The sequence below is a fragment of the Alcaligenes sp. GW821-FHT11D07 genome, from assembly GCF_058808495.1.
Genome location: NZ_JBXART010000001.1, coordinates 1779509 through 1837179 on the forward strand (window position 1 = coordinate 1779509; position 57671 = coordinate 1837179).

At 57.0% G+C, this 57671-nt stretch carries 54 protein-coding genes (2 of these 54 running past the window's edge); 21 read left to right on the forward strand and 33 right to left on the reverse strand.

What is annotated here, in order from left to right; all coding sequences use genetic code 11:
• The 13 genes from fliF to fliR form a co-directional block, all read left to right on the forward strand.
• Positions 1–799, forward strand: partial view of a flagellar basal-body MS-ring/collar protein FliF gene (gene fliF, locus AC1RSM_RS08195; RefSeq protein WP_492931250.1) — the 3' end only. 935 nt of this gene lie to the left of the window's left edge; 799 of the gene's 1734 nt are visible here — the last part of the coding sequence; its start codon lies beyond the left edge, outside the window; its stop codon occupies positions 797–799.
• Entirely contained in the window at positions 786–1796 is a 1011-nt protein-coding gene (gene fliG, locus AC1RSM_RS08200) for a flagellar motor switch protein FliG (protein ID WP_492931500.1), read from the forward strand. The genes fliF and fliG overlap by 14 nt, the downstream gene beginning before the upstream one ends.
• An 82-nt stretch (positions 1797–1878) precedes the next feature.
• Positions 1879–2619 (forward strand): flagellar assembly protein FliH, encoded by a 741-nt coding sequence (gene fliH, locus AC1RSM_RS08205; RefSeq protein ID WP_492931252.1) that lies wholly within the window; start codon positions 1879–1881, stop codon positions 2617–2619.
• The gene (gene fliI, locus AC1RSM_RS08210; RefSeq protein WP_492931254.1) at positions 2620–4059 is read left to right on the forward strand and encodes a flagellar protein export ATPase FliI; all 1440 of its coding nucleotides are present in this window, start codon (positions 2620–2622) and stop codon (positions 4057–4059) included.
• Positions 4060–4061: 2 nt separating this feature from the next.
• The gene (gene fliJ, locus AC1RSM_RS08215) at positions 4062–4511 is read left to right on the forward strand and encodes a flagellar export protein FliJ (RefSeq protein WP_492931256.1); all 450 of its coding nucleotides are present in this window, start codon (positions 4062–4064) and stop codon (positions 4509–4511) included.
• A 12-nt stretch (positions 4512–4523) separates the two neighbouring features.
• Entirely contained in the window at positions 4524–5879 is a 1356-nt protein-coding gene (locus AC1RSM_RS08220) for a flagellar hook-length control protein FliK (protein ID WP_492931258.1), read from the forward strand.
• Positions 5880–6056: 177 nt separating this feature from the next.
• Positions 6057–6578, forward strand: coding sequence for a flagellar basal body-associated FliL family protein (locus AC1RSM_RS08225; protein ID WP_492931260.1), 522 nt, complete (start codon positions 6057–6059; stop codon positions 6576–6578).
• Entirely contained in the window at positions 6579–7586 is a 1008-nt protein-coding gene (gene fliM / locus AC1RSM_RS08230; protein ID WP_492931261.1) for a flagellar motor switch protein FliM, read from the forward strand. It begins immediately after the preceding gene.
• Positions 7583–8083 carry a flagellar motor switch protein FliN gene (fliN, locus tag AC1RSM_RS08235; RefSeq protein WP_492931263.1) on the forward strand — a complete coding sequence of 167 codons (501 nt, stop codon included), beginning with the start codon at positions 7583–7585 and terminating at the stop codon, positions 8081–8083. The genes fliM and fliN overlap by 4 nt, the downstream gene beginning before the upstream one ends.
• Before the next feature lie 3 nt (positions 8084–8086).
• Positions 8087–8389, forward strand: a complete 303-nt coding sequence (gene fliO / locus AC1RSM_RS08240; protein WP_492931265.1) for a flagellar biosynthetic protein FliO — start codon at positions 8087–8089, stop codon at positions 8387–8389.
• A 6-nt stretch (positions 8390–8395) separates the two neighbouring features.
• Positions 8396–9163 carry a flagellar type III secretion system pore protein FliP gene (gene fliP / locus AC1RSM_RS08245; protein ID WP_492931267.1) on the forward strand — a complete coding sequence of 256 codons (768 nt, stop codon included), beginning with the start codon at positions 8396–8398 and terminating at the stop codon, positions 9161–9163.
• A 9-nt stretch (positions 9164–9172) separates the two neighbouring features.
• Positions 9173–9442 carry a flagellar biosynthesis protein FliQ gene (gene fliQ, locus AC1RSM_RS08250; protein WP_003804652.1) on the forward strand — a complete coding sequence of 90 codons (270 nt, stop codon included), beginning with the start codon at positions 9173–9175 and terminating at the stop codon, positions 9440–9442.
• A 25-nt stretch (positions 9443–9467) separates the two neighbouring features.
• Complete coding sequence (gene fliR / locus AC1RSM_RS08255; RefSeq protein WP_492931270.1) at positions 9468–10253, forward strand: flagellar biosynthetic protein FliR; 786 nt, start codon at positions 9468–9470, stop codon at positions 10251–10253.
• Here the strand turns inward: fliR and AC1RSM_RS08260 are convergent.
• The 16 genes from AC1RSM_RS08260 to flgB form a co-directional block, all read right to left on the reverse strand.
• The gene (locus AC1RSM_RS08260) at positions 10250–10939 is read right to left on the reverse strand and encodes a 3'-5' exonuclease (RefSeq protein WP_492931272.1); all 690 of its coding nucleotides are present in this window, start codon (positions 10937–10939) and stop codon (positions 10250–10252) included. The two genes, fliR and AC1RSM_RS08260, sit on opposite strands and share 4 nt — an antisense overlap.
• Positions 10936–12846: a DUF294 nucleotidyltransferase-like domain-containing protein gene (locus AC1RSM_RS08265; protein WP_492931274.1), complete on the reverse strand. Its 1911-nt coding sequence runs from the start codon at positions 12844–12846 to the stop codon at positions 10936–10938. The genes AC1RSM_RS08260 and AC1RSM_RS08265 overlap by 4 nt, the downstream gene beginning before the upstream one ends.
• A gap of 118 nt (positions 12847–12964) precedes the next feature.
• Positions 12965–14671 (reverse strand): methyl-accepting chemotaxis protein, encoded by a 1707-nt coding sequence (locus tag AC1RSM_RS08270; RefSeq protein WP_492931275.1) that lies wholly within the window; start codon positions 14669–14671, stop codon positions 12965–12967.
• Between the two features lie 21 nt (positions 14672–14692).
• Positions 14693–15139, reverse strand: a complete 447-nt coding sequence (locus AC1RSM_RS08275; protein ID WP_492931277.1) for a hypothetical protein — start codon at positions 15137–15139, stop codon at positions 14693–14695.
• Positions 15139–16569, reverse strand: a complete 1431-nt coding sequence (locus AC1RSM_RS08280) for a methyl-accepting chemotaxis protein (protein WP_492931279.1) — start codon at positions 16567–16569, stop codon at positions 15139–15141. The genes AC1RSM_RS08275 and AC1RSM_RS08280 overlap by 1 nt, the downstream gene beginning before the upstream one ends.
• A 67-nt stretch (positions 16570–16636) precedes the next feature.
• Positions 16637–17854 (reverse strand): flagellar hook-associated protein FlgL, encoded by a 1218-nt coding sequence (flgL, locus tag AC1RSM_RS08285; protein ID WP_492931281.1) that lies wholly within the window; start codon positions 17852–17854, stop codon positions 16637–16639.
• 35 nt (positions 17855–17889) lie between these two features.
• Complete coding sequence (gene flgK / locus AC1RSM_RS08290; RefSeq protein ID WP_492931283.1) at positions 17890–19605, reverse strand: flagellar hook-associated protein FlgK; 1716 nt, start codon at positions 19603–19605, stop codon at positions 17890–17892.
• A gap of 105 nt (positions 19606–19710) precedes the next feature.
• Positions 19711–20676, reverse strand: coding sequence for a flagellar assembly peptidoglycan hydrolase FlgJ (gene flgJ / locus AC1RSM_RS08295; RefSeq protein WP_492931285.1), 966 nt, complete (start codon positions 20674–20676; stop codon positions 19711–19713).
• Complete coding sequence (locus AC1RSM_RS08300; RefSeq protein ID WP_492931287.1) at positions 20676–21806, reverse strand: flagellar basal body P-ring protein FlgI; 1131 nt, start codon at positions 21804–21806, stop codon at positions 20676–20678. Before AC1RSM_RS08300 ends, flgJ begins: the two co-directional genes overlap by 1 nt.
• A 26-nt stretch (positions 21807–21832) precedes the next feature.
• On the reverse strand, positions 21833–22519 hold the full coding sequence (locus AC1RSM_RS08305) for a flagellar basal body L-ring protein FlgH (protein ID WP_492931289.1): 687 nt from the start codon (positions 22517–22519) through the stop codon (positions 21833–21835).
• Between the two features lie 22 nt (positions 22520–22541).
• Complete coding sequence (gene flgG, locus AC1RSM_RS08310) at positions 22542–23327, reverse strand: flagellar basal-body rod protein FlgG (RefSeq protein WP_492931291.1); 786 nt, start codon at positions 23325–23327, stop codon at positions 22542–22544.
• Between the two features lie 41 nt (positions 23328–23368).
• Complete coding sequence (gene flgF / locus AC1RSM_RS08315; RefSeq protein ID WP_492931293.1) at positions 23369–24118, reverse strand: flagellar basal-body rod protein FlgF; 750 nt, start codon at positions 24116–24118, stop codon at positions 23369–23371.
• Between the two features lie 8 nt (positions 24119–24126).
• Positions 24127–25515 (reverse strand): flagellar hook protein FlgE, encoded by a 1389-nt coding sequence (locus AC1RSM_RS08320; RefSeq protein ID WP_492931295.1) that lies wholly within the window; start codon positions 25513–25515, stop codon positions 24127–24129.
• A gap of 54 nt (positions 25516–25569) precedes the next feature.
• Entirely contained in the window at positions 25570–26262 is a 693-nt protein-coding gene (locus AC1RSM_RS08325; RefSeq protein WP_492931297.1) for a flagellar hook capping FlgD N-terminal domain-containing protein, read from the reverse strand.
• A gap of 21 nt (positions 26263–26283) precedes the next feature.
• Entirely contained in the window at positions 26284–26688 is a 405-nt protein-coding gene (flgC, locus tag AC1RSM_RS08330; protein ID WP_492931299.1) for a flagellar basal body rod protein FlgC, read from the reverse strand.
• Positions 26689–26700: 12 nt separating this feature from the next.
• Entirely contained in the window at positions 26701–27117 is a 417-nt protein-coding gene (gene flgB / locus AC1RSM_RS08335; RefSeq protein ID WP_492931301.1) for a flagellar basal body rod protein FlgB, read from the reverse strand.
• Positions 27118–27289: 172 nt separating this feature from the next.
• On the opposite strand from flgB, the gene flgA reads away from it, so the two are divergent.
• The 3 genes from flgA (at position 27290) to flgN (ending at position 28829) form a co-directional block, all read left to right on the forward strand.
• The gene (gene flgA, locus AC1RSM_RS08340; RefSeq protein WP_492931303.1) at positions 27290–27994 is read left to right on the forward strand and encodes a flagellar basal body P-ring formation chaperone FlgA; all 705 of its coding nucleotides are present in this window, start codon (positions 27290–27292) and stop codon (positions 27992–27994) included.
• A gap of 90 nt (positions 27995–28084) precedes the next feature.
• Positions 28085–28363: a flagellar biosynthesis anti-sigma factor FlgM gene (flgM, locus tag AC1RSM_RS08345; protein WP_492931502.1), complete on the forward strand. Its 279-nt coding sequence runs from the start codon at positions 28085–28087 to the stop codon at positions 28361–28363.
• Positions 28364–28379: 16 nt separating this feature from the next.
• Positions 28380–28829: a flagellar export chaperone FlgN gene (gene flgN / locus AC1RSM_RS08350; RefSeq protein WP_492931305.1), complete on the forward strand. Its 450-nt coding sequence runs from the start codon at positions 28380–28382 to the stop codon at positions 28827–28829.
• A gap of 156 nt (positions 28830–28985) precedes the next feature.
• Here flgN and flhF read toward each other — a convergent pair whose 3' ends face one another.
• From flhF to flhD, 14 genes are all read right to left on the reverse strand, one after another.
• Positions 28986–31334 (reverse strand): flagellar biosynthesis GTPase FlhF, encoded by a 2349-nt coding sequence (gene flhF, locus AC1RSM_RS08355; protein WP_492931307.1) that lies wholly within the window; start codon positions 31332–31334, stop codon positions 28986–28988.
• The gene (flhA, locus tag AC1RSM_RS08360; RefSeq protein WP_492931309.1) at positions 31331–33442 is read right to left on the reverse strand and encodes a flagellar biosynthesis protein FlhA; all 2112 of its coding nucleotides are present in this window, start codon (positions 33440–33442) and stop codon (positions 31331–31333) included. Before flhA ends, flhF begins: the two co-directional genes overlap by 4 nt.
• A 5-nt stretch (positions 33443–33447) precedes the next feature.
• Complete coding sequence (flhB, locus tag AC1RSM_RS08365; protein ID WP_492931311.1) at positions 33448–34599, reverse strand: flagellar biosynthesis protein FlhB; 1152 nt, start codon at positions 34597–34599, stop codon at positions 33448–33450.
• A 216-nt stretch (positions 34600–34815) separates the two neighbouring features.
• The gene (cheZ, locus tag AC1RSM_RS08370; protein WP_492931313.1) at positions 34816–35457 is read right to left on the reverse strand and encodes a protein phosphatase CheZ; all 642 of its coding nucleotides are present in this window, start codon (positions 35455–35457) and stop codon (positions 34816–34818) included.
• 13 nt (positions 35458–35470) lie between these two features.
• On the reverse strand, positions 35471–35860 hold the full coding sequence (gene cheY, locus AC1RSM_RS08375) for a chemotaxis response regulator CheY (RefSeq protein ID WP_003804700.1): 390 nt from the start codon (positions 35858–35860) through the stop codon (positions 35471–35473).
• A gap of 44 nt (positions 35861–35904) precedes the next feature.
• On the reverse strand, positions 35905–36963 hold the full coding sequence (locus tag AC1RSM_RS08380) for a protein-glutamate methylesterase/protein-glutamine glutaminase (RefSeq protein WP_021446831.1): 1059 nt from the start codon (positions 36961–36963) through the stop codon (positions 35905–35907).
• A gap of 35 nt (positions 36964–36998) precedes the next feature.
• A complete protein-coding gene (locus tag AC1RSM_RS08385) occupies positions 36999–37841 on the reverse strand; it encodes a CheR family methyltransferase (RefSeq protein WP_492931315.1) in 843 nt (280 codons plus the stop codon).
• A 4-nt stretch (positions 37842–37845) separates the two neighbouring features.
• Positions 37846–39585, reverse strand: coding sequence for a methyl-accepting chemotaxis protein (locus tag AC1RSM_RS08390; protein ID WP_492931317.1), 1740 nt, complete (start codon positions 39583–39585; stop codon positions 37846–37848).
• Positions 39586–39666: 81 nt separating this feature from the next.
• Positions 39667–40167: a chemotaxis protein CheW gene (locus AC1RSM_RS08395; protein WP_492931319.1), complete on the reverse strand. Its 501-nt coding sequence runs from the start codon at positions 40165–40167 to the stop codon at positions 39667–39669.
• 16 nt (positions 40168–40183) lie between these two features.
• Positions 40184–42277, reverse strand: a complete 2094-nt coding sequence (cheA, locus tag AC1RSM_RS08400) for a chemotaxis protein CheA (RefSeq protein ID WP_492931321.1) — start codon at positions 42275–42277, stop codon at positions 40184–40186.
• Between the two features lie 66 nt (positions 42278–42343).
• Positions 42344–43282: a flagellar motor protein MotB gene (motB, locus tag AC1RSM_RS08405; RefSeq protein WP_492931323.1), complete on the reverse strand. Its 939-nt coding sequence runs from the start codon at positions 43280–43282 to the stop codon at positions 42344–42346.
• 12 nt (positions 43283–43294) lie between these two features.
• Positions 43295–44170, reverse strand: a complete 876-nt coding sequence (gene motA / locus AC1RSM_RS08410) for a flagellar motor stator protein MotA (RefSeq protein ID WP_492931325.1) — start codon at positions 44168–44170, stop codon at positions 43295–43297.
• A 191-nt stretch (positions 44171–44361) separates the two neighbouring features.
• Positions 44362–45012 (reverse strand): flagellar transcriptional regulator FlhC, encoded by a 651-nt coding sequence (gene flhC, locus AC1RSM_RS08415; RefSeq protein WP_492931327.1) that lies wholly within the window; start codon positions 45010–45012, stop codon positions 44362–44364.
• A gap of 34 nt (positions 45013–45046) precedes the next feature.
• Entirely contained in the window at positions 45047–45373 is a 327-nt protein-coding gene (gene flhD, locus AC1RSM_RS08420) for a flagellar transcriptional regulator FlhD (RefSeq protein WP_003804716.1), read from the reverse strand.
• A gap of 439 nt (positions 45374–45812) precedes the next feature.
• Here flhD and AC1RSM_RS08425 point away from each other — a divergent pair, with 439 nt between their 5' ends.
• Positions 45813–46310: a C40 family peptidase gene (locus tag AC1RSM_RS08425; protein WP_492931330.1), complete on the forward strand. Its 498-nt coding sequence runs from the start codon at positions 45813–45815 to the stop codon at positions 46308–46310.
• Between the two features lie 71 nt (positions 46311–46381).
• On the opposite strand, the gene AC1RSM_RS08430 is transcribed toward AC1RSM_RS08425, so the two are convergent.
• Positions 46382–47980 (reverse strand): glycerol-3-phosphate dehydrogenase/oxidase, encoded by a 1599-nt coding sequence (locus AC1RSM_RS08430; protein ID WP_492931332.1) that lies wholly within the window; start codon positions 47978–47980, stop codon positions 46382–46384.
• Between the two features lie 197 nt (positions 47981–48177).
• Here AC1RSM_RS08430 and glpK point away from each other — a divergent pair, with 197 nt between their 5' ends.
• From glpK to AC1RSM_RS08450, 4 genes are all read left to right on the forward strand, one after another.
• Positions 48178–49671: a glycerol kinase GlpK gene (gene glpK, locus AC1RSM_RS08435; RefSeq protein ID WP_492931334.1), complete on the forward strand. Its 1494-nt coding sequence runs from the start codon at positions 48178–48180 to the stop codon at positions 49669–49671.
• 28 nt (positions 49672–49699) lie between these two features.
• Entirely contained in the window at positions 49700–50152 is a 453-nt protein-coding gene (locus AC1RSM_RS08440; RefSeq protein WP_492931336.1) for a TM2 domain-containing protein, read from the forward strand.
• A gap of 418 nt (positions 50153–50570) precedes the next feature.
• Complete coding sequence (locus tag AC1RSM_RS08445; protein ID WP_492931338.1) at positions 50571–52292, forward strand: arylsulfatase; 1722 nt, start codon at positions 50571–50573, stop codon at positions 52290–52292.
• A complete protein-coding gene (locus tag AC1RSM_RS08450; protein WP_492931340.1) occupies positions 52279–53415 on the forward strand; it encodes a formylglycine-generating enzyme family protein in 1137 nt (378 codons plus the stop codon). The genes AC1RSM_RS08445 and AC1RSM_RS08450 overlap by 14 nt, the downstream gene beginning before the upstream one ends.
• Positions 53416–53521: 106 nt before the next feature.
• On the opposite strand, the gene AC1RSM_RS08455 is transcribed toward AC1RSM_RS08450, so the two are convergent.
• Positions 53522–55213: a SulP family inorganic anion transporter gene (locus AC1RSM_RS08455; protein ID WP_492931342.1), complete on the reverse strand. Its 1692-nt coding sequence runs from the start codon at positions 55211–55213 to the stop codon at positions 53522–53524.
• Positions 55214–55448: 235 nt separating this feature from the next.
• On the reverse strand, positions 55449–57671 hold the 3' portion of the coding sequence (locus tag AC1RSM_RS08460; RefSeq protein WP_492931344.1) for a heavy metal translocating P-type ATPase. The gene runs 63 nt beyond the window's last position; the window shows 2223 of its 2286 coding nt (coding positions 64–2286); the start codon falls outside the window, past its right edge; it ends in the stop codon at positions 55449–55451.

The window sequence follows — 57671 nt, forward strand, 5'->3', positions numbered from 1 at the left end:
GAGCAACCAGGCTCCTGCCAATGCCACAGCCAATCTGGTCAACCCGCCCGCTGCGCCGAATCAGCCTCAGCAGCCGGATGCGCCTGCCGGCGCCCAGACCGCCACAGCACAGGCTGCCGACAACACAACAGCCAGCGCAGCCGCCAGCAATGATCCTTCCCTGGTATCACTGGCCGAACAGGCCCGCCTGCTGCAAAACACCGGCAATGCGCGTAATGACTCCACCGTTAACTACGAAGTGGACCGCACCATCAGCCACGTCAAAGGTCCCTTGGGGCAACTGAGCCGCCTGTCTGTGGCCGTGGTGGTGAACTACCGCAGTACCGATAAAGACAATGAGCCGCTGGCCCAGGAAGAACTGGACAAGATCAGCGACTTGGTCAAACAAGCCGTCGGCTACTCAGCTGACCGAGGCGATAGCCTGAGCGTGGTGAACGGTCAGTTCAACGAGCAAGGCGATATTGATACCCCCTTCTGGAAAAATCCGGAGTACCGCGAGCTCGCCATGGAACTGGTTAAGTATCTGGTCTTTGCATTCATTCTGTTTATGGCATGGCGCATCGTCATCAACCCCATCATTCAAGGCCTGATTCAGGCCAAGGCGGTGGCGGACGCCCGTGTTGAACGTCAAAAAGAAGAATCGGCACGTGAACAGGCCGCCGAACAGCGCGCTGCTGAAATGAGCCGCTACGAAGAGAACCTGAACACCGCCCGCACGATGGCTCACGATGACCCACGCGCAGTGGCTATGGTGCTGCGCTCCTGGTTGAACAAAGATGAAAAAAATGAAAACGGCTAAACCGGACGATTCCATCGAACGCAGTGCTATTTTGATGATGTCCTTGGGGGAAGATGCCGCCGCAGAGGTGTTTCGTCATCTCTCGCCACGTGAAGTGCAGCAACTCAGTACCGCGATGGCGTCCTTGAAACAGTTGACCCGTGCCGATATGGACGAGGCGCTGGAGAGCTTTCGCCAGGAGGCCGACCAGTTCATGGCAGTCGCCCTGGACTCCAACGCCTATATCCGCTCGGTACTGACCAAAGCCCTGGGTTCAGATCGCGCTGCCGGCCTGATCGAGGACTTGCTGGAAAACGGCGACGGCGCCAGCAGTGGCATCGATGCGCTGAACTGGCTAGATGCCTCCAGCGTGGCCGAGCTGATTGCCGACGAGCACCCACAGATTATTGCCACCATTCTGGTGCACCTGGAGCGCGACCGCGCAGCCGACATTCTGGGGCATATCCCCGAGCGTTTGCGCGACGATGTGGTCTTGCGTATTGCTACCTTTGGCGGCGTACAACCGACTGCGCTGAACGAGCTGACTGAAGTTCTGAACTCCATGCTGTCTGGCCAAGGCGCCAAACGCAGCAAGATGGGTGGTCCACGTACGGCTGCAGAAATGCTGAACTACATGAACGCCAGCCTGGAAGAATCGGTACTGACCAGCCTGCGCAGCATGGATGCCGACCTGACCCAGCGCATCGTGGACGAAATGTTCGTGTTCGAGAACCTGGCCGATGTGGAAGATATCGCCATCCAGCTGCTGCTCAAAGAAATCGAGACTTCTGCACTGACGATTGCACTGAAGGGTGCGCCCGAAGAGCTGCGCGACAAGTTCTTCCGCAATATGTCCAACCGTGCCGCCGAAATGCTGCGCGAGGACATCGATGCGCAAGGCCCGATCCGCATGTCCAAGGTGGAACAGGAACAAAAAGCCATTGTGCAAGTGGCCCGTCGTCTGGCCGAAGCTGGCCAGATTACGTTGGGCGGCTTGAGCGGGGACGAGTATGTCTAACGCAGCCTTGTCTGCCCACTCGTCCAACGCCCAGCGCCGGCTCACTAAGCCAGGCGGCTTTCACACGAGCCGGAGCTTGTAAATGTCCGGCCATCGTAAAGTCTCCGCCTACTCTGACCTTCAGGAAAGCTGGAGCCGCTGGCAAATGCAGGGGCTGGATGATCCCGTCCTGCCCAGCGAACCGGAAGAACCCGAGTTTGTTCCGCCCACGGACGAAGAACTGCAACGGCAGTTGGACGACCAGCGCGCACAGGCTCAAGAGGCCGGGCACACCGAAGGCTACCAAGCCGGTTTCAATCAAGGCCATGCGGCTGGTTTGAAAGCAGGCCAGGAAAGCGGACACACTCAAGGCTATGAAGCGGGTGTGGCAGCAGGCATGGCCAAGGCCCAAGAACAAATTGATCAGTACATCCAGGAATTCGTGGCACTGAACCGCAATTGCGCCCAGGCCATTGACACCATGGACCAAGAGTTGGGGCAATCGCTGATACAGCTGGCCACTCGCATTGCCGAACACGTGCTGCACAGCACCATCAAGGCCGAGCCCGCTCGTATTCGTGATCTGGTCGCGGAGGTGCTGCGCAGTGACCCAGGTGACACCAGCGCCTTGGAGATCACCCTGAACCCGGACGATATCAGTCTGGTGCGTGAATTTCTGATCGAACAAGGCGAGCCACGTGCCTGGCGCTTGCAAGAAGATTCCCAGCTGCAACGTGGTGAATGCCGTGTCCGTTCCAGCTACGGCGACATTGATGCCACCTTTGCCACCCGCTGGAAACGCGCCCTGGCCAGCCTGGGTTTGCCAAGTACGCAGGAGCCATAAATGGCAACGCCCCTGGCTTCCTCCCCCGAACGCTGGCGTGCCCAAATGCTGTCCGCACAGCAGCGGGTACAAGCTATTGAACCTACCTTACGCAGTGGCCGGGTGATCCGCGCTACTGGACTGGTTCTGGAAGCAACGGGCTTGAAATTAGCGGTGGGCGCTGCCTGCAAAGTGGAATTGTCTGCCGCGCAAAACATCTGGGCCGAAGCTGAGGTCGTTGGCTTTGAAGGTCGATCCCTGTACCTGATGCCCTTGAGCGAAATCTCTGGTCTGCCTCCCGGTGCACGAGTGGTACCGGTGGAAGCGCAATTGCAGCCGCCGGTTTCCTTGCCCGACACGGATCAACCTGACAGCGTGCCCGTGCAGGCACGCTCCCGACACGTCCCAGTTGGCCCTGGTTTGCTGGGCCGAGTCGTTGATGGCAGTGGCAATCCGCTGGACGGTCTGGGACCCATTGATGCTAATTCTTGCGTATCACTCAGCCACACCACCCCAAATCCGCTGAAACGCAGCCCCATCGACACCGTGCTGGACGTGGGCGTACGCGCCATCAACGGCCTGCTGACAGTCGGTCGCGGCCAACGCATGGGCCTGTTTGCTGGCTCGGGCGTAGGTAAGAGTGTGCTGCTGGGCATGATGGCCCGCTATACCCAGGCCGACATTATTGTGGTGGGCCTGATCGGCGAGCGGGGCCGGGAAGTCAAAGAATTCATCGAACACAACTTGGGTGAGGAAGGCCTGAAACGCTCGGTGGTGGTTGCCGCCCCGGCGGACGTTTCCCCCCTGCTCCGTTTGCAAGGCGCGGTCTACGCCACCCGCCTGGCCGAGTTTTTCCGTGATGAAGGCAAGAATGTGCTGCTCATCATGGATTCGCTGACCCGCTATGCCATGGCCCAGCGTGAAATCGCCCTGGCTATTGGCGAGCCACCGGCCACGAAGGGCTATCCCCCTTCCGTCTTTGCCAAGTTGCCGGCATTGGTCGAGCGCGCGGGGAACGGCGAACCCAATGCCCAGGGACGGTCCGGTTCGATTACCGCTTTTTACACCGTGCTGACCGAAGGCGATGACCAGCAAGACCCGATTGCCGATTCGGCCCGCGCCATTTTGGACGGCCACATCGTGCTCTCGCGCAGTCTGGCCGAAACCGGCCACTACCCTGCCATTGATATCGAAGCCTCGATCTCGCGGGTCATGCCCAGCATTGTGGATCCGGAACAAATCAAGCTGGTACACCGCTTCAAGGGCTTGCTCTCCAGCTATCAACGCAACCGGGATCTGATTGCCGTGGGTGCCTACACGCGGGGCAATGATCCGGCCATTGACTTGGCCATTGACCGTTACCCCTGGCTGGAAGCCTATCTGCGCCAGGGCATGCAGCAACGTGTGGACGTTCCACGCGCCTTTGACGAGTTGAATGCCGTTCTTAATAGCGAGCAATAGACATGAAAGCCAACGCTTCTTTACATACGCTGGTTGATCTGAGCCAGAACAAGGTGGACGAAGCCGCCCGCGAGCTGCAGGAACTACGTAACCAGCGCGATGCTGCCCAATCCCAGCTGGAAATGTTGCAAACCTATCGTCAAGACTATGCCCAGCGCCTGCTGGATGTGGGCCAAACGGGGGTAACGATGGCGAACTATCACAATTTCCGCCGCTTTATCGTGACATTGGATCAGGCCATTACCCAGCAAAATACGGTTATCCAATCGCTGGAAGACAAAATGGAGCAAGGACGCCAAGCTTGGTACGGCCATCAGCAACGCTTGAAGGCGTATGAAACCTTGATTGACCGCCGTCTCCAAACCCAGCAAGTGCAGCAACAAAGAATGGAACAACGCAGCAGCGATGAAATTGCTGCGCGTCTTTTTATCCGTAGCCAGACCGCCTATTAAGCAAGCGCCGCCATGACTTCGCCCACTCTTTCGGTTTTACCCGCGGCTCCCGCTGCGCCCCAAGCTCCCGTGAGCACGACAACGGGGCCTGCAGCTGCGCATGCGCCCAAAGAAGAAGGCTTTGCCCAGCATCTGCACAATCAGCAGCAGCATGTGCAAAGCAAAGCGGGGCAGAAAACACCAGCAGCCAAGCAAAACACCCAGGAAGCAGCAGCGCCCGTAGACGGCACCAAGCAGGCTGAATCCGTGGCTGAGCTGGCAGAGCAAGTTGATCTGGACGCTTTAAGCCAAGATCCGGCGGCCTTGCTGATCGCTGCCGACATAGACACCGAAGAAGCACTGGAAGCTCAGGCGGACAGCGGCCTGCCCGCGGTGGCCTTGTCGATTCTGTCGCAAGTGCAAGCCATTAAAAATGGCAAAGCAGACCCCAAGACAGCTCCGAATGATGCCAAGCTGAACCTGGCTCACGTGTCCACTCGTCAGAACCTGGCCTCGGAATTGAACAGCTCCCAGCGCCAAATTCAGACTGGCCCTGTGCAAGCCGCTGAAACCGATAGCAAATTTGACCTTAGCGCTGAACTGGCCTTGCCCAAAGCCATGGACAGCAACAATCCGCTGGCAGCAACACCCGCCCGTAAAGCCGTTTCGAATGCAGCGCTGTCCTTGAATGGCAGCGCCGCCCAAGCAGTGGCTGCTACCCATGCAGCATCGTCGCAGGCTCGTTTTGCCGATGAAGCCGCTGCTTCACTGGCCGCTTTTGGCCGACAAATGGCCGAAAATGCGCGCGCAGGCACGAACCTGAACCTGCCCGCTCTGGATGCCGGTTTGCTGGCCCAACTGAGCGCGACACCCGGCGTTTCTGCCCAGGCCCCCAGCCCAGCCATTCTGCCCGGCCCCATGAGCCTGACCCTTGCAACGCCGGTGCAATCGCCCGAATGGGGCGCAGCGCTGGGGCGTCAGCTGATTACGCTGGCTCAACAAGCCCAAGGCGGCATTCAAAGTGCCGATATTCGCCTGGACCCGCCCGAACTGGGCCCCTTGCGCATTACCTTGCAAATGCAAGATGGCATCACCCACGCCATGATTACCTCCCCTCACGCGCAGGTGCGTCAGGCGCTGGAGCAGTCTTTGCAGCAACTTCAGCAGCAGCTTGCCGACAACGGTCTGACTCTTGGCCAGGCAGATGTGGGCGACCAGCACGCCTCACACCAGGCTTTCCAAGAACAATTGGCCGCCCGCAGCAATAAGGGTGATCAACCCGCCTTCAGCCTGAACGGCCACGGCGGCCTGGATGAGGGCAGCCAGTTGGCAGGCAGCACCGTTACCCGTGTGCTGGACCCCAATGCCCTTGTTGATACCTTTGCTTGATTCAAGGTCCCACATCTAGCCCGGCAAAAAGCATGATTAAGCTCGAAAAGCAGCGTCTATTCGCCGGGCCTGTCCTGTCTTACCTCCGGCACAATAGCTCAGGCATGCAGTCAGGCTCAGGCCCGACATGCGTTTGTCTGTTTGTATTACGCTAAAAAAATCCATCGCTCACATCACATGGCCCGAAAAGCACCCACCAAACTTGCACGCCTGATGAAAACCGGTCTGCTGGTTCTGTTTATTATCGCCGCCAGCGTGGGCGCAACGCTGTACTACTCCTGGCAACAGAGCAGCCCGCCTGCCTGGCTGGCTTGGGCCGACAAAGGCCAAGCAGTAGAAGCTGCCCCGGCTCCGGACGAGCCTCCTGTGGTCAAGCCCAGCGCCAAACCTATTTTTGCGCCACTTGATCCGTTTACCGTCACCCTGAACGACAACGGCCGCTCGCGCATTTTGTACGTGGGCATCACCTTGCGTGTGCAAGATGACGGCTCGCGCACCATGCTGCTGGAATACATGCCCATGGTGCGTGACCGCGTATTGAAGATTCTGGCTGAACAGCGTCCAACCTACATTCAGACCTCCGAAGGACGTCAAGCCTTGGTTGCACAGCTTAGCGCCGGTTTGAAAGAGCCCTACGCGCCCAACCCCGCTGTACCGCACATCAATGATGTCCTGTTCACCGCCTTTGTCATCCAATAAATGTCGTATCAGAGCTTCCTATCCCAAGACGAAGTCGATGCACTGCTGGCCGGTGTTACCGGCGAAGGCGCTGACACCAAGCCCTTAAATGAAAACCTGACCGGCGTACGAGCCTACGACCTGACCTCGCCCGACCGGGTGGTGCGTCACCGCATGCAGACGCTGGAGCTGATCAACGAGCGCTTTGCCCGTCGCTTGCGCTCGACCATGCTCAGCTTCATGCGCCGTAACGCGGACATCACTGTCGGCTCGATCAAAATTCAGAAATACTCGGACTTCGAGCGCAACCTGCCTGTGCCCAGCAACCTGAACATGGTTGCCCTAAAGCCCTTGCGCGGTGTGTCGCTGTTCACGTTCGACCCCAATCTGGTCTTTTTGATTATCGACAGCCTGTTTGGTGGTCATGGCCGCTACAACACCCGTGTTGAAGGCCGCGACTTTACGACCACTGAACAACGCATTATCCAGCGCTTGCTAACCCTGACGCTGGAGAGCTATTGCGGCGCCTGGGAGTCCATTTACCCGCTGGAAGCGGAGTACATGCGCTCGGAGATGCATACCAAGTTTGCCAGCATCAGCAGCAGCAACGACATTGTGGTGGTGACCTCATTCAACATTGAATTTGGTGCCCAGGGCGGCAATCTGAACATCTGCCTGCCCTACTCCATGATCGAGCCGGTGCGTGACCTGCTGACCCGCCCTTTGCAAGACCGCGGCACCAATGCCATTGACCAGCGCTGGACGCACCAGCTCTCGCGCCAGGTGCGCAGCGCCGAGGTCGAACTGATTGCCAACTTCGTCAGCATCGACATGACCATTGCCCAACTGACTAAGTTAAAGGTCAATGACGTGCTGCCGATTGAAATCCCCAACCTCATTGAAGCCCACGTGGATGGCGTGCCCGTTCTGGAGTGCCAGTACGGTACCTCCGCCGGCCGTTATTCCTTGCGGGTACAGAATATCTTGGCCACCAACGACAGCGATTTGACTAAAGGTAAGTCCCTATGAGCGACCCTCACAACCCTAACGACCGGTCTGCACCCGAGGACGACTGGGCAGCCGCCATGGCTGAGCAACAAGCTGGCCAAAGCAGCACTCAAGCCCAAGGACTGGAGCAGCCCCTGGACGATGACTGGGCTTCAGCCCTGGCCGAGCAAAGCGCAGCCGCCCCTGTGCACGAACCAACGCCCGCCAGCAATCTGTTTCCCGCGCTGGAACAGGCTCAGGAAACCACAGGCACCGATATCGACATGATTATGGACATCCCCGTCCAGCTGTCGGTAGAACTGGGCCGCACGCGCCTGACCATCAAGAATATTTTGCAACTGGGCCAAGGCTCGGTAGTAGAACTGGACGGTCTGGCTGGCGAGCCGCTGGATATCTACGTCAACGGCTACCTGATCGCCCAGGGCGAAGTGGTGGTGGTCGATGATAAATACGGTATTCGTGTCACCGACATTGTGACCCCATCGGACCGCATCCAACGTCTGAACGGCCGCCGCTAAACCATGGAACAGGCTCAGCTCGTCAGAATCATGCTCAGCCTGCTGCTGGTCGTAGGCTTGATTCTGGCAGGCGCCTGGGCCGCTCGCCGAGGCGGGCTGCTAAAGCATAAAAACCAGCAACGTATCAAAATTCTGGACAGCCAACGCTTGGGGCCACGCAGTAGCGTGGCCTTGATCCAGATTGACGACCGCGAAGTTCTGATTGGCATCACCGCTCAGCAAATCAGCCTGCTCCACACCAAAACGCCCGCTGCACCAGAACCTGACTTCCAGGCTCATCTGGATCAGCACCGCGCGCCTCGCTGACGTCTCATGACCGCACCTTTTTCCCCTGCCCTGCGCATTGGCACCTTGCTGCTTCTGGCCTTGTTAAGCCTGCTGCTGCCTGCCGATACCTGGGCCCAGGCTGTTCCGGCCATCACCAGCACCGCCGGCCCTAACGGTTCGCAAACCTGGTCGCTCAGCATCCAGACGCTGGCCATGCTGACCATGATGTCCTTTTTGCCAGCGGCACTGTTGATGATGACCGGCTTTACCCGCGTCATCATTGTGCTGGGCCTGCTGCGCAACGCCATGGGCACCGGTAGCGCTCCCCCCAATACCGTGCTGGTCGGTCTGGCCCTGTTCCTGACTTTTTTTGTGATGTCGCCGGTCTTTGATCAGGTGTATCAAGATGCCTACAAGCCCTTGTCGGAAAACAAGATCAGCTTTGAGACCGCGCTGGAGCAAGGCGCCCAGCCCCTGAAAACCTTTATGCTCCACCAGACCCGCGAAGCCGACTTGAAGCTGTTTGGTGATATGGCGGGCGTGGCTGAACTGGAAACGCCCGAAGATGTACCCTTGCGCGTCCTGGTGCCTGCCTTTGTGACCAGCGAGCTGAAAACCGCCTTTCAGATCGGGTTTACGATTTTCATTCCCTTTTTGATCATCGACCTGGTAATTGCCAGTGTCTTGATGTCGCTGGGGATGATGATGGTTCCGCCCGTGACGATCTCGCTGCCCTTCAAGCTCATGCTCTTTGTGCTGGCTGATGGCTGGCATCTGTTGTTGGGCTCTTTGGCGCGCAGCTTCTACCAATAAAGGACTGTCATGACTCCCGAAACCGTCATGTCCATGACCTATACCGCACTGAAACTGGCTCTGTCCATGGCCGGTCCCATGCTGATCGTGGTGCTGGTGGTCGGTCTGGGCATCAGTATTTTTCAGGCCGCCACCCAGATCAACGAGATGACGCTCTCGTTCATCCCCAAGCTACTGGCCATGGGCATTACCGTGGTGCTGCTGGGTCCCTGGCTGATCAATAATATGGTCGATTACATGCAAGGCTTGCTACGGGGCATTCCGGGTCTGGTGAACTAGCACCGCTTAAGACGAAAGGCCATCCGTGCTCGACCTGAACTCCGCCCAGCTCTACGCCTGGCTCAACGCGTTTTTGTGGCCTTTCATCCGTATCTTGGCCACCCTGGCCACCGTTCCATTTTTCAGCGAATCCGCCATCCCCAAACGCGCCAAGCTTGGCCTGGGTTTTGTGCTGACGCTGGTGGTGGCTCCTTCCCTGCCCCCTTTACCCGATCTGCCCACCGCGTCCTACGATGCGTTGCTGATTGCTGCCCAGCAAGTGCTGATTGGCGTCGCGCTGGGGCTGACCATGCGTATTGTGTTCGCGGCAGTGCAAACGGCGGGGGAATTTATCGGCCTGCAAATGGGCTTGTCCTTCGCCTCCTTTTTTGACCCGGCCACTGGCGCCAACACCGCCGTACTGTCGCGTCTGCTGAACGTGATCGCCGTACTGACCTTTCTGGCACTGAATGGCCACCTGCTCTTGCTGGGTGTGTTGGTGCGCACCTTCCACGTTCTGCCCATCGGTACGGATCTCAGCGTGAATGGCTGGGGAGCCTTGCTGGATTGGAGCAGTGAATTATGGGTATCGGGCATGTTGCTGGCGCTGCCGCTGATTATTGTGCTGCTGACCATCAACCTGGCCTTCGGTATCCTGAACCGTACGGCGCAGCAACTGACCATTTTTGCTGTGGGCTTTCCGATCACCCTGACCGTGGGCCTGACCTTGCTGACCGTGGTCATTCCGCAAACCACGCCTTTCTTGACGCAGCTTTTCAACTCCGGCTACGAGGCCATGATGCGGGTCGCCTGGGGATTTGCCGGCTCTTAGAAGGCGTGAGCCTGGCGTTGCTTGTGTGACTGCATCAAGCGACGCGCCTGCCCTATCGTCAACACTCCTTTTTGCTTGGCACGCCCAATCAATAACTGCAGCAATTGTGCGCTGACCAAGGCATCTCCCAGGGCATCGTGGCGATCGCTGACCGGCAAGCCGCAATACTTCAAGCAATCGTCCAGGCCTAATCGACGGCCACGCCATTCAGGTAGCACGCTAGCCGCCAGATCCGCCAAATCCAAGGCCAGTGGGCGAGATTGCTCTATGCCGCACTGCGGCCAGGCACGATCCAGAAACGCCAGATCGAAATCCGCATCCCAAGCCACCCACACCGTATTCTCCGAATAGCGGGCGAAGTCTCGCATGAGCACAGGCAAAGGCTCTCCACCTTCTTGCTGCTGGGGGCTGATCTCGTGGATCAACAAGCTCTCAGCGCTGCGCTCGCCCTGGTTACGCACCAGCCCGCACCAGATATTGCCTAGGGCAATGGAGCCCTGTTCCAGCCGTACCGCGCCCATCTGCACAATGTGATGGCGCTTGGGTTCCAGTCCACTGGTCTCTAAATCCAGCACGGTGAAAGCCGCTTCGTCCAAAGCAAGCTCGTCCACGCCACTCCAGGACAAGGCTGCGCTGCGAGCTGCAAAAGAACTTCGACGCCAGGGAAGCCAGGAGAGCAGTTTCATAAGCGATACCGGAAAGCCAGGATACGTTGAGCACGACGCACTTGTGACAGGGCCTCGCGCAACACGCGAGCATCCAGCGCACCCAGACTGCTCAAGCGCACCAGATTGTCAGGCTCTTGCCCTTGCTGTAGTTGAGTTTGATGATGCTGCAAACGCAGCAACTGCAAATAACGATAGGCCTCACGCAAGCCTTCAGATTCGCTGTTTTCAAAAACGCCACGCTGCGTCAGGAAAGCCAGCCTGTCCAAAGAGGATGGCAACTCGCAGCCATGGGCCAAAGCCAGCACGCGCAGCACATCCACCATCGGTGCCAGCGCTTGTTTCTTGATGTCCACCTTGTCGTCGCCCTGCCCCATCAGGGCTTCCAGGCGGCTGCGGCGCTTGCCGCTAGGAATACGGGTCTGGCAGGTGCTTTGGGCTAGCATGCGCTGAAATACGGGGTTGTCGTTCACCATACCCAGCACCCGCCGCTGCATGCGTTGCAGCAGGCTGCTTTGGCCCCACAGGGCCCGGCAATCAAAATAAATGGTGGATTCCAGCAACTGTTCCGGGGCCGGCCGCTCAATCATGATCTGAAAGCGATGCAACCACTCCGACTCCGACAGGCATAGATCCGGGTTGCTGGCCATGATGTTGCCCGTACACCAGGCCATGCCACAGCGATCCAGCGCTTCATTTACCCGACGGGCAAAGGGCAGGAGCAAAGCACGATATGCCTTGGTCTGCTCCGCTGTATTTGCCAGAAACAAAATGCCATTGTCTTGATCGGTATGACGGGTTTGCTCCCCGCGGGCTTGGCTGCCAAAGGCCAGCCAGCAAAACTCAATGCCATCCAACCCGGCACCGGGCATCGTCAGTTCAATGGTGCGTTGAACGGTGTGATCGTTTAAGCGAGTAATCACCGCTGTCAGCTGCTCGGATCGAGCCCCATGGGCCAGCATGGCATCCACTAGACGACCAATATCAGCCTGCAAGCGTACAAGGGCAGACACATCCTGAGCACAGCGCAAGGCTCGCGACAAATGCACCAAATCCACGCGCTGCAAAGAAAACACATCGCGCTCGGACACCATGCCTACCACTTTATGGTCCTGGACCAAGCAGATATGACCAATCTGATGCTCAACCATTAACAAGGCCGCATCAAAAGCGGAGGCCTGCGGACTGAGCCACACTGGGTCGGGCGTCATCACTTGGGACATGGCCTGGGCGGGATCGTATTGCCCTCCGGCCACCAACCGTCGCAGATCACGCAAGGTAAAGATACCCAGCAAATGGGCGTCGGTATTCACAACCACCATGCTGCTGACCTGACGTTCGTGCATGTCTTTTACTGCCTGCTCTACAGAACAGTCAGCCAAGCAGCTCACCAGCCCGCGTTCGGTCAGGGATTGCAGGCTCATATCCAGGGTGTAGCTGGCACCCAAATCCGCACTGGCGCTTTTCTGAGCACTGCGCCAGACCGAGGCCAGCAAGCTGCTGGTGCCACGCAAGCAATAATCCCGGAAGGGCTCGCTATTTGTCAGCAGGTGGGCCACTGCTTCACCGGCGACGCATAAGGTGAAGCAATCTTCCTGGACCTCGTAGGCGCTACCCAAGGCTTGGCCGGACACCAGCTCGCTCACGGGCAGGAGGTCCCCTTCTACATACTCATGGGTTTCGCCCTGCTCTTGGCTGGAGACCAAGCCTTGGCGGATGATATAGAGCTGATCAACCCGCGCCCCTGCTTCCAGCAGCACTTGGCCGGCTGAAAAAAAACGAAGCTCGCTATGTTCGATCAAATAGTCGCAGTGCGAAGTCTGCATCTGATCAAAAGGCGGGTAAGCAATCAACCAGGCCAAGATGCCGGGCGCCTTTTGGCGTACCGCCGTCTTGGCCACGGATTCACCGGGAATCGCGAAGGACATGAGCGTCTCTGCTGGCTATAAGCAAAGAATTATTGTGCCATGCAGCATGGCCCAGGCCGAGCCCCTTTTTCTAGGGGATTACAGCTATAGGCATGGGCCTTTTTAACGCTCTTATGACTTAACGCAAACGTTCGTAGTCGTCTTCAGGCATATCAATGACATCGCCTTCCTGAACTTTGAAGCGAGCCACAGCATCGGCCAAGGTTTCAGATTGCGATTGCAAGGAGCCAGCAGCGGCCGCCGCCTCTTCAACCAACGAGGCATTTTGCTGCACCACAGCATCCATTTGAGCCACGGCGGTATTGATTTGCTCGATACCGGCAGTTTGCTCTTGGGAAGCCGAGGAGATCTCGCTCATCAAGGTAGTTACGCTATTCACTGCACGCACGACTTCTTGAATAATGTCACCGGCACTAGCCACTTGCTGCGTACCGGTTTTCACTTCATTTTGCGAGGCTTCGATCAACCCTTTGATTTCCTTGGCCGCTTGCGCACTGCGCTGTGCCAGACTGCGCACTTCACCCGCCACTACAGCAAAACCCTTGCCTTGTTCCCCGGCACGAGCGGCTTCAACTGCGGCATTCAAAGCCAGAATATTGGTCTGGAAGGCGATGCCGTCAATCACATTAACGATATCGGCCACCTGTCCCGAACGCGCTGAGATCTGGTTCATGGTGTTCACCACGGCGCCGACGGACTCGCCACCCTGACGGGCCACCTTGGCCGCATTGTTGGCCAATTGATCAGCCTGATGGGCATTGTCTGCATTCTGACGCACCGTGCTGGCCAACTCTTCCAGACTGGCTGCGGTTTCCTGCAAGGCAGCAGCTTGCTGCTCCGTGCGGGAGCTCAAATCCGTGTTACCGGCAAAAATCTGCCCGGAGCCCGAGGCGATCTCATCCACCCCTTGGCGTACCGTCAGCACAATGCCTTGCAGGCTTTGTTGCATGCCGCGCATGGCGTCATACAGCACACCCACTTCATTGGCCGAACGGTAGGTGATTTTCTTGGTCAGATCACCACTGGCAATATGGTCAAAATGCACACCAGCTTCACGCAAAGGCGTCAAGGCTGTACGTCCCAGCACCACACGCAGGGCAATAATAATGATCAGTCCGATCAACAGACCCAGAGCGATGGCAATATTGGCAACGCGAGTTTGCAGCTCGGCTTGCGCCAGCAACTGGTCTGTCAAATTGTCGTAGAACTTGCTCAGCTCTTCGATACGGAACTGGAACGTGGCGGCACGCAGCACGCCAAAACCTTCGCTGACAAAGTAAAAGGTGCTGTAGTCGCGTGTTTCCAGGGCTTGGACCATAGGCTCGATGCCATCGTCCAGATAAGCCTGATAGGAGGCCACCAAGCCCATGGCCAGGCGGCGCAGATCAGGCTCGGTCGGCATATTGGCGCGGATATCGCCAAAGGCCTGACGCACCTGATCCAGTTTCTGAGTCGCCAGAATCACCGAGTTCTCGGCGCTTTGCATCAGGTTCGGGTCATTGTCGATACCCGCTTCCTGATAAAAACGGGCAGCACTCATCAGGCTCACCCGAGCTTCCATCATATTGTTATTGAGTTGCAGGATCTGAACGGCACGGTCGTTTTGACGGCTGATGGTGCGTAAGGAATCACCGCTTTGCTGCAAGTAGTAAGCGGCCAGGCCACCTACTGCCACAATCAGAACCATGAACAAGCCCATGCAGATCATCAGCAAAGTGCTGATTTTCAGACCGGAGGCGGCTTTCAGATTGGGGCGAAAAGCTTTGGAGGAACGACGTTTAGAAGCGCGGGACGCGGACGGAAGAGTGCTTTCAATACCCAGCATTTGCTAAATCCAAATAAAACTCTAGTGGCTGACCGGCAAGATGGTGATCATGTCCGTGCCAGGGTGCTCAATAGTGACCGAGCCAGTGGGGGCGGCGGCAGCGCTGCGCGCTTGTTCTCGATAGGTGGCAGGAATATGACTGCGTTTGACCACTTCCTGGAAACGCCCCTGGGCATCGAATTGAAGCCACAGTTCCTGGCGGAAATAAACCGCGTCCGTGGCCAGGGTGGAGCCCTGGAACCACACAGCCAATTCACTGCCATCTAGCTGTCGGTAGACCTGGTGAGGGCGACCGTGTAACGACTGCTCGGCATCAGCGCGGGTGCTTTGACCCAGCACTAGCTGGTTCAAGCCCGATGCCTGGAAAGAAGAACCCTGGGTGGCACACGCAGCCAGGGTCAGCAAGCACAAACCAATCAGCGTCTTACGTCCCAGCCCGACCCAGGTACTCAGTCGGGTGTAAGACATCAAAACTCCTCCCAATCATCATCCGAGGATGAATGATTCGTCTTTTTGCCACTCAGGTCCGGACGCAGCAAACGCTGGCTGTCCTCTTGAGCACTTGCCGCTTTATGAGCCGGTGCTGCTTTGGCGGGAGCCGACAAACCTTTTGCGGCGCCGTTTGTTTTCGCGGTCGATGTCCGTGCATTCAAAGCAGGGCTACGACGATGTTCGGTTTCGCTAGAAGCGGCCGCCACACTGCGGCGGTTGGCCACGCGGCGAGCGCTGACATCAATCACTTCCGTACCGGGAGAGCGGAAAAAAGCAATGGCCTGATTGACCTTGGTGACTTGTTCGCTCAAGCCCGAGGAGGCCAAAGCAGCTTGTTCCACCAGGCGGGCGTTGTACTGCGTGGTCTCGTCCATTTGGGACACCGCACGGTTCACCTGATCAATCCCGGAGGACTGCTCAATCGTGGCAGCGGTGATCTCACCCATGATGTCAGTGACGCGGCGTACAGAATCCACGATTTCCTGCATGGTGGCACCTGCGCGCTCTACCTGGGACGAACCTTCCGTCACTTTACGCACCGAGTCTTCAATCAGGGCGGTAATTTCACGAGCAGCCTGGGCACTGCGCTGCGCCAGGGCACGCACTTCAGCGGCCACCACGGCGAAACCTTTACCCTGCTCCCCTGCCCTTGCGGCTTCCACCGCAGCGTTCAAAGCCAGAATGTTGGTCTGGAACGCGATGCTGTCAATAACGCCAACAATGTCAGAAATCTTGTTGGAACTGGCAGAAATACCCTGCATGGTGGCAACCACTTCATTCACGGCACTGCCGCCACGATGAGCCACATCAGAGGCCGTTGCGGCCAACTGATTCGCTTGTTGGGCATTGTCAGCATTCTGGCGCACCGTGCCCGCCAGTTGCTCCATGCTGGCAGCGGTCTGCTGCAAAGACGCGGCCTGTTCTTCAGTGCGGCTGCTGATATTGGTATTGCCCTGGGCAATTTCCTGAGCACCCGCGTGAATCTCTTCCAGACCCAGACGCACGGTGGTCGTGGTCTTGACCAAGGACTCTTGCATGCGGCCCAAGGACTCGAACAGTTCTCCGATCTCGTTGACTGTCAGCACACGGATGCGCTGGGTCAGATCGCCTTTGGCAATGGCATCAAAGTACGACGCGAAGTCGCCCAAAGGACGCACCACACGACGGAAAAAGTAGCTGATGGCTGCCAGACCCAAAAGCACGGCCAGAACCAGCACGACAATCAACACGATGTTGAATGTGCTTTGCTGCTCTTGCAAGGTGCGCAGCACCTTGTCGCCCGACCCTAAAGCGAGCAGGCCCTGAAAGTAATACAAGGCCCAGCCTGCCATTGCTACTGTCAATGCCATCAGAGTAGCAATACAAAAGGTCATGCCGACCTTCAGACTCAAATTCTTAAAAAGCATAGAAGATTCCCGCACGTGGTGCTTGACTGCCGGTTGAGAAAAAACCACTCAAAAAAGGAACTCGGTCCTAGCGATTCATATTGAACAAACTCATGCTCTGAATCGTCTGGAATGCCAAGGCTGACATTTCCAGGGCGGCTTTGCGCAATTCCAGCTGGGTGGGGGCCTCAAAAATATTCAGGTCTTCAAGGCGAGAGAGCTCATTGCTGTAGTTAATGGCCCGAGCTGCGCCGTTGGCTTTCAAGGCATCAATCTCGTTCATGCGCGTACCGACCGAGGAAATCACTGTCTGCACGTTGTCGAAGTTTTCGCCAATACGCTGCATGGCCGCGTTCATCGTGTTGCGAAACTCCGCTTGAGCAGCCGGATCGCCACTGACGGGCTTGCGCAAGGCGTCAACTACGGTTTGCAAAGTGTTGAACATATTCATCTCATCCGATGAAGTGCTGTCCACAGAGCTGACCGTAAAACTGTCACCCACTTTGGGTGTGCCTTCAATTTGTACGCTGACCCCGCCAGGCATGCTGATGCGCTGACGCTCGTTGTCATCCAGCGTGCCTTGCTGTACGACCTGTCCGTTCACTTCGATGTCGTACTCAGTTTCCGAGGTGAAGCGAATGGTGTAACCAGCTTCAGCACCAGGCAAACTCGAGTTACCGTTAGGCGCGCTCACGACAGCCGAACCGGTGTTGTTGTGGGCCTGGGTGAAATACGAAGTCGAACCGGGATTCGCACGCTCAAAGACTGAACGGCCGTGGTCCCCGGAATCCATTTGGCGGGTCTGCTCGACCTGGATATCACGACCGTGGGTGTCCCCTTTGTAGGAGAAGGTATTGCCCGTACGCTCGAAAGCCTGGGTGGTACCTTTAGAACCGGAGAACAGATACTGGCCCGAACCGTCCTTGGTATTGGCAAAGCCAAACAAGGTATCCAGGGCGCTTTCCATGACGGTAGCCAAGGTACTGCGGTCCGCATCCGACATGGTGCCGGTGGAAGCTTCCACCAGACGAGTCTGAATGCCCTGAAGCTGCAAATTGACAGAGTTCAGAATGTTTTCTTCTTCACCCAGCGAACGCATGGCCACTTCACGGTTTTCGCCATAACGCTTGTCCATAGCCTGCGCTTGGGCCAGATTAATGGTCTGGGCCGCCGCCAAGGGATCATCAGATGGCGTGATCATGCGTTTTTGCGTGCTCATCTGCTGAAAAATACGCATCAGATCGGACTGCTGCTTGTTGATCGAGTTCAGGCCGGTCTGAAAGAAAAGAGTAGAACTAATACGCATAGCAAGGTTCCAAATTCAAGACTAAAGAGCCGTACTCAACTACGAAGGCCCAACAAGGTGTCAAACATTTGCGAGCTGACATCGATCAGACGGGCAGCCGCCTGATATTGCTCCTGAAAACGCTGCAGCATGATGTACTCCTCGTCTTTATTGACGCCGGATACCGCTTGCTGAGCAGCAAAGTTCTGCTCGATCAGCTTGACCTGTGCTTTGGCCGCAGTGCCGTTTTGCTGAGTCTGTACCGCAATACGGTTCACAATCTGGCCAAAAGAGTCATTCAGGCTGAGCGAGCCATCCGCCAGCACTTTGGTATTACGCAGATCGGCCAGTTGTTGAGCAACCCCACCGTTCGCTGAACCGGTATCTTTGCTGGCAGCCGCAATATCTTGGGGACGCTTGATTTCAACGTTCAGGCTGGAGCCCGCATCAACCGTGGGCTGAATCAACCAGGAATCACCGTCTTCCGACTTTGCCTTCAGGCTGGAGACATCAATTTCCAGGCCATCAACACGCGTCACCCCTCCATTTTTGTCAGGGCCATTCAAAGGCGTCACGTCGTTGCTGGTCAGATTACGCAGCTGAAAACGGCCATCCACTCGTTCGATACGGTAGTTTTCGCCCGTTAATTTATCGACGGACTGGGTGTAGCCTTTGCTCGGGTCGGCAGGATCCACCGGGTCTTTATAGAAAGACACACCGGGCATACCGCTGCTTAAAGGGTTATTGCCATTAGCGCGCACTTTAGGGCCGCTAACGCTGAACCAATCCTTGCCAGCCTCGCCCTTTAAGTCCACGCCCTGACGGTGAATATCATTCACCGCATGCGCCAGACCTACAGCCAAGCGGCCCAGGCTGTTGATGGCCGGTTCCAAGCTTTCCTTGCGAAACTGCAGCAAGCCGCCCAGCGTGCCACCTTTAATGGTGCCCTCGCGGAACTCGCTCACAACGTCTTTGCCATCCACATTCAATGCAGAGGTAAAGCCCACCACAATACGCTCGGGGTTTTCAGCCGAGCGCACTGCGTGCAAGGGGTAAACCTGACCACCGCCCAAAAGCATCTGGCCACCGGCCGTTGTCACGCTCAAGGTGCCGTCTTGCTCCACCGTGCTCACTTCAACCAGCATGCCCAATTCGGAGACCAGCTGTTCGCGCTGATCCAGCAAATCGTTAGGCTCATGGCCGGGCGCAGTGCCCTTGGCCGCGACGATCTGCTTGTTGACGTTGTCAATTCGTTCCAGATAACTATTGATCTGTGTGACCGTGGTGCCAATCTGACTGTTGATGTTTTCGTTGACGCGATTCATATACGAGGTCGCATCACGAATCTGGGTAGCCAAACTTTCAGAACGGCCCAGCAATTCCTGGCGTGCCGAGGAATCCGCAGGCTGGGAAGCCACCGCCTCCAGACCATCAAAGAAACTTTGCAAGGCAGGACTGATGCCCACCGTACGATCCGAAAACAGATTGTCCAGCTGGGCAATTTCCGTACCGTAGCTGACCAGTGCTGCACCGGCCGTCTGTGCGCGTGTCAGTTGCTGATACAGGAAGTTATCGTAAGAGCGCTGTACCGTGACAACCTGCACGCCACGGCCGTAGAAGCCATCGCTGGACCCGACCGAGCCCGCTGTCTGCACCAGCACCGATTGACGGTTGTACCCGGCCGTGTCGATATTATTAATATTGTGGCCGGTTACCTGCATGCGCTTTTGAGCGGCATACAAGCCCGAGATACCAAGGTTGGCGAGATTCATATCAGATCCTTTCTGTCCTGCCCGGCCTGTAATGCCCAAGGCGTAAAATGAACATGCTGCTTTTTAACGACCACCTTGGTGCAATATTTAGACCTGCAGGAATAATTAACGCGTACCGCCGTCGAAATAAGCCATGATGGAGATCAGCTTTTTGGCGTAGGACGGGTCGGTGGCGTAGCCCGCTTCCTGAATACGTTGTGCAGCCTCTTGAGGCGATGCGGCTTGTTTCACGCCTTCATAGCGTTTGTTAGTGCCAATAAGGCGGGCGTAATCGGCAAAAGACTCGGCATAGGAGTCATAAGCGCGGAAAGTTTGAGTCATCTTGCGCGCCACGCCGTTTTGATATTCCGTGGTCATCACATCCACAGTTTTTCCCTTCCAGGCAGGCGTGGCCTTGATGCCAAACAAGTTGTGGCTGGTGCTGCCATCGGCATGCATGATTTCACGCTTGCCCCAGCCGGACTCCAAGGCTGCTTGGCTCAGAATCAGCTGAGCCGGGACACCACTGTCATCCGCCGCCACTTTGGCCGCCGTGTTCATGCGATCCACAAACTGACGAATATGGTTGGGTGCACCCTTGATGGAGGAGTACACGCGCTGCACCGTACTGTTGCTATTGAGTTTTTCAATCAATTCCGCAATCGAGGCCGCGTCAATCGAGCGGTCGTTGGGCATGCGCGAACGCAGGTCCGGACGACGCGAACCAGAGGCTTCCGGGTCGTAGGACGCCGCGCGCATAGGTTCGCTGGTCTGGCCGCTCATCTGGGCCTGCAAGGCCTGAGCCAAGCCTATGCCTGGATCGGCCAACTGCATGGCCAGTTGCTCATCCCCCAGGCTTTGCGCCATGCGCACAGCCTGCGAATCAAACAAACCGCCTTCCGGAGTGGCCGCCCGAGCCTGCTTCAAGATGTTCTGAATAAACAGAGACTCGAACTGGCGGGCCACCTCCATCTGGGTGCCTTGGTTCTGACCGTCCTGGCCGGCCTGCCGGCGCAGCTGAGCCAGCTGCTGAGGGTCAAAGATCGAGACCTGAGAACCCATACCGGGACGCGGATAGTACTGCACCGACATTAGATAATCTCCAAATCAGCGCGTAAGGCACCCGCGCTTTTCAGATTTTGCAAAATCGACAACAGATCTTGTGGTGTGGCACCCAAGGCATTCAGCGCACGGACAACATCAGCCAGATTGGCACTGGTTTTGACGCGCTGCAAAGAACCGCTCTCGCTACGCATTTCGATCTGCGTGCTGTCCGCCACCACTGTTTGACCACCGCCAAATGGCGTGTCTGGCTGGCTGACCTGCGGCTGGCGACTGATCACCACCGACAAATTGCCATAGGCAATGGCGGCTTCGTCGATCGTCACAGTACGGTTCATGACTACCGAGCCAGTACGCGCATTGATGACCACACGCGCGCGTGCCGGTGGCAGGTTCACTTGCAGATTTTCCACATGCGAGATGAAGGCGGTCTGGGCCTGCGGGTCCAAAGGACCGCGAACCTGAATCAGACGGCCATCCAATGCTGTTGCTGTAGAAGGACCGAACTGTTTGTTCAAGGCCGCCACCACGTTCTGGGCCGTGCCAAAGTCCGAAGAATTCATTTCCAGATTGATCACGCCATCACGGGCGTAGGTGGTCGGCACACTTTGTTCAACCGTGGCACCGCCAGGGATGGTTCCGCCATTAAGCTGGTTCACCTGCACACTGGAGCCACCTGCCTCTGCCCCTGCACCGCCTACCAGCAAGTTGCCTTGAGCAATCGCGTAGACCTGACCGTTGGCGCCTTTCAGCGGTGTCATCAACAAGGTGCCACCGCGCAAGCTTTTCGCATTACCCATGGAGGACACCACCACATCCACCCCCTGCCCCGGACGGGCAAAAGCGGGGAGGCGCGCAGTAACCATGACCGCGGCCACGTTCTTGAGCTGCATATTGCTGCCCTGGGGAATTGTTACCCCCAGCTGAGACAACATATTGGTCAAACTTTGCTGGGTAAAGGGCGCCTGACGTACTTGGTCGCCACTGCCATCCAGACCCACCACCAGGCCATAACCGATCAGGGGGTTATCACGCACCCCTTGAATCGAGGCCAGATCTTTGATGCGCTCGGCGTGGCTAGCCGGGGCCAGCAACAAGCCGGCCGCCAGCATGGCAGCGCGCAGCGCATGGCGATAAGAGAAAAAACGAGTACGACTCATGGAGGAGGCCATAACTAGCAAAAGGCTCAGAACGGAGAAATATTCAGGAAAAAACGCTGCAACCAGCCCATGGTCTGGACTTCGTCCATGACACCTTTGCTACGAAACTCGATGCGGGCATCCGCCACTTGGGTAGAAGAGACCGTATTGCTGCCGGTAATCGAGCGCGGATCAATCACCCCCGAGAAGCGGATATGCTCGCTGCCCCGGTTGATGGCGATCTGCTTGTCACCCGCCACTTGCAAGTTGCCGTTAGGCAAGACACCCACCACTGTCGTGGTCAACGTGCCGCTGAAAGTATTGTCAGCACGGCTGGACCCTTTGCCCTGCGCCTTGTTGGAGCCGGTAACCGAAAAGTTCTGCTTGCTGCCCACTTCATTGGGCAAGAATGCGGGTACACCTTCAAAATCCAGCCCTGCACTGCCGCCACGGTCCGTATTGGTGGACACGTTCTTGGCCGCATTGGTGCGTTCCTGAATCATGATGGTGACGATGTCACCCACGTTACGGGGACGTCGGTCCTCAAACAGCGGGTAACTGCCATAAGCAGAGGGCTGATAGATAGAACCATTGGCCACCACTGCCGCGGGAATCGCGGGCGGCGGAGCCGCCGTCAGCGGCCCGGTCACCACATCTTCCGGGGGCACCAGCGCGCAACCGGACAGGGCCAGCACCGTACACAGGGCAAGACGGCTCATCAGAGCTTTGCGCATTGTCACGATCTCTTTTTTACCTTTACAGCTGTGTCAGGCGAGCCAGCATCTGGTCAGACGTGGAGACAGCTTTGCTATTGATTTCGTAGGCACGCTGGGTGCTGATCATATTGACCAGTTCCTCGGCCACGTTCACGTTGGAGGTCTCGTTGTACTTGTGCATGACAAGGCCAGCGCCATCCATACCAGGCTGCAGGAAGTTGGCGGCACCGGATGCATCAGTTTCGATGTACAGGTTCTCGCCCATGCTTTGCAAACCACCCGGATTAATAAAGGTGCTCAGTTGCAGTTGGCCCACTTCAACGCTGGCACCGGCGGCACCTGGCTGGGTCACTGATACCGTGCCATCACGGCCAATGGTCAGTTCCAGGGCGTTATCAGGGATATTGATCGGGGGCTGGATGGGGTAGCCGCCTGCTGTGGTCAACTGACCGTTCTGGTCGCGCTGCAAGCTGCCATCGCGGGTGTAGGCAAAGGTGCCGTCCGGCATTTCCACTTGCAGAAACCCGTTGCCCTGAATGGCGATATCCATGGTGTGGCCGGTATGCTTCATCTCGCCTTGCGAGTGAATGCGTTCGGTTGCCACGGTGCGCACACCGGTACCCAACTGCAAGCCGGAAGGCAGCTGATTGGCCGCACCTACCTGGGCTCCGGGCTGGCGGATGGTCTGGTACATCAAATCTTCAAATACGGCACGGGTACGCTTAAAGCCAACCGTGTTCACGTTAGCCAAGTTATTGGAAATAACATCCATATTGGTCTGCTGGGCTTCCAGACCGGTCTTGGCAATCCACAGAGAGCGAATCATGTGTGTAATCCTTGCTGCTATAGCCGCGACACTAGCGCGACTTAGCCATTAAATGAGAGTAGAGAGTTGGCACGATCTTCGCGCGCACCAGCATCCTGGATGATCTTCATCTGGGTCTCAAAGCGGCGGGTATTGGCAATCATGGCCACCATCGCTTCAGCCGGATTCACGTTGCTTTTCTCAACAAAGCCCGCCACCATGCGCACGCTGGGGTCCGCCTGAGCGGGCGCCCCGCCCTGCAGGCGGAACAAACCGTCTTGGCCGCGCTGCAGGTCAACGCTAGGTGGATTGACCAGTTTCAACTGGCCCATCACCTGAATGTCTCGGGGGTTGTCACCAGCACCCAAAGCGGTCAGCTGACCATCGCTGGAAAATGTAATCGTGCCGCGATCAGGAATTTCGATAGGCACACCATCAGCGCTCAGGACTGGCAAGCCAGTTTGAGTGACTAACTGATTTTGCGCGTTCACGCCCAGATCGCCTGCCCGCGTATAGGCTTCCTGGCCATCCAGTGCGCGCACGGCAAACCAGCCCTCGCCCGAGATGGCCACGTCTAGCGCGTTGCCCGTCTCGCTCATGGAACCCGCTTGAAAGCGGCTGCCCGGAGTCACGGTTGCGGTGCCTACCCGGGTCTGCGAACCCACCTCGCTGGTGACAGGCACCGAGCGGTAATACGCGAGCTGTTCGCGAAAACCGGAGGTATTCACGTTGGCCAGGTTGTTGGTAATGACGTCCTGCTGCTCCAGCGTACGCTGGGCGCCATTCATAGCGGTATAAATCAGGCGATCCATGACAACTCTTAGCGCAGGTTAACCAGAGTCTGCAGGACCTGATCCTGAGTCTTGATGGTCTGTGCGTTCGCCTGATAAGTACGCTGGGCAATAATCATATTGACCAGTTCCTGACCCATATCCACGTTGGAGTCTTCCACCGCCTGACCCTTGATCATGGCCAGACCGTTCTCACCAGGACGGCCCAAAATAGGCTGCCCCGACTCACCGGTCTCTGCCCAGGAGTTACCTCCCACTGGGCTCAAGCCTTGCAGGTTGCTGAAGTCAGCCAGCACCAAGGAGCCCATGCGCTGGGTTACGCCGTTGGTGTAGGCAGCCACAATCGTGCCATCACGGCCCACTTCCATATTGGCGTATTCACCCGTGGCGTAACCGTCTTGATAGGGATTGCCCTTGGCAAACTCGCCGCCAAACTGGGTGGTACCGGTGTAGCGCATATCAAACACCAGATCATCGGCTGGGGAGGCAGTTCCACCGGGGTTGGCCAAAGTCACATTGATGGTGGCCGGATTAGGGCTGGTCATCATGCCCGAACCGTTAAAAGTCAGGGTGGCTTTCTCCGGATTCAGGGCCTTTCCGCCTTCCATGTAATACACATCCCAGACGCTTTCGCCCGCAGCGTTCGCAGGGCGCTTCACAAAGTACTGAGTTACCTGATGGCTATTGCCCAGCGAGTCGTACACCGTGTAGGGGAAAGATTCGCTGTAGGTGGTGTTGTCCTTGGGATCAAAGGTATTGACCGCGACGGTTTCCATGTCCGGTTCCATTACAGGCTCCATGACGGGATTACCGCTACCATCCAGCACCGGATCACCATTGGCGTCCAGCTTGGGAGCCATTTCCGGCACACCGTTGGCATCCAGCTTGGGCTTGAACACCAGATCGCCATTAGCATCTGTTTTTTGCTGAGTCTTGCTAGTGGCGATAGCGGCAGCATCACCGGGCAGGTTGGGCTTGAAGCTCATGGACGTGGTCGCTTTGGGCGGCACGTTGCCCGAGGGCACTTGCAAGCGTTGCAGCTCACTGGAGCCCTCGCCGTAACCGGTCAAGTAGTTACCTTGCGCATTGACCAAAAAGCCTTCCTTGTTTGGGAAGAACTGGCCATTACGCGAGTACAGAACAGAGCCATTACCTTGTTCCAGACGGAACAAGCCCTTTTCACCGTCGATGGCCATATCAAACTGGTTACCAGTATTGCTGACGTTACCCACCGAGAAACGCTGGCTCACGCGCGATACCTGCACACCCAGACCAATGCGGGAGTTCGCGTATACGTCTGCAAACTGCACGGTGGAGGATTTGTAGCCCACAGTTCCCGAGTTGGCGATGTTATTGCCAATAGAATCCAGGTTTTGGGAGGCGGCGTTCAGGCCACTCAGTCCTTGTCCGAAACTCATGATCTTTCCTTTTAATGTCGTGTTGGCCCAGCCCGCTCAAGGGGCAAGCGGCACTTACATAATTTTGCGTATATCCAGCAGGGAGAAGGTTCCCGCCAGGCCAAGATCCAGCATCAAGCCACTAGAGGTGTAAGCCACACTGTCAACCATGCCGTGCGTCAATGGGCTAGCGGTTACGGCATTACCATCGTTACTGGCCAGCACGCTGACGGTGTAGGAACCATCGGCCAGTGGCGAACCATCGTTATCCTTGCCATCCCACTCCATGGAGTAGACGCCGGATTTTTGTGCACCCAGATCGAACTCGCGCACCACCTTGCCGCTGCTGTCCTTGATCTGTACCAGCGTGGAAGTCGTCCCGCTGACCAGATCAATCCCAAAGGGCATCGCGACCTTTTCACCTTCCTTGCTGCTGCCCAGCAAGACTTTCTCGCCCGGCACCAGCACGTCCTTGCCAATCAAGTTGGCGGCCTGCATGGACTGGCTCACATCCATCTGGCCGGCGACGGCCAGCAAGGTATTGTTCAACTGCTGAATCCCGGACACCGTGGACATCTGCGCCATTTGCGAGGTCACCTGTGCGTTATCCATGGGGTTGAGCGGGTCCTGATTGCGCAACTGCGTGATCAGCATGGTCAGGAAACGATCTTCCGTCTCCGCCATTGCGCTCTTGTTTCGGGCGTCCACCCCAGCCATCGCTCCTGCGGTGGGGTCAACAGCCTTGCGATCGTTATTAACTGTGCTCATGCTCTCTTTCCGTAAACCGGCTTATTGACCGATGCTCAAGGTGCGCATCATGAGATTCTTGGAGGTATTCACCACTTCCACATTGGCCTGATACGAACGCGACGCGGCCAGCATATTGACGGTCTCGGCCACCACATCCACGTTAGGCATCGTCACGTAGCCCTGCTCGTCGGCATAAGGGTTGCCGGGGTCGTACTGCAAACGGCCGGGTGCATCACTTTCCTGCACACCGACAACCTGCACACCACCGACCGGGCTATTGCCTTGCGGGGTCATCTGAAACACCACCTGACGCGCCTTGTAGGGCTGGCCATCAGGTCCGACCACGCTGTCGGCGTTAGCCAGGTTGCTGGCCGACACGTTCAAGCGCTGTGATTGCGCTGTCATGGCAGAGCCGGCGATCTGGAAAATACTGAAACTGGACATGAGGACTCGCTATTACTGTTGCAAGGCAGCCATCAAACCTTTTAAGCGCTGCGAAGCCAGGTTGATGGTGCTTTGATAGTGCATGGTGTTATCGGCAAACTGCATGCGTTCCACATCCATCTCGACCGTATTGCCGTCAATGGAAGGTTGCACCGGAACGCGATACAGCAACTCGTCGCTACTGGGCGGACGCACCGCCTGGGCGGAAATATGTCGTGCCGAGGTCAAGGACAAGTGGGTATTGGGCAGCGCCATTTGACCTTGCCCCCCTAAAGCGGCCTTCAAGGTCGCCGTAAAGTCCATATCACGCGCTTTATAGTTAGGCGTATCGGCATTGGCAATATTGGAGGCCAGAACCTCCTGGCGCTCTTGGCGCACAGCCAGTGCCGTCTGGTAAAACTTCAGGTGCTCACCGATGCGATCAATCATGGAGTCAAGCCAATTCTGTGTTCAAGTTTGAGATCCAGTGAACGCGCGCACGCCTTTTCACCGCCATGACAGCATGGTAGCCAGTGCATGCTCATCACAAACCCGGGAACAAAACGCTATTTATCGGCCAGTTCAGGTCTTGAGCTGGCGGCGGCCTGCGTAAAATTCAGCCATGACCTTATTTAGACTCCTGATCAGCCTGTGCTTGTTCGCCTTGGGCGCGACAGCCGCTGTGCGCGCTCAAGAGACGGTTCAGGTGCTGTCTGTACAGGCCATTCAAGAGCAGGCCAACGACTATTTGCTCAAGCAGGCCCAGCTTTATCCTGGCATTGCCAACATCACGCTGGATGCCTCTCGTTTGAACGCCATGCCAGCCTGCACCCAAACCCAGGTCTTTTTGCCCAGCGGCCAGCGGCTGCGTGCGCGCATGAGCATCGGTGTTCGTTGCCTGAGCCCGCAAAGCTGGAGCTCCTCGATTTCCGCTTCCCTGTCGATTCAGGGCCAGTATTACGTCACCAACCGCCGCATCAATCCCGGTGAAACCGTCCATCAGGAAGACTTGATCGAACGTGATGGGGATTTGCTGAGTCTGGCTAATGGCGTGGTGATCGACCCCAACCAAATCATTGGCTATGTCGCCAGTCAACGTATTCCGCTAGGCAACGCGATTCGCAGCTCTGCCCTGCGCGACCCGCAGTCGGTGATGCGCGGCCAGACTGTACGCACCATTGCTCGCGGCATGGGTTTTGTTGCCACGGGCGAGGGCCAGGCCCTGCAAAGCGGATCGCCAGGTACGCAGATTCAGATCAAGGCCAGTTCAGGACAAGTGATCTCGGCCACGGTATTGGATGCTTCCACGGTTCAGGTCGTTCTCTAAACTAAATCGGATGAGCATGCTAAAGTTTGCGTCCACAGCGCCGTTACAAGATCAACGCAAAGAACAGGCCGCACGGAGAAAAACGTGAAGATCAGCCCCTCCCCCCTCAAAACGCCCCTTGCTGAAACGTCTGCCGCAGAACGCAGCACGGCATCGAATCGTGCGCGCCAAGCGTACAACAGCAGCACAAACGAAGTGGACTTCAGCGCTGCAGCACGCCAGCTCAATTCGCTGCAAGATAGCAGCGCCGACGTAGACATGAAAAAAGTCGAGGCCTTGCGCGAGGCCATTGCAGCAGGCGAGCTCAAAATTGACACCAGTCGGATTGCCGACTCCCTGATTGCCTCTGTGCGCGATCTTCTCAAGTAACTGAACCCAAACGGCCATGTCTTTGCAAACCTGTCTTGCCGATCAACACCAAGCCCTGTCTGACTTCGAGCAGCTTTTGCTAGAAGAGCACGCTATGTTGCTGCGCCGCTTTGAACCGCAAGAACTGGCTCAGATGACGCTGCGTAAATATCAGCTGCTTGAACGCATCGAGCAATTGGACAAAGTGCAGGCTGAACTGCTGGAGCAGCGTGGCCTGGAGCACAATAAGCAAGGCTTGCGCTACGCGGCTGAACAGGACGAACTGGAACAAGAGCTGGAACAGCTCATTGAGCTCAGCGAAAAAGTGCGTAACTCCAGCGACAACAACCGCATTCTGGTTGATACTTTCCTGAGCGACACCCAGCAGAGCCTGGATGCCCTGGAAGCCCTGACCGGCCGCAATACGATTTACGACGCATCTGGAAGAACACAGAGCACCCAGTCTTCTATCAGCCTGAAGGCTTGAAGGCAGATAGACAGAACAGCGGAGTCGCCCGAAGCAAAAAAAAAGCGCCAACAATATCGTTGGCGCTTTTTTTGTGGGCCGCATTGAGGATCACACCAGCTAACTCTTGTTCGAGCCAGCCGCGCATCAAAAACAGGCCTACCCCAGCCTCTCTCTTTAACTCATCGCCTCTTTCAAGACCAGCATCTTCACCAAGGCGTCTACCGACTGCGCGGATTTCAGGTCTGGTTTACCCAGTAGGCGAGCGCTCAGCTGGCGTACGCCCAAATTGTCCGGAGCCTGAAGCAGGTCCCAGGACGCCAAGGTCAGTTGGGCCGCGGCCAGCAGATTGAGTTCTTCCTCGAACTCGGAGTTGCCCACTGGCAGAACAGCTCGAACAGCCCCCAGCAAGCGGGTCATTTCCTGCACTTCGGTGCGCAGCATCATGTAGCACGCCAGGCTGGCCGGCGCGAAGGCTTCGGAACCAGCGTGCTGATGCATCAGGGCAAAGCGGGTCTTCATGACTTTGCCATCATGACGGCGCACGGTGCGCAAGATAATCAAATCCAGGTGAACCGGATCAGCATTACGTTGACGCAGCTGCACAGGTTCCACGGCGTACCACAAAGCGATTTCGCCCAGACGGGCACGACCCAGCGTTTCCAGATGCAGGCGAGCCGCGAGATCCGGAATAGCGTGAAACGACAATTGTTTGCTCAGGGCATTGGGCGTGGTCTTGCCGTCTTTATGCCACAAGGACGTAGCACCCGGAATCAAGGCCAGCCAGTCAGCTTCCATATCGGCCCATTGACGCCACATCGTGGGCGATCCGCCCTCAAAAATATGCAGCAAACTGACAGGATGGGCCTGACTGTTAAGCACCTGCATGGCCTGATTCAAGGCCTGTGTCGGGCTGGGGCGCTCCAGACTGCGTACACCACGCACATCTGACCACTGCGACGGAGTCTGACGCTGGTAATAAGGAACGCTCAGCGCCTGCCCTTTCGGGCTGAACAAAAAGCTGAACGAACATTGCTCCTGGCTACCGGCAGGTTGATGATCAGCATGAATCACCAGCAAGCGCGAAACGTCACCCTCACTGACCTCCTGACAGGCGGCTCGCATCAAGCCTTCTGCCCGTTGCGCCGCTGCGCCCTCTTGCGTCGCACCGTGCTGCGCATGCAGATCGCGCCAGAAATCATAGGCTTCGGCGCAGGCCAAGCGCTCATCCAAATCAGCAGCAGCACGACGGGCCTGCTCAAGCTCAATAGGGCCACCGGCTGAAGCCGCAGACAGCAAACGTGGCAAGACACGCGCCCGGCGGTCCTGCTCGATTTGTAATTCTTGTGCCGCTTGCCCACCTGTTTCCAGCAAAGCCGCCAGGTCTCCAGAGGTCGGCGCGTACAAGGGACGCTGACTTTCTCGCACCTGCAAAGCGGAGTCCACTAGTTCGGCAGCACTCATGAAGCGCAGGTCCTCAGGGACTTTTTGCCCATTGGACACGTAATGGATAGGCAGTTTGAAACGAATGGCGGTATCCAAAGGACCACCCAGCTTGATGGCTTCGTCCACTTTAGAGATGATGCAACCGCTCAAAGGCGTACCACCATCCTGGGTATAGCTGCGCGCCACTTCGTCCAGGGTGTCGCCCTGACTGGCCGCATTCAAGACCAGCAAGCGTTGCACCCGACGTCCGGCACCGGCCAACAAGGCTGCTTGCTCGCGCACATAGCGGTCGCGCTGGCTGATGCCCATATTGTCGATCAGGATTAATTGATCTGGCCGCACGCCCAGCATCACGCTACGCAATTGCGCGACGTCTTGCACGATGTGCACGGCAACCCGCATCAGGTCGCCATAAATCTTCAATTGTTCATGCGCACCGATCCGGTAGGTATCGGTAGTCAACAGCACCACTTTATCGGGACCGAAGCGGCGCACAGCACGGGCAGCCAATTTGGCCAGCGTGGTGGTTTTGCCTACGCCGGTCGGGCCGACCAAAGCCAGGGCCAAACCGGGCTGCCACAAAGAGTCCTCGGAGCGCAGGACGGGCAAATGGGTTTCCAGCTCGGTACGCACCCATTGCAAAGCCGCACGTGCGCCCAGCTCTTCGGGCAGGCGCTTGAGCATGGCTCGCAACAAGGCAGTACTGAATCCTTGAGCCAGCAAGCTTTGAAACAGATTGACGGCCACCGGCGAGCGACGCATCTGGTGACTCCAGACCAGATCGTCCATCCGTCCTTCCAAGGCCCCGCGCAGCGCACCGATAGCCCCCATGACGTTATCGCCACCGGGCGGTGGTGCCATTTCTTGCTGGCGTATTCCTGCCGCTTGATGCGGCGTGTGGCCTGGCACAGGAGCCCGTTCAGTCACACCACCGGGGACTGCACTGGAGTCAGTCGCCAAAATCTCTACCCCGCCATTGACGCGGCGATTAGAGACGATCAGGGCATCAGGGCCCAGAGCCAAGCGAACCTGACGCATGGCTTCACGGCTGGTACTACCAAAAAAGCGACTTATATTCATTCAGACTGACCAATAATGGTGGTGACCCGCAGGATGCGTTCTTCAGGAATTTCAGCGTTAGACAAGACACCTAGCTGTGGAATATGGTGGCGCAGGAAACGGGACAAGGTGGCGCGCAGCACAGGCGGCACCACCAAGACCGGTGGATCGCCATGCTCTTCCTGGAATTGAGCGGCCCGCATGGCGTCCGTCAAGACCGACTCGGCCAATCCAGGCTCCAGCGCGCCACTGCTGGTCAGCGCCTGAGTCATAACCCGCTCCAGACGCGCATCCAGACCAATCACACGCAATTCGCCTTCGCCAGGGAACCACTGCTGCACAATGGCGCGGCCCAAAGCCACCCGCAAGACCGCCAACAACTCACCGGCCTCATGCCCCGTGTTGGCAGCCCCTTGGGCCAACACACGCGGCGCATGCTCAGCCAGCGTTTCCACAATGCTGCGCATATCGCGAATAGGGACATCTTCGGCCAACAATCCGCGCAAGACCTTGAGCAACATGCTGAGCGAAATGGTCTGCGGCACAAAGTCTTCCACCAGCTTGGGCGCTTCGCGGCCCACATGATCCAGCAGTTGCTGCACTTCCTGGCGACCCAGCAAGTCTGCGCCATGGCGATGCAGCAAGTGGTTGATATGGGTGGCAATCACCGTACTGGCATCCACGACGGTGTAACCGGCAATCTGCGCCTGTTCACGCATGCTCACATCCACCCAAACGGCTGGCAGACCGAAAGCGGGGTCTGTTGTGGGTGTACCCGGCAACTTCATCGTGACACCACCGGGATCAATCGCCAGCCACTGCCCGGGCGTTGCCGTGCCACGGCCAATTTCCACGCCGGCCAGCAAAATCCGGTAGTCGTTGGGCTTGAGTTCCAGGTTGTCCCGGATATGCACCACGGGAGGCAAAAAGCCCACTTCCTGGGCGAATTTTTTACGCAAGCTGCGTATGCGGTGCAGCAGCTCGCCATTTTGTGCGTGATCCACCAGCGAGATCAGGCGATAGCCGACTTCCAGGCCCAACGGGTCCACCATGGATACGTCGTTCCAGCTGGCTTCACTGGCAGCCGAATCGGCGGCGGCCTGCACTTGCTCGTCCGGCAGACTGGCCTGCTCGACCTGCTGAGCCTGATTCTTCTGCATATACCAGGCACCCACGCCCATAATCGCAGCCAGCAGCAAGAACACCAGATTGGGCATGCCCGGGATCAGTCCCATCAGCCCCAGAATCCCGGCGGTAATGTACAAAACCATCGGGTTACGGAACAGCTGGCTGACCATTTGCTGGCCCACGTCTTCATCGGTGGCCACACGCGACACCACCACACCAGCGGCAGTGGAAATGATCAAGGCTGGAATCTGTGCGACCAAGCCATCACCGATCGTCAACAAGGTGTAGACGTGACCGGCCTCAGAAAAAGACAGGCCATGCTGCAAGACACCGATGAACAAGCCACCAATGACGTTGATGACCATAATCAGCAAGCCAGCGACCGCGTCACCGCGCACGAACTTACTGGCACCATCCATGGACCCGTAGAATTCGGCCTCTTGCGAGACTTCCTGACGGCGACGACGAGCGTCGTCTTCACCAATCAGACCGGCGTTCAAGTCCGCATCAATGGCCATTTGCTTACCGGGCAAGGCATCCAAGGTAAAACGCGCCCCGACCTCGGCAATACGGCCTGCACCCTTGGTAATCACCACAAAGTTGATGATGACCAAAATCACAAAGACGATCAGGCCTACGGCAAAGTTGCCACCCACCAAAAAGTGACCGAAGGCTTCGATCACCTGACCGGCAGCGTCCGGGCCTTTATGGCCATTCATCAAGACTACGCGCGTAGAGGCCACGTTCAGCGACAAGCGCAACAAGGTGGCAAACAGCAGCACAGCCGGGAAGGCGGCAAAGTCCAGCGGCTTTTTCGTGAACATGGCCACCAGCAAAATCATGACGGCCAGAGCGATGTTAAAGGTGAACAGCAGGTCCAGCAAAAACGGGGGCAAAGGCAGGATCATCATGGCCATGACCATGAGGATCAGCACCGGGCCCGCTAGGAGCCGGGCGTGTTGTCCACCGTTTTGTTTCAGTAAGGCAAAAAAATTGTTCATTGCTTTTAGTGTTTGCGCGAACGCAGTGGACCTTCATCCATGCCAGTCGGCACCTTCAATCGGGTAGGCACAATCGGACGCTCGCCCTGCCCTTTATTCCAGTTACGGAGCTGATAGACCCAGGCCAGTACTTCGGCCACCGCGGAATATAAATCCACGGGAATCTCTCGCTCCAGATCGACGTTAAAGTACAAGGCCCGCGCAAGCGCGGGCGCCTCCAGGGTGGCAACGCTGTTCTCGTCCGCCAGTTTTCGAATCTTGGCCGCGATCAAGCCCGTTCCCTTGGCAACCACACGAGGCGCACCGCCTTTCCCGTCGTGATAGCGCAGGGCGACAGCGTAATGGGTGGGGTTGGTGACCACCACATCGGCGCCGGGCACCTGGGACATCATGCGTGACCGCGCCATGGACCGCTGTTGCTGCCGTATCCGCCCTTTCACGTGCGGATCACCTTCACTTTCCTTGTGTTCTTCCTTCACATCCTGGCGCGACATACGCAGCTTTTTATAAAAGCTCCACAGCTGCCAGGGTGCATCAATCAAAACAATGACCAGCAAACTGGCCGCAATCAGGGCACAACATTTGATGATTAGCGCCATGCCCGTTGCAATGGCAGCGGTGGGATGCACATACATCAAGCCTGTCATCTGCTCGCGCTCAGTCCAGATCACATAGACCGCCACCGACCCGACCAGCCCCGCTTTGGCCAAGGTTTTGATCAGTTCCACCACGGTCTGCGCAGAAAACATGCGCTTGATACCTTTGGCCGGATTCATGCGTTCAAACTTGGGCTGCAGGGCTTTGCCACTAAAGCTCATCCCCCCCAAGGCAATAGAAGCCAAAATCGCCACCACGACCAGTAATACAAACAAAGGAGCCAGCCCTTTCAGGGCCTCACCGGCCAAACTGGCCGCCTGCACCACCATCGCGTTGGGATCACGCGCAATTTGCGGATCAAACCAGACGCTACGGCGCACAATGCCGCCAAAGGTTTCATACAGGTAGCTGGAACCGACCCAAATCCCCCCAATCCCGGACAGCAGCATCAAGAAAGTTGTCAGCTCTCTGGAACGCGCCACCTGACCATCTTCCCGCGCCTTTTCCAGGCGCCGGGGCGAGGCCGGTTCTGTTTTTTCGAGATCGCTGTCTTCTGCCATGGACTGCCAAGACGCAGGAATTGAAGGAATAAATCACGCGCCCAGCACGAATATCGCGTTCGCACTGCAGGCCGCGGGGTCATTCTAAAAGAGCCATCAGACTCTGATAGCGCGGAGAAAGCCCGATAAAAGCAGGCTGTTCCTCCCAACGCAAAAAGGCGCTGCAAGAGGCAGCGCCTTGGGAAAGCGAGTCAAACCCGCTTGCCAGTGCCGAAATTAAAAACCCAGATTGGCCAACAGGTCGTCTACCTGGTCCTGGCTGGTGACCACTTCCGAAGCGACGGGCGAAACGACGGGGCCATTGATAAGGCTTTGAGTTTCTTCGCGTTTTTCTGTGGGCACGTTATCGACCAGCACCTGGACCAGCTCGGTCTCGATGGTGCCAACCACACCCAACATGCGCGTGATCACCTGCCCGGTCAGATCCTGAAAGTCCTGGGCCATGATGATTTCAAGCAGGTTTTCCTGGGTCTGCTGTGCTTTGACCGGCACATCGCGCAAAAAGCCGCGGGTGCGCTTGACCAGCTCCCGGGCCTGATCCTGGTCCAGGGGCTGCTCAAACCATTGTTCCCATTCGGCGTCCAGAGCCTGAGCATCCTCTTGCAAGGACTCTTGCAAAGGACGCACCTGCTCGGCCGCGTTCAATACCCGGTTAGCGGCTTGCTCGGTCATGCGAGCCACATAGTGCAGACGATCACGGGCATCCGGAATCGCGTGCGCGGCATCTTTAATGGCCTGATCCAGACCCAGCTCGCGCATACTTTCCCGCAACAAGCGGGTCAGGTTGGCGATACGGTAGACCAGATCAACCGGTACGCTTTGGGGATCTGGATGAATCGGTGTTTGCTGTGGATCCATGACGTACTCCGTATTAACCGCCCATTTTCTCGAAGATCTTGTTCAGCTTTTCTTCCAGTGTTGCGGCGGTAAAGGGTTTGACGACGTAGCCATTGGCGCCCGCCTGGGCGGCGGCAATAATGTTCTCTTTCTTGGCTTCGGCAGTCACCATCAGCACAGGCAAAGAGGCCAGGTTGGCATCGGCGCGGATCTGCTTGAGCATTTCCAGACCGTCCAGATTGGGCATATTCCAGTCAGAGACAACGAACTCAAAATTGCCATTGCGCAATTTTTCCAAGCCCATCTGACCATCTTCCGCCTCGTCTACATTTTCGTACCCCAGATCCTTGAGCAGGTTCTTGATGATCCGGCGCATGGTGGGAAAGTCATCGACGACGAGAATTTTTATATTTTTTTGTACCATTTACATTCTCCAAATGAGTAGCTTGCCAGTGCGTCTGAGCACGTTTACACGCGGTGCCCAAAGGCCCCCACACTGGCTAGAATTCGTTCGCTGATCTGCCCTAAAGGCAGGGCAATGTCGGCGGCGCCAATTTGCAAGGCTTCACGCGGCATGCCAAAGACCACGCTGGTGGCCTCGTCCTGGGCAAAAGTCATGGCACCGGCCTGCTTCATGGCCAATAAGCCTTGCGCGCCGTCTTTACCCATGCCGGTCAGAATCACCCCTACGGCATTGCGCCCTGCCAGCTCAGCGGCCGAGTGAAACAGTACGTCCACAGACGGACGATGACGGTTGACCGGTTCGCTATCGACCAGCTTGACCACGTAGTTCGCACCCGAGCGGGCCAGCTTCATGTGCGCAACGCCACCCGGAGCCAGATACACATGGCCCGGCAGCACGCGCTGACCGTCTTCGGCCTCATGCACCTGCATGGAGCACAGGCCATCAAGACGGTTCACAAAAGAGCGGGTAAAACCAGCAGGCATATGTTGGGTAATCATGATGGCCGGGCAATTGGCGGGCAACGGCTCCAGCACCTGGCGAATGGCCTCGGTGCCCCCGGTAGAGGCGCCAATCATGATCAGTTTTTCAGTGGTCGAGAAGTTGTGCGTCAGGCGACGGGCGGGCGCTGACCCGGCCGGGGCCGGAGTGGCACGACGCGGACGGGCGATGGAGGCCGCACGGATCTTGTCGGCAATCAAGTCCGAATAATCCAGGAGGCCGTCACGCAGACCCAGCTTGGGCTTGGTCACAAAATCCACAGCACCCAATTCCAGCGCACGCAAAGTGACATCGGAATTGCGCTCAGTCAGGGACGAGACCATCACCACCGGCATGGGACGCAAGCGCATCAGGCGCTCCAGAAAGTCCAGGCCATCCATGCGTGGCATTTCCACGTCCAGCGTCAGCACATCAGGATTGTGTTCTTTAATCAGCTCTCGGGCCACCAGCGGATCGGGGGCCACCGCGACTACTTCCATATCCGCATGGCTGTTGATAATTTCCACCATCAGGCTACGCACCAGGGCGGAATCGTCTACACACAAAACTCGAATTTTCTTCATGCTACTCATAATTCCGATATCAAGCGCCAAGAGACTTAGTTCCGGACATACACCGTTTGACCAAGCAGGCGAAATGCCTTGGTCAGATAGGAGAAGTTCTCGGAGTGCCCCACAAACAGCAGTCCGCCCGGCTTGGTCACTGCGGCGAATCGCTCCAGGATGCGGGTCTGGTCGTCCCGGTCAAAGTAAATCATGGTGTTTCGACAGAAGATCACATCAAAGCGGCTAGAGGACGGCCAGGCCGGCCCCACCAGATTGAATTCCTCGAACTCCACCATATTGCGCAATACAGGTTTGACGCGTGCCAGCCCCTTGCGGGCCCCGACACCACGCTGAAAATAACGCGGCAACCACAGATCAGGCACAGGCTGGATGCGCTCCAGGGTGTAGACGCCCTCGCGTGCCTTATCCAGCGCTGCCGAATCGATATCGCTGGCCAGAATGGACACATTGATGTCGGGCGAGGGACAGTTCTCACGCACCGTCATGGCAATGGAGTAGGCCTCTTCGCCCGTGGAGGCGGCACTGCACCAGATATCCAGCGGCTTGCCACGTGTGCTGACAAACTTGCCCAGGATATCGAAGTGATGCTGCTCACGGAAAAAAGCGGTGTGGTTGATCGTGAAGGCGTTGACGAAGTCCTGCCATTCCTGGCTATGCGTGTCTTGCTCCAGGATATCCAGGTACTGGCGCACCTCTCGGACCCCCGCATTTTGACTGCGCATACCCAGTGTGCGGGCCACCATATCTTCTTTGTGGGTACCTAAAATAATGCCCGCATACGACTTGAGCAAGCGCGCGGCTCGCTCACAGTCGGCCCTCGAGGCTTGCGGGATCGAGGGCAATGTATAAACAAAAGGTTCCACAGATGTGCTCATATAACTACAGGCTGGCCAAGGTCCCGCTAAAAGGCCCCGACGATAAGCCCTGGCCGGAACGCAAGCGCTCCGGTTCCGATGACGCATCGAACGGATCATCAATAATGTCTTGCGCACCCACCTTGAATGCCGCGACTGCATCCGACAAACGTCGTGCCTGTTCTTCAAGCGAGCCGGCCGCTGCCGTCGCCTGCTCGACCAGGGCCGCATTTTGCTGCACAACCACATCCATTTGCGCAACAGCTCGATTGACTTGATCAATCCCCTCAGACTGTTCGTTCGAGGCAGAGGAAATTTCGGCCATGATGGTGGTCACACTTTGCACTGAGCTGACCACTTCCATCACCACTTTGCCCGCCTCATCCACTTGACGCGTCCCTTCCTTGACCTTGGCCAGGGACTGTTCGATCAAGCCTTTGATTTCCTTGGCCGCCTGGGCACTACGCTGAGCCAGACTGCGTACTTCACCAGCAACCACGGCAAAGCCTTTGCCCTGCTCACCGGCACGGGCCGCTTCTACCGCTGCGTTCAAGGCCAGAATATTGGTCTGGAACGCAATGCCATCAATCACGTTGACGATCTGGGCAATCTGCCCCGAGCTGGCCGACAAATCTTCCATGGTCTGCACCACGGTAGAGACCGCCTGACCACCCCGCAGCGCCACATCCGATGCGCTCTTGGCAACTTGATCCGCCTGCTGGGCGTTGTCGGAGTTCTGACGCACCGTGCTGGACAACTGCTCCATGCTGGCAGCGGTTTGCTGCAAGGAGGCTGCTTGCTCTTCAGTACGGCTGCTTAAATCCGTATTGCCCACATAGATTTCATGCGAACCAAAGGTAATTTCTTCCACACCTTGGCGCACTGCCAGCACCATGGACTGCAGGCTGCTTTGCATACGGCGCACGGCGTCATACAGCACACCGATTTCATTGGTGGACTTCACTTCAACGCGCTGAGTCAGGTCACCGCTGGCGATACGGTCAAAGTGCGCACCGGCCAGACGCAAGGGACGCAGCACCATGCGATTCAAGAACACATAGACTGCCAGCGAAATGAACAGACACAGCACCATGGCCAGCCCAACCAGGCGGACAACCAGGTTGTACTGATCATTCTCTTTCTTGTACTGGACATCGATAGAGCGCTGCTGGGCCTCTTGCAAGGTGGTCAAGGCGCTGTACAGGTCTTCTTCCAAAAACTTGGTGGTAGTAGCCACGTAGCTGCGGAAACCTGCGATATCCCCTTGCTCCAGATAGGCAATCAGGGGCAGCACGCCGCCTTGCATCAAGGACATGAAGGCCGCATCCACACGCTGGTAGTAATCGTTAGTGCTTTCAAGCTGGGTAGCCACGCCTTGATATTCGAAAAAGGCCTCTTGTGCCTGCTCGAACTGCTTGCGCGTGGCCTCCAGGGCGTCACGGGTAGCCGAGCTCATGGCCGAGCTCTGGGGAGCAGCATCGCTCCACTCGGCCATCAAGTCCTGGTTTTGCAGGTCGTTGCTGACCACATAGCTGATGGCTGCTCGCCCAATCAGGGTTTGAGTCTCTTTGTAGCGCTCGATCGCTTGATACATGGCCGAGCCTACACGCTGATTGACCACGATGCTTTGTAGAGCACCGTTATTGGCCCGCAGGGACAAAATCCCCAACGCGGCACCGGCCACCAGCATTGCTAAAAAAAACACCAGAACCAGAATCAAACTGGTCCGAACCTTCAGATTGGTCAAACGTAATCCATCCAGCATTGCAAGCACCTTGTCTAGAGTAGATCCGAACATCAGAGGCGCTTGTGACACCTCCCCCGCGACCCGAACAATCCGTAACGATCAGGCCACTGCGCTGTCGACCAGAGCCATTTCTTCGCTGGTCATCAGTTTTTCAATATCAACCAAAATCAACATGCGTTCGCCCAAGGTCCCGATACCGGTCAGGTATTCAGTCGAGAAGGCAGTACCAAAGCTAGGAGCGGCACTGATCTGGGACGATTGCAGCACCAGCACATCAGACACCCCGTCCACCACCACACCCACCACGCGATCGTGCAGGTTCAGAATGACAACCACCGTCTGGTGGTCGTATTCCACACGTTCCATATTGAAGCGCACCCGCAGATCCACGATGGGCACAATCACGCCCCGCAGATTGGTTACGCCCTTGATGAAATGGGGCACATTGGCAATGCGGGTCACGGTCTGGGAGTCGTAGCCCCGGATTTCCTGAACTTTCAGAATATCGATACCGTATTCCTGGTCGCCCAGGGTAAATACCAGATACTCCTTACCGCCAACCTCGGCAGCTTCGGAGTGGGAAGTAAAGTCGTGGGACATAAAAATCTCCGAATAATCAGGCCCACGTCGAGGCGGGGTCACGCGCCAGACGTTGCAAGGCAAATACATCAACAATCAGGGCTACGCTGCCATCACCCAAAATGGTGGCGGCAGAAATACCCGGAATTTTTCGATAGTTCGCTTCCAGGTTTTTGACCACGACTTGGTGCTGGCCGATCAGATGATCAACCAGCAAGGCAAAGCGCATGTCTTCGGCCTGCAAGATAACGGCAATCGCACGGGTGACATCTTTTTCAGCTTCTTCAACCGAGAAAATGTCCCGCAGGGAAATCAGCGGCAGATACTCACCGCGCACAAACATCACGTGATCCGTGTCGGACACGCTACGCAGTTGCTCTTCGGTCGGCTGCATGGATTCGGTAACGTGGGCCAGCGGCAAAATAAAGACTTCATTGCCTACCTGGACCGACATGCCATCCAAAATGGCCAGTGTCAGTGGCAGAACGATACGGGTTGTCGTTCCCTTGCCCGCACGCGAGTACAGTTGTACGTGACCACCCATGCTCTGGATGTTGCGTCGCACCACGTCCATACCCACGCCACGACCGGAAATTTCCGTCACCTTGTCGGCGGTGGAAAAACCAGGGGCAAAAATCAGTTGCCAGACTTCGTCGTCCGGCATGCTTTCGGTCACTGGCAGCCCCGAAGACATGGCTTTTTTCAGGATACGGTCGCGGTTCAAACCTGCGCCGTCATCCACCACTTCAATAATGATGTGGCCGCCTTGATGCTGAGCAGACAAGGTCAGCACGCCCTCTTCTTCCTTGCCTGCAGCCAGACGATCCTCAGGCATTTCAATGCCGTGATCGATACTGTTGCGCACCAGGTGAGTCAGGGGGTCAATAATGCGTTCAATCAGGCTCTTGTCCAGTTCAGTGGCCTGCCCTTTGGTGACCAGACGAATCTTCTTGTCCATGCGTGCTGCGCTTTCACGCACCACACGCGGGAAACGGCTGAATACGTAATCCATGGGCATCATGCGGATGGACATCACGGACTCTTGCAGATCGCGGGCATTGCGCTCCAGTTGCTCAATACCGTTGAGCAAACGATCGTGGACCACAGGGTCCAGCGTCGAGGCGGTCTGCACCAGCATGGCCTGGGTAATGACCAGTTCGCCCACCAGGTTGATAATCTGGTCAACTTTTTCCACGCCCACACGGATCGTGCCCGATTCTTTCGGGGCCGCTGGCTTGGCAGGCTTGTCCGCCGCTTTGGGAGCGGCAGCGGGTGCTGGCACAACTTCAGATTTGGCTGCCTCTACAGGAGCAACGGGCGCAGCAGGCGCCGTAACAACAGGCTCGGCCGGAGCGGCTTGCACTGCAGGTGCAGCGGGAGCCGGCGCTGCGGCGACAGGAGCCGTTGCCGGCGTGCCAGCAGCCTGACCAGGAACGGCACCAGGCTTTACCGACACCTGATCCGCATTCAAAATAAAGCAGCACACCGCCAGAATGTCATCGGCAGTGCCCGTAGTCTCCAGCCAGATATCCAGGCGTTCGCCCTCGCGCGTTTGATGAACAATCGTGCCCATCAATTCCATTTCTTGCTGCAAGGCCTCGGCATCTTTATCAGATACCGGCCCCATCGACACCCACAGCGGCAAGCCATCGGCGCTAACTGGCGCAGGTTCGGGCTCAGGTTCAGCCAACAGCGCTTCGGCCCCTTTGGTGTCCGTAGCCAAAATGCCCTTTTGTTCCAGGGCCAACTGCCTTAATTGCTCGCAAATGCGTCGGTACGCGTCCTCATCGGGCTCCTGTTCCTCGCGGTAGGCATTGACTTGTCCGGTTAGCACGTCCTTGGTTTCCAGAAAGAGGTCAATCATGTCCTTGCGCAATTGCATTTCGCCATTACGGACCAGATCGAGCAGGTTTTCGAGTAAGTGGGTGGTTTCAGCCAACTGACCGAAACAACCAAAAGTGCCTGCACCGCCCTTGATCGAGTGCGCGGCCCGGAAGATGGCATTGAGCTGATCGCGATCAGGCTCGTCCAGATCCAACTCCAGCAGCAAGCGCTCCATGTCCGCCAGCAACTCATCGGCTTCATCGAAAAAGGTTTCGTAAAACTGACTCAGATCTACGCCGGAGCTCATGAACACTTCCTTCTTGGTTATGGCTTAGAACAACAAAACAAAAAGCACAGCCCCAACACGTAGGGTTTACGGCACCACCGGCAAGGCAGAAGGCAGTTCAGGCATTCCGGGGAAATGAATACTGATGGGCCCCTCGGATTCCTGCATTGCTTCGCGCAAATCAAACTCCTGCGAACCGCTTGCGCTTTGCTCATCCATACGTCGTTCTGCACGGCTATTGAGCACGAGCAGGCTGATACGTCGATTTACGGCTGCGGCAGGGTTATCTTTAACAAGGCTCACACTATCGGCCAAACCCAGGACCTGCTTGACTTTGGCCTCGGCCAGTCCACCGGCCACCAACTCTTGTCGAGCCGCATTGGCGCGGTCAGCCGACAGCTCCCAGTTACTGTATAAACGCTCGCCGGTTGCGTACTGCGTGGAGTCGGTATGACCGGAGATCTGGATGCGGTTGGGCATCTCGTTCAAAGGCGAACTGAGCGAGCGCAAAATGGCTCGCATGTAAATCTGCACCTGCGCACTGCCCGTTGCAAACATGGGGCGGCTTTGGCGATCGATAATCTGAATGCGCAAACCGTCCTGAGTCATGTCCAGCAGCAATTGCGGACGGAACTCCTGCAGGACGGGGTCAATACGGATCAGCTCTTCCAGAGCAGACTTCAGATCTTCCAGGCGTTCCACATCCAGGCGATCATCGGCCGCCTGGCCAGAGTTGACACCGGGATGGGGATTAGGGACCAGGCTGGGCTGGCCACCCGGAATGACACTGCGTGAAAAGTCAGCCTGATTACCGCCGGAGACAGCATCCATCAAAGGCATGCGAAAGTAATCGGCAATTTCCTTCAAGTCCTGCTTGGGCACCAGTGACAGAATCCACATCACCAGGAAAAAAGCCATCATGGCGGTCATAAAGTCCGCATAGGCAATTTTCCAGCTACCGCCATGATGTTCGGCATGCGCTACCCGCTTGCGGCGGATAATGACTCGGTCCTTATGATTGCTCATGGGCGCGTCCGCTTAAGCTTTACGACCAGCACCCGAACGGGCCTGACGCACATGCTCTTCCAGTTCCTGGAACGAAGGACGGTCCGAGGAGAACAGCACTTTACGGCCAAACTCGACAGCCAACTGGGGAGGATAGCCATTCAGGTTGGCCAGCAAGGTCACCTTGATGCACTCAAGCACCTTGACCGAGTCCGAGGTACGGCGCTCGATGGTGGCCGCCAAAGGCGCCACGAAACCGTAGGCCAGCAAAATACCCAGAAAGGTACCCACCATGGCCTTGGAAATCAGGTCAGCCAGCACGGCCGGTGGCTGATCGACCGAAGCCAGCGCCTTAACCACTCCCAGCACCGCCGCCACAATCCCGAACGCGGGCAAGGCATCGGCCACTTCGCGCAAAGCGCGAGCAGGCACGTTACGTTCATGCTGGTAGGTTTCGATGTCCTGATCCATCAAGGTTTCGATTTCAAACGAGCTCATATTGCCGCTGATCATCAAACGCAGGTAGTCAGACACAAAGTTCATCAGCGCCGGATCTTTGACCACATTGGGGTAGTCCGCAAAGATAGCGCTCTGTTCCGGGTTTTCGATGTCGGCCTCGATGGACATCATGCCGTCACGACGGGCCTTGTTCAGCAGCACGGACAACATCCCCATCAGCTGCATGTACAGCTGCTTGTTATAGGGACTGCTGCGAAATGCAATCGGCAAGGCTTTAGCCAGCAGCTTGATGGACTTGCCGCTGTTGGACGCAAAATAGGCCCCCAGGGCCGCACCACCAATCAGCAGTAATTCAAAAGGCTGGTAGAGCGCACCTAAATGCCCACCCAGCCCCACAAAGCTCCCGAAAACGGAGACGAAAACAATGATATATCCAAGGAGAATAAGCACGGATACGCCTTCTTCAAATACACGCTGCTAATGATGGCGGCAAGCAACCGAGCTAAAACGACGCGTTAACGGCCTTTTTCCAGCCTAGATCGACGCTTCCAGTTGCCTTGACACTTTCGGATTCTTATCAGATCGACATCAAAAACCAGCACTGATCCGGCTTTGCTGCACACTGACGATAAACGCTAGGCTTAAACGGGCACGTCCACTTTGCTGCTGACGTGCCCATCAACCCGGGCTTGAGGGTCCAGTACCTGCTCTGGTTTTCGGCTTTTGCTGGTTGCGGACTTGCTGGTACTGCGGGCTTTGCTGGCACGCGTCTTGCCGGCCCGTGGTGGCGGGCGACAAATAGCGCAGATGAAACCGGCCTCAGGATCGTGCGCATGGGCAACAAAGCCCCCTTTGCAGCGCTCGCACTGGGACAACTGCAACAGGCCGCTGTCAAAAAAGCGCAGCAGCATCCAGGCACGGGTAAAGCTGAGAACCGGCTCCTCGTCCGGTCCCATCTCCAGGCGTCCTGCCGAAGATTGCTCCAGGTACAGGCGGTAGGCCTCCACCAGCGCACGGCTTTTGTCGCACGGCGTATGGGCGGCCATGAACTGGTAAATGCTGTAGAACAGGCTGGAATGAATATTGGGCAGCCAGGTCATGAACCAGTCCACCGAGAACGGCAGCATGCCCTTGGGTGGCGAGCAGCCTTTGACTTCCCGATATAAGCGGGCCAGCCGGTCGTAGCTCAATGATGTTTCTGCTTGCAGCACTTGCAAGCGCGCCCCCAGCTCAATCATGTCGGAAGCAAGCCCAATTTCCTGGGCTTCTTTGGCGACGCTTTTTATAGCCATAGTTCTTGATTTAATTAATTTTTTTAAAGCCGCTTTAGCCGGCTTGTTCTGCCGTCGCACGTTGAGACAGAAGAATGGTGGAGTGGGCCTGCTGCAATACCCCTCCCAGCACGTTTTGCGTCAAGGTCGTGAGCAGGTCGTAATCGTTGAAGCGAAAGCCGCAAATCAACGAGCTGGAGCTAGCCAGCTTGACCAGTTGGGCGGGCGACAGACGCAACAAAGTTTCTGCCACATCGGTGTCGAAGCCCAAACGGAACATGCCTGCCGAAAAATTCTCCCGCAGCAGGCGCTGCGCGAGTAACAAGTACGACAAATTGACTTCCTGAATATCATTCAGCAGCGAATTTTCCGATACGGGCATGTCAGCCATCCTTGTAAAACTGTTAATCAGCTAGTTTCTTGTAACAAAACACATTTAAAATATATAAAGTTACATAAATATGTATCATGCCTTGCAATGTATTGCATGAATATATTTTTTACATTATCGACGTTTCTGACACAGCCTGTCTATAAATGCTCTAAAAACATGAAAAACGTCGAACATATGCAATAAATGCATCAAGACACAGCAGGATATTATCAGATGCTCACTTAATGTTGTAGATATAAACTAGATGTAACATGACAAAGATCAAAACGTTATCGTCAAATTTATGTTTTGTTGCATACATTAAGCATTAATTAATGCATATCTCCATACAGCTACGCTCAGCCTCTGCCTAAAACGATGCTAAATATCGGATAATCTTCTGGTGACTGGTTCCTCAATACCTAACGCACCCGTTTTGTAACAGCCCATGGTTCCTGCTGCTTTTACGCAACGTCTGTTCGCCCTGTGCCTGACTTTGATGCTGGCCGCATGCGCGCACACCCCTTCGGCCCCTCCTTCTGCGGGCAAGACGGTCACCGTCCATGAACAGCGGCGTTCTGCTGTCGTCATGTCGGCGCTGACCTTGCTGGACACCCCTTACCGCTATGGCGGACGCGAGCCCTCCACCGGCTTTGATTGCAGCGGTCTGGTGCACTATGTGTTCAGTCAGGAGGCCAGCTCGCCCATTCCACGGCGCAGCAGCGATCAGGCCGGCGCAGGACGCCGTATCAGCCGCTCGCAGCTACGTCCGGGTGACCTGGTGTTTTTCAATACGCTGGGCGCTCCCTATTCGCACGTAGGGATCTATATAGGGAAACAACAATTCATCAATGCGCCCTCCAGCGGTGGGCGCGTACGAATTGATTCTATGGATAACCCCTACTTCGCCAAACGTTTTGAAACGGCTCGAACTTTCTTTGATTGATTAATCGTCGAGTCCGCGCAGGGATTGAATCGATCAGGGCCCCATTGCCGGGGCCCTTTCTTATTAATTATTTACGTCGTCGGAACGGTGGCGTATTGCTCGGCCAATTCTATAAAGGCCTCCAATTCAGGGGAACGGCCTGTTTCTTCCTGCATGATGGCCGCCACCGCAGGGGCCACACGTTGCGCCAGACGGGCATCCAGAAACAACAGCCGCGAACGACGAGCCAACATGTCCTCAACCGTGCGTGCATATTCAAAACGACAGGCAAAGCGCACCATCGCCGCGCTTAAACCCGGGGCCAGTTCCTGATCGGCACCTGGCAAGGTCTGCACCCAATCAGCCTCACTGCCATAGGCATCCAGACCGGCCGTGCTACTTAAGGAGCGCCTGCCCCCCACGTAGGAGGCACCGACCAATCGTTGATCCTGTGTGCGGCAGGCTGGCAGAGGGCTCAGCAGGCCCGACTGCTGGCAACGCTCCAGCACATCCTCTGCCATCGCTCGGTAGGTGGTCCACTTACCGCCGGTGACCGTCAACAAACCATTGGTACTGACCGTAATGCTGTGTTCACGGCTGATGGATTGAGTTTGGCCTGCGGCCGATTCTGCTGCGGGACGCACCAAAGGCCGCAGCCCCACCCAAATACTGCGCACATCTTTGACCTGAGGCGCCTTTTGCAAATAATTGGCGGACTCTTTCAGAATGAAATCCACTTCCTGCGCCAAGGGGCGAGGCTCCAGCGGGATATCGTCTCGGGGCGTGTCGGTGGTCCCTAAAATCAGCTTGCCCAACCAAGGCACCGCAAACAGCACGCGCCCGTCATGAGTGCGCGGAACCAATAAGGCGTGTTCACCCGGCAAGAACTCTTGATCAACCACCAGATGCACACCCTGACTGGGCGAGACCATAGGCCGCAATTCACGACCAGCCTCCTGGGCATCCAGCTGCCGCACCTGATCGACCCAGACTCCTGTGGCGTTAACGACACAGCCAGTTTTGATTTCGTACGTCTGACCACTTTCCTTGTCCTGGCAACGCACCCCGGATACACGCCCTTCGCTGTGCAAGACCTCCACCAGCGGGCAGTAATTAATCAGCAAAGCCCCGTTCAAGGCCGCTGTACGCGCCAGCGCCAATGCCAGCCGAGCATCGTCAAATTGACCATCCCAATACTTAACGCCGCCTTTCAACCCGTTTTGACGCGCTCCGGGCAGAATCTGCCGTATTTTGGAGGCACTCAGGAACTGGGTATGCCCCAGGCCCTCGCGCCCGGCCAGACCGTCGTACGCCATCAAGCCCACCCCATAAAACGGGGTCTCCCAACACTTGTAGCTGGGCATAACAAACGGCAGGCGCTGCGCCAGATGGGGCGCATTGCTCAGCAAGTGCATGCGTTCGCGCAAGGCTTCGCGCACCAGGCTGACATTGCCTTGTGCCAGATAGCGCACTCCACCGTGCACCAGCTTGGTGGCCCGCGACGACGTCCCTTTGGCAAAGTCCCAGGCTTCCAGAACCACCACGCTTAAACCGCGCAAGGCCGCATCCACCGCCACGCCCAGGCCGGTTGCTCCACCACCCACAACGACCATATCCACCTGGGTCGTGCGCGCCAAGGCGCCCAACATCTGTGCTCTATCGGTCAATAAGGGGGAACTTAATGTAGTCATAAGATAAGAAATCGGCCCTGAAATTAGCGGATACCCAAAAAACACTGACTGGCTCGGGATTTACCCTGATTTTAGCCCCTGAACTTTTACCGTCCAGTGAAACTTGTTTGCTCACGTATCAGAGCCCCCCGCCACCGGACACAGGCCGCACAGAGCCGGTACACTGTGACCTGCTCTGCACTTACAGCCCTATTCGCATGACATTCATACTTGCTCTTGATCAGGGAACCTCCAGCTCGCGCAGCCTTATTGTGGCGGCAGACGGCCGCATTCTGGCGCAGGCGCAGCAGGAAACCCAGCAATACTATCCACGCACAGACTGGGTGGAGCACGATCCCCAGGAAATTTTGGACACGCAGTTTCAGACCGCCCGGCAGGCGATCGAACAGGCTGGCCTGCGCCCCCAGGACATTCATGCCATTGGCATTACCAATCAGCGTGAAACCACGGTGCTGTGGGACCGGCGTACCGGTCAGGCCCTGCACAAAGCCATTGTCTGGCAAGACCGGCGTGCCGAAGACTTCTGTGCGCAATTGCGTGAACAAGGCCACGAGGACCTGATTACCCGCAAAACCGGCCTGCCCATTGATGCTTACTTTTCAGCGTCCAAACTGCGCTGGCTGCTCAACTCTGTGCCCGGCGCCCGCGAACGTGCTGAGCGCGGCGAACTGGCTTTTGGGACGATAGACAGCTGGCTGATCTGGCACTTGAGTGGTGGGCAGGTCCATGCCACCGATGTCAGTAATGCCTCGCGTACGCTGCTCTACAACATCCATACCCAGCAATGGGATGATGAATTACTGGCCCTTTTTACGATTCCCGCCAGCCTGCTCCCTAAAGTACAAGGTTCTGCTTCCGAATTTGCACGCTGCAGCCCAGATGTTCTGGGCAGTGCCATCCCGATTAGCGGGGTGGCTGGCGATCAGCAAAGCGCACTGTTCGGACAAGCCTGCACCTCTCCCGGTATGGCCAAGAACACCTACGGCACCGGCTGCTTTTTATTGATGCACTGCGGCTCGCAGGTTCCGCAATCCCATAACGGGCTCATTGCCACCAGCGCCGCCCATCATGGCGACACCCCTGCGTATGCACTGGAAGGCAGTGTTTTTATCGGCGGTGCTGTTGTTCAGTGGCTACGCGATGGGCTAGGAGCTCTGGAACATAGCGCCCAAGTCGAAGAGCTGGCCCGTAGTGTGCCCGATGCCCAAGGTGTGCGACTGGTCCCGGCCTTTACCGGGCTGGGAGCGCCCTATTGGGACGCCCAGGCACGCGGCACTATCACCGGGCTGACCCGCGCCTCCACCATGGCCCACATCGCACGAGCCGCTCTGGACAGCATTGCCTATCAAAGCGCGGCTGTCCTGCAAGCCATGAATCGAGATGTTCAGGCAAATGGTGGCCCTGTCCTGCACGAGCTGCGTGTCGATGGCGGAGCCTGCGCCAATAATCTTCTGATGCAATTTCAGGCAGATTTGCTTGGCCTGCCCGTCGTGCGTCCCGTTAATATTGAAACCACCGCTTTGGGAGCCGCTTATCTAGCGGGCTTGGGCAGTGGCCTGTATGCCGGTCTGCCCGAAATAGCAGCCCTGTGGCAATGCGAGCGCATTTTTGAACCCACCATGTCCCGTGATGAGGCGCAAAGTCTGATGCTCAGTTGGGAACAGGCCGTGCGCCAGGCACGAACCTCTTGAATTTGCTGTATTTTTTGACGGAAACACCATGCTGCAAAAAATCATACTAGGCATTGCCATCTTCTTGCTTGTGATGCTGGGCCTGACCTTTGGCGAGGCCATGTTCAGCCATATTGCGTCTTACCTGGGCTTTCTGGTCCGGGATTTCGCCGAGCTGATGCAGGAGCTGCAAAAGTACCTGATGGTCCACTGGGGCAAAGTCTTGATCGCTTTGCTGATCACCGTTCCCTTGGTCATCTGGATTTCCAAAAACAAAAAAGATGAAATGGAAAAACCCAATAGTCACCGCAAGATCGCCATTGTGCTGGCCATCTTTCTGGGCTGGTTGGGTGTGCACCGTTTTTACCTGGGCCAGATCGGCATGGGTTTGTTGTTTCTGGTGCTGTTTGCCATCTGGGCCCCGCTGGCTTACTTCCTGGCCCTGATTGATGCCCTGCGCTATGCCTTTATGGGCGACGACGATTTCAAGCTGATACGCTGATTTCCAAACGGAGACGGGGCCCATAAGGGAAAACGATAAAGGCCCCTCTCCTGATTCTTAATGCCTTGATTTCAAAGCAGTAAATTCAAGGCCATACCTTTCTGGTATAGAAACAAACCTTTTAAGTCTTGGAAAGCGCGCCCCTGCCTCGTGTTCAATTCACTCAGGGGACACACGCCATCCCTTGAACGACATGCAGACCCGGCCCAGATCACAAGTGTGGAGCCCTTGCTGCAGGATCTGGTTTTAGATCCTTTTCTCTTGCGCAGCACCCTGACGGGATCCGCATTGGCCCCCTTCGCCCCCGCTACCACGCTCGCGTTCCAGGCCTAGTGTGTTCGCACAGCCCTGACTTGCATCAGCGCCCCTCGGACCGCGAGTGTCATCACAAACAAAAAATAGATTGAGACACAAGAAAATGCGACGCTCTACACATACCTGCTTGCTACGTAGCTTGCTGGGCTTGGCACTGGCTGCGTGCAGCCTGTCAGCCACAGCAGCTACAGATACCCAACGCCCCAATATTCTGCTGATCGTGGCCGATGACCTGGGTTACTCAGACATTGGTGCCTTTGGTGGCGAAATCGCCACCCCTAACCTGGATGCCTTGGTTAAAGACGGGGTGGCCCTGACTGACTTTTACGCTTCCCCTTTTTGTTCGCCGACCCGCGCCATGCTGATGTCCGGCGCAGACAACCACCAGGTTGGCTTTGGTGGCATGGCCGAACTGATGACACCGCAGCAACGCGCCCTGCCCGGCTATGAAGGCTTTCTTAGCGACCGCGCCTTACCCTTTCCCTTGGTCTTGCAAGACAACGGGTATCGCACCTATATGGCCGGTAAGTGGCATTTGGGCGTGAAGGAAGAAGTAGCTCCGCCCAATCGCGGCTTTGATCAGTCCTACGCCCTGATGCATGGGGGAGCCAGCCACTTCGATCAAAGTGGCATTATTACTTTTGATGCCAATAAAGCCCCCGTAGCCCTGTACCGGGAGAACGGCAAAGAAGTGCAGTTGCCCAAAGACTTCTACTCCAGTGAGTTCTTTGCCTCTCGCCTGCTGTCCTACATCGATGCAGATACCCGCAAGGATCAGCCCTTTTTTGCGTATCTGGCCTTTACCGCGCCACACTGGCCTCTGCACGCCCCCGATGAGTACATCCGCAAGTACGAAGGACGCTACGACGCCGGTTATGACGTACTGCGCGAAGAACGCCTGGCCCGCATGAAAAAAATGGGGCTGGTGCCACAAGACATGCAAGGCTATGTCGGGAATTCCGCCTGGCCACGCTGGAAGGAGCTGAGCCCGGAACAGCAGCGTTTTGAAAGCAAGCGCATGACGGTGTATGCCGCTATGGTGGAATCCATGGATGCACAGATTGGCCGCGTCATCGAGCACCTGAAACAAAGCGGACAGTACGACAATACCGTGGTTATTTTCCTGTCGGACAATGGTGCGGACGGCAATACCGTCCTGGACGAAGGCGAAACCCGTGCCTGGGCGCACAAGCACCGTGATAACAGCTACGAGAACACAGGCAAACCCGGCTCGTTTGTTGAATATGGTCCAGGCTGGGCGCAGGTGGGCTCCACGCCTTTCAATTTGTACAAAGCCTTTATGTACGAGGGCGGCATTTCGGTACCCAGCATCATGCGTGTGCCCGGTGGCAAACGACAAGGTGAGTTCGTGCGCGCTCCTGCCCATGTAACCGATATCGCCCCGACTATTCTTGCGCTGGCCCAGATCGAACAACCGAAAGGCGAATACCAAGGCCGCGAGGTGATTCCGATGCAAGGAAACTCCATGGTGGACATGCTGACTGGCCGCAGCGAGCAAGTGCATGAAACCTTCCGGCAAGGTTGGGAGCTCAATGGCCGCCGCGCCATGCGCTTGGGCGATTGGAAAATCGTCTATGCCAATGCGCCCTGGGGCAAAGATCGCTGGGAGCTGTTCAATATTGCGCAAGATCGCTCCGAGCTGAACGACGTGTCGGACAAGCACCCCGAAAAACTCAAGGAAATGATTGCCGAATACGAGCAATATGCTCAGCGCAATGGCGTCAAAGACTTTGAAGGTCTGGCGGCCCGTCCGGGCTACAGCAACAGCCTGAACTATTACAAGGATTTGGATGAACTCCTTTAAGCTCACACGAGCCAAGGCGTTGCTAACGGTAGGCGGGCTGCTGGCGGCAGTCCCGCTGGTCGCCCCTGCCCAAAATGGCTCCGAATCCCTCCCTGCCCCCCAGTCAGCCCATGATTGCCAAGCTTATAGCGGTATCCCGGCAGGCTTTGGTCCCGCCCAGCCCGGAGCGGCCAACCAGGCCGGTCTGGTTGCCATAGCCGGGGGGCGATTTTTGATGGGCTCGGACGAGGGCTACCCGGAAGAGCAGCCTGTCCACCCTATGGAAGTCCCGGCCTTTTTGATCGACCGTCACGAAGTCACGAATGCGCAGTTCGCCCGCTTTGTGGATGCCACCGGCTATATGACCCAGGCCGAACGCATGCCGGAGTTTCCGCCACAGGCTCGTGTTCCGGAACAGTACCGTCAACCTGGCTCGGCGGTCTTTACCCCTCCAGCCGCCGATCATGATCATGACAGCCACGGCAAACACGGGCAGCACGGCACCACGCAACAGAACGCCTACAACTGGTGGACTTGGGTGCCCGGAGCCAGCTGGCGTCATCCCAATGGCCCCGGTACGAATCTGAACGGGCTGGAGAACCACCCGGTTGTCCATATCGCCTACGAGGATGCCCAGGCCTATGCCCAATGGTTAGGACGTGATCTGCCCACCGAAACGCAATGGGAATTTGCCGCAAGAGGTGGACTGGAGGGAGCCACTTACCCTTGGGGCAATACGCCGGAGCTAAAGGGGCGCTTGATGGCCAACACCTGGCAAGGGGATTTTCCCGCGAAAAACCTGCTGCGTGACGGCTATGCAGGTACGGCCCCGGTCGGCTGCTTCCCGGCCAATCAATACGGTTTGTGGGATTCGGTAGGCAATGTCTGGGAATGGACCCGTACAGCCTGGAGCCCGGACCATGCCCGTCAGGCCGTTCAAGGGGCGCCTGCCTCAAGACTAGAGGCGGATGACAACCCCACCAGCCGCGTCATCAAAGGGGGCTCTTTTCTGTGTGCAGCCAATTTCTGTGTGCGCTACCGACCCGCTTCGCGTCAGCCTCAGGAAACTGCCATGTCTACTCAGCACGTGGGCTTTCGCACAGTGCTGAATGTGGTGAATCAATCCGTATCTGCGGCCCCCTAATACGCAGGTAAACATCTGCTACAGGACGAAAAAAAGACAATCCCCTCGTTTTTGACGAGGGGATTGTTTACGACCTGCAGCGATTCATTCACTCCATCCGACACCGTCAAGCGGGCTGGGGGGCGGACTTAGCCACGTTTTCCTGAGCCTGATGATCCAGGGTCTCTCCCACACTGTCCCACGCGGTCTGCAAACTATCAAAAACGCGGTGCGCATGAATCTGCTTGGACAAGCCCATCCGTACTAATTTGCGCGAGACCCGCTCATTGGCTTCGCATAAGGCCACCATTACCTTGCGCTCAGCCAGTTCGGCCAAGACAGTCTCCAGGGCCTGCATGGCCGTCGCATCCACAAAAGGCACGTAGTTCAGCCGCAAAACAATAGCCCGCACCGACTCGGGAACCGTCAGCAAAGAGCGGTTCACCGCTTCCACACTGGCAAAGAAATAAGGCCCTTCCAAGGTCAGTACGGAAATATCCTGACGCAGTTCCTGGCTGAGCGACAAATCCAAGGCCCGTTGCAAACGCCGCCCTTCCAGTGCCCGTACCTGCACCCCGTCCGAGGTACGTTTGAGCACATAAAGCATGGCTAGAATCACCCCGATATTGACCGCCACCACCAGGTCGGCAAACACGGTCAAGGTGAAGGTCACCCACAAAATGAACAGGTCTGCCACGGGCAAGCGGCGCTGCAAACGTAGTACCAAGCCAGCCTGACTCATGTTCCAGGCCACCATGAACAAGATGGCTGCCAGTACCGTCAAAGGGATGTAGGCGGCCAACGGGGCCAAGAGCAGTAACACCAGCACCAGAAAGATCACATGGACCACACCGGCAATCGGGCTATCTCCCCCGTTACGGATATTTGTGGCGGTACGGGCAATGGCACCGGTGGCTGCAATGCCGCCAAATAAAGGCGAAAGCACGTTAGCCAAACCTTGGCCGATCAATTCCTGATTGGAGTTGTGCCGGGTACCGGTCATGGAATCCGCCACGACGGCTGACAAGAGCGACTCAATCGCCCCCAACATAGCAATGGCGAACGCTGGGCCAATCAGCTCCACGATGCGCGTCATCGTAATTTCTGGCCATTGAAATGTTGGCAGGCCGCTGGGCAAAGCACCAAAGCTGGACCCAATCGTGGCCACGGACTCAAAACGGAAAATGGCCTGAATTAAGGTAATGATGAGCAGGGCCACCAAAGGGCCGGGCAAGCGTGCCAAGGTGGGAATGCGGGGGACCAAGATCAAAATGGCCAGCGACAGGAGACCCAGCACGGTGGTGGGCCAATCCAAAGCTGGCAGATTGTGCAGCAAGAACCACAGCTTTTCGTGAAAATGCTGGCCGACGACAGCAGGCAAGCCAAAGAAGTCGCGCCACTGGCCTACCCAGATGATCACGCCAATGCCAGCCGTAAATCCCACAATGACGGGATCAGGGATAAAGCGAATAACCGCCCCCAGACGCAACACGCCCAGCAGCAGCAAGATTACCCCGGCCATCAAGGTGGCAATTTGCAAGCCGGCGACACCATGCTGCGCCACCACCGAGGACAAAATAACGATGAATGCGCCCGTGGGCCCGGCAATCTGTACCCGGCTGCCCCCGAATAAGGAAACCGCCAGACCGGCAATAATGGCGGTGTACAAGCCTTGCTCTGGCTTGACCCCGGAAGCAATGGCAAAGGCCATTGCCAAGGGCAAGGCCACCACCCCCACCACCAAACCGGCCAGCAGGTTATTGACCCAATGTTTTCGCCCCAGGAATCCGGCTCGACCCGCTTCCAGCAGTGCAATCATCGCGCGTCCTTGTCATGCCCTGCCTGCTCGAAACAGATGAGCAACAAGCCGGGCTTCAACTCAAATGAAGCCTTAATGATACTACTGCGTGTCCAGCCACCTTCACGATAGTGATGGGCTGATTTGATGAAGCATAAAAAAAACCGCCTGAGCTGAACGGCTCCGAACGTTGCAGACCTGCTCAACCTTCGGGGCACACTTCAATTCAGGCGGCGTTCCACCTACAAGCGGCTTATTACGACTCTTTGCGGGTCCGCAGCAGGCGTAAGCTGTTCAAGACCACCAGCAAGCTGGCTCCCACGTCTGCAAAGACAGCCATCCACATCGTGGCCTGCCCGGTCAGGGCCATCACCAAAAATACGGCTTTGATACCCAGGGCCAGACTGATGTTCTGCCAAAGCACCAGATGCAAGGCACGCGACTGACGCATCAACAAGGCAATCTTGCCCAGATCATCGTCCATCAAGGCCACATCAGCAGTTTCAATGGCAATGTCCGACCCCAGGGCACCCATGGCGATACCCACATCGGCCCGAGCCAAAGCAGGCGCGTCGTTAATGCCATCGCCCACCATGCCCACCAAACCCGTGCCCAGCTTTTCCTCGATACGATCAAGCTTGTCCTGTGGCAGCAAGCCACCACGATAATCCTTGATACCGGCTTGCTGAGCCACATGGCGCACGGCTTGCTCGTGGTCACCCGACAGGACTTCCACCTGCACGCCCTGATCCTGCAAGGCACGAATAGCCTGAGTCGTGGTGGGGCGCAAGGTATCCATCATGGCGAACCAGGCCACTAAACCCTGCTCGTCACCCAGATACACCATAGTGGCGCCGCTCTCTACCGCCTGCTGCTCTGCCGCGCTGGACTCTGCCACGCCCCGCCCCAGCACCCAGCTACGCTTACCCAAGCGCAGCAAACCTTCCGAACCTTGAGCCTGAACACCATTGCCAGCCAAAGCCTCAAACTGGTCCAGGCGCAGCAGTCCTGATGCCACACGGCCTCGTGCAATGGCTTGCGAAGCGGGGTGATCAGAACGCTCGGCCAAGGCCACCGCCCTGTCCAGCACTTCGCTATCAGACAGACCACGACGCAAGCTGCCGTATTCGCTCAAGGAAGGCTCGCCCAAGGTCAAGGTACCTGTCTTGTCCACCGCCAAGTAGCGCAGTTGACGAGCCCGCTCCAGATACACCCCACCTTTAATCAAGATACCGGCACGGGCGGCACTGGCCAAAGCACTGACCACCGCTACAGGCGTGGAAATTACCAAGGCGCAAGGGCAAGCAATCACCAGCAATACCAGCGCACGGTAAACCGAATCAGACCAGCTCACACCCCAGATCAGGGGCAAGGCCACGGCCATCAACGCCGCTGCAAACACGACCAACGGGGTGTAGACGCGGGAGAACTGGTCTACAAAACGCTGAATCGGTGCTTTATTGGCCTGGGCTTCCTGAACCGAGCGGGTAATGCGAGCCAGCAAGGTTTCATCGTGAGCGGACTGCACCTGGTAAACCAGTTCGCCCATGCCGTTGATGGTGCCTGCAAAGACCTCATCACCGGGAGCCTTGTCCACGGGCGCACTCTCGCCGGTGATGGGAGCCTGGTTAACCGTGCTTTGACCTTGCAACACTTTGCCGTCCAGACCAAAGCGCTCACCCGGAGCCACACGGACTTGCCAACCGGCCTGCACCTGATTGGCGGGCACACGGTTCCAGTCCCGACCATCTGCACTGACTAGCACCTCATCCGGTACCAGTTTCAGCAAACTGTCCACGGCGTTACGTGCACGATCCAACGAGCGGGCCTCGATCCATTCAGCCAAGCTGAACAAAGACATCACCATTGCGGCTTCTGGCCATTGGGCCAACAGCACAGCACCAGTCACGGCGATACTCATCAAGGCATTGATGTTGAGCTGACCATTGCGCAGCGATATCCAGCCCTTTTTATAGACCTGCACACCACCGGACAGGATCGCCGCCGCCGCCAGAATAATGACCAGCCACTCCGGCGCTGCCAGCCAATGGCTGACTTCAGCCGCCAAGGCCAGTACCACGGCACCAGCAATCCGGATCAGGCCCTGTTTGGCTGACATCAGCTTCACCGGTTCCTCATCTGCCATGCGTGGTTCAAACCCCAAACCGCGCAAGGCTCCCAGCACCTTGTCCCGTGCGCCATCGGCATGATCAACCGTCAACACGCGCTGCATCAAGTCAAAACCCAGGTTTTGCACTTGATCCAGGCGCTTCAGACCTGTACGAATCATGTTTTCTTCCGCCGGGCAGTCCATATCGGCAATGTGCACGACCAGACGCGTGGAAGTGCTGGCCGCCAAGCTGACCGACGGACCCATGGCGGGCGCCGAGCAGCAGGCCGCTGCGTCTGTGTGACGCTGGGCAGACGAATGCTCGTGGCTATGCCCATGATCGTGATCGTGATCGTGATCGTGACTATG

Excerpts from the sequence above, each read along its gene's own strand:
- fliG (WP_492931500.1), top strand. The coding sequence starts at position 786 with ATGAAAACGGCTAAACCGGACGATTCCATCGAACGCAGTGCTATTTTG.
- fliH (WP_492931252.1), top strand. The coding sequence starts at position 1,879 with ATGTCCGGCCATCGTAAAGTCTCCGCCTACTCTGACCTTCAGGAAAGC.
- fliI (WP_492931254.1), top strand. The coding sequence starts at position 2,620 with ATGGCAACGCCCCTGGCTTCCTCCCCCGAACGCTGGCGTGCCCAAATG.
- fliJ (WP_492931256.1), top strand. The coding sequence starts at position 4,062 with ATGAAAGCCAACGCTTCTTTACATACGCTGGTTGATCTGAGCCAGAAC.
- AC1RSM_RS08220 (WP_492931258.1), top strand. The coding sequence starts at position 4,524 with ATGACTTCGCCCACTCTTTCGGTTTTACCCGCGGCTCCCGCTGCGCCC.
- AC1RSM_RS08225 (WP_492931260.1), top strand. The coding sequence starts at position 6,057 with ATGGCCCGAAAAGCACCCACCAAACTTGCACGCCTGATGAAAACCGGT.
- fliM (WP_492931261.1), top strand. The coding sequence starts at position 6,579 with ATGTCGTATCAGAGCTTCCTATCCCAAGACGAAGTCGATGCACTGCTG.
- fliN (WP_492931263.1), top strand. The coding sequence starts at position 7,583 with ATGAGCGACCCTCACAACCCTAACGACCGGTCTGCACCCGAGGACGAC.
- fliO (WP_492931265.1), top strand. The coding sequence starts at position 8,087 with ATGGAACAGGCTCAGCTCGTCAGAATCATGCTCAGCCTGCTGCTGGTC.
- fliP (WP_492931267.1), top strand. The coding sequence starts at position 8,396 with ATGACCGCACCTTTTTCCCCTGCCCTGCGCATTGGCACCTTGCTGCTT.
- fliQ (WP_003804652.1), top strand. The coding sequence starts at position 9,173 with ATGACTCCCGAAACCGTCATGTCCATGACCTATACCGCACTGAAACTG.
- AC1RSM_RS08260 (WP_492931272.1), bottom strand. The coding sequence starts at position 10,939 with ATGAAACTGCTCTCCTGGCTTCCCTGGCGTCGAAGTTCTTTTGCAGCT.
- AC1RSM_RS08265 (WP_492931274.1), bottom strand. The coding sequence starts at position 12,846 with ATGTCCTTCGCGATTCCCGGTGAATCCGTGGCCAAGACGGCGGTACGC.
- AC1RSM_RS08270 (WP_492931275.1), bottom strand. The coding sequence starts at position 14,671 with ATGCTGGGTATTGAAAGCACTCTTCCGTCCGCGTCCCGCGCTTCTAAA.
- AC1RSM_RS08275 (WP_492931277.1), bottom strand. The coding sequence starts at position 15,139 with ATGTCTTACACCCGACTGAGTACCTGGGTCGGGCTGGGACGTAAGACG.
- AC1RSM_RS08280 (WP_492931279.1), bottom strand. The coding sequence starts at position 16,569 with ATGCTTTTTAAGAATTTGAGTCTGAAGGTCGGCATGACCTTTTGTATT.
- flgL (WP_492931281.1), bottom strand. The coding sequence starts at position 17,854 with ATGCGTATTAGTTCTACTCTTTTCTTTCAGACCGGCCTGAACTCGATC.
- flgK (WP_492931283.1), bottom strand. The coding sequence starts at position 19,605 with ATGAATCTCGCCAACCTTGGTATCTCGGGCTTGTATGCCGCTCAAAAG.
- flgJ (WP_492931285.1), bottom strand. The coding sequence starts at position 20,676 with ATGTCGGTGCAGTACTATCCGCGTCCCGGTATGGGTTCTCAGGTCTCG.
- AC1RSM_RS08300 (WP_492931287.1), bottom strand. The coding sequence starts at position 21,806 with ATGAGTCGTACTCGTTTTTTCTCTTATCGCCATGCGCTGCGCGCTGCC.
- AC1RSM_RS08305 (WP_492931289.1), bottom strand. The coding sequence starts at position 22,519 with ATGCGCAAAGCTCTGATGAGCCGTCTTGCCCTGTGTACGGTGCTGGCC.
- flgG (WP_492931291.1), bottom strand. The coding sequence starts at position 23,327 with ATGATTCGCTCTCTGTGGATTGCCAAGACCGGTCTGGAAGCCCAGCAG.
- flgF (WP_492931293.1), bottom strand. The coding sequence starts at position 24,118 with ATGGATCGCCTGATTTATACCGCTATGAATGGCGCCCAGCGTACGCTG.
- AC1RSM_RS08320 (WP_492931295.1), bottom strand. The coding sequence starts at position 25,515 with ATGAGTTTCGGACAAGGACTGAGTGGCCTGAACGCCGCCTCCCAAAAC.
- AC1RSM_RS08325 (WP_492931297.1), bottom strand. The coding sequence starts at position 26,262 with ATGAGCACAGTTAATAACGATCGCAAGGCTGTTGACCCCACCGCAGGA.
- flgC (WP_492931299.1), bottom strand. The coding sequence starts at position 26,688 with ATGTCCAGTTTCAGTATTTTCCAGATCGCCGGCTCTGCCATGACAGCG.
- flgB (WP_492931301.1), bottom strand. The coding sequence starts at position 27,117 with ATGATTGATCGCATCGGTGAGCACCTGAAGTTTTACCAGACGGCACTG.
- flgA (WP_492931303.1), top strand. The coding sequence starts at position 27,290 with ATGACCTTATTTAGACTCCTGATCAGCCTGTGCTTGTTCGCCTTGGGC.
- flgN (WP_492931305.1), top strand. The coding sequence starts at position 28,380 with ATGTCTTTGCAAACCTGTCTTGCCGATCAACACCAAGCCCTGTCTGAC.
- flhF (WP_492931307.1), bottom strand. The coding sequence starts at position 31,334 with ATGAATATAAGTCGCTTTTTTGGTAGTACCAGCCGTGAAGCCATGCGT.
- flhA (WP_492931309.1), bottom strand. The coding sequence starts at position 33,442 with ATGAACAATTTTTTTGCCTTACTGAAACAAAACGGTGGACAACACGCC.
- flhB (WP_492931311.1), bottom strand. The coding sequence starts at position 34,599 with ATGGCAGAAGACAGCGATCTCGAAAAAACAGAACCGGCCTCGCCCCGG.
- cheZ (WP_492931313.1), bottom strand. The coding sequence starts at position 35,457 with ATGGATCCACAGCAAACACCGATTCATCCAGATCCCCAAAGCGTACCG.
- cheY (WP_003804700.1), bottom strand. The coding sequence starts at position 35,860 with ATGGTACAAAAAAATATAAAAATTCTCGTCGTCGATGACTTTCCCACC.
- AC1RSM_RS08380 (WP_021446831.1), bottom strand. The coding sequence starts at position 36,963 with ATGAAGAAAATTCGAGTTTTGTGTGTAGACGATTCCGCCCTGGTGCGT.
- AC1RSM_RS08385 (WP_492931315.1), bottom strand. The coding sequence starts at position 37,841 with ATGAGCACATCTGTGGAACCTTTTGTTTATACATTGCCCTCGATCCCG.
- AC1RSM_RS08390 (WP_492931317.1), bottom strand. The coding sequence starts at position 39,585 with ATGCTGGATGGATTACGTTTGACCAATCTGAAGGTTCGGACCAGTTTG.
- AC1RSM_RS08395 (WP_492931319.1), bottom strand. The coding sequence starts at position 40,167 with ATGTCCCACGACTTTACTTCCCACTCCGAAGCTGCCGAGGTTGGCGGT.
- cheA (WP_492931321.1), bottom strand. The coding sequence starts at position 42,277 with ATGAGCTCCGGCGTAGATCTGAGTCAGTTTTACGAAACCTTTTTCGAT.
- motB (WP_492931323.1), bottom strand. The coding sequence starts at position 43,282 with ATGAGCAATCATAAGGACCGAGTCATTATCCGCCGCAAGCGGGTAGCG.
- flhC (WP_492931327.1), bottom strand. The coding sequence starts at position 45,012 with ATGGCTATAAAAAGCGTCGCCAAAGAAGCCCAGGAAATTGGGCTTGCT.
- flhD (WP_003804716.1), bottom strand. The coding sequence starts at position 45,373 with ATGCCCGTATCGGAAAATTCGCTGCTGAATGATATTCAGGAAGTCAAT.
- AC1RSM_RS08425 (WP_492931330.1), top strand. The coding sequence starts at position 45,813 with ATGGTTCCTGCTGCTTTTACGCAACGTCTGTTCGCCCTGTGCCTGACT.
- AC1RSM_RS08430 (WP_492931332.1), bottom strand. The coding sequence starts at position 47,980 with ATGACTACATTAAGTTCCCCCTTATTGACCGATAGAGCACAGATGTTG.
- glpK (WP_492931334.1), top strand. The coding sequence starts at position 48,178 with ATGACATTCATACTTGCTCTTGATCAGGGAACCTCCAGCTCGCGCAGC.
- AC1RSM_RS08440 (WP_492931336.1), top strand. The coding sequence starts at position 49,700 with ATGCTGCAAAAAATCATACTAGGCATTGCCATCTTCTTGCTTGTGATG.
- AC1RSM_RS08445 (WP_492931338.1), top strand. The coding sequence starts at position 50,571 with ATGCGACGCTCTACACATACCTGCTTGCTACGTAGCTTGCTGGGCTTG.
- AC1RSM_RS08450 (WP_492931340.1), top strand. The coding sequence starts at position 52,279 with ATGAACTCCTTTAAGCTCACACGAGCCAAGGCGTTGCTAACGGTAGGC.
- AC1RSM_RS08455 (WP_492931342.1), bottom strand. The coding sequence starts at position 55,213 with ATGATTGCACTGCTGGAAGCGGGTCGAGCCGGATTCCTGGGGCGAAAA.